Raw genomic sequence first — 57,671 nt, forward strand, 5'->3', positions numbered from 1 at the left:
CGCACTTATATAGTGCGTCCCGGTTTACTTCGTGTACTAATGTTATGTAGAGGATATTCCTCGTCGAAAGGTTATTACAAATCCCGGTATTCGATCGTGTAACCGCATTTGTCGGGATTCAACAGCACGGTTTTCCAGTAGTTTTCGGTCCCGTCTTCCTGAAGATCGTCTTCATACCCGGTCGCACCGGTAGGTACGATCAGTTTCTTTTGTCCGTCCGGCACGTTCAAGCCTGCCAGATAGTTTCTGCCGTGGTCTTCATTGATCATTCCGAAATCCTCGAATTTCACCGCAGGGGCTTTCATAGCTTTGCAGGTGATGGTTTCCAGATTGTAGCATCCGAGCAACACACTATTGTTGAAAGCGGCCGTATTGGACGGGAAGGTCACGGATGTCAACGCTTCATCCTGATAAAAGAATCCGAGTCCGAATGTCAACGGAGCTTCCCCGTCTTCGATAACGGCGGTTTTCAGGTTCGGCATATTGGCGAACGCCGCTTGGGTAGCAACGGATAGCGTGCCAGGAATGGTAATCGACTCAAGAGCCGTATTACGGAAAGTCTCGGATCCTATGGATGTAATATCGTCGGCGAATTTTACCGATACTAAGTTTTTACAATTTAGGAACATTCTATCCGAAAGTACCTTTATCCCATCGGGCAGTTCGACCTCGGATATGGATGTCCCGGCAAACGCCCCGTACTGGATTTCGGTCACCGATTCGGGCAGATTGATCTCCGTTATGCCCGAACAACCGTAGAACGCATTATAATTTATGGTTTCCAATCCTGACGGGAAAGTTACGGAACGGATATTCGCACAATTTAAAAATAGATTGCTCGGTATTACGGTCATATTTGCGGGGAGAGTCACATCCAACTCCAGATTAGTACATCCGGCAAATGCCATATTCCCATATTCAGCAATATGGTCGAAATTTATCGTTTTCAGATTTGCACAGTCCCTAAAAGCCATTTGAGATAATTTGGTTACGCTTTCGGGCAGTGTGACTTCGGTCAGCGAGGTACAGTTCTGGAAGCTGCCGACCGAAACTTCTGTCATTGTACTGGACAGACCGACGCTTGACAAATGGCTGCAATCCCGGAAAAAATAGAATGGCACATAGGTGATTCCTTCCGGAAATACGAATGCCCGTAATGAAGTGTTGGCATCGAAAAGAGTACCGGGCATATAATTACGTTCATACACGGCTCTGCCCAAGTCGATCACTTCGAGATTCCGGTTCTTTATCGCGGTAAGCTGATTCGATGTCACTTTCGTTCCTCCTACGGAGAGCGCCGCGAACGAAGAATAGGTCCCTTCCGGCATATCCGCTGTTTCCCATTTCGTCCAAGCTTCACCGTCCAGCGAATAATAAAGTCCCGTTTCGGTAGGCGTATCTTTCGGCTCGGTCGTTTCGATGTCGTCTCCGGCGAAAGCGGCTTCGGTCTCGACATGGAGCGTTCCGGTTTGAGTAAGCAGGGCGCCGGTCACGTTGGTGCGGTAGTTCTGTTGCAACGGAATGTTGGTCATGTTATATGTAACGACTTCGCTATTGTCGGCACGGTAGAAATACACGTCCATATCCACTACGTTTTTCCCTTCGGACGAAGTGAAATAATAGCCGGTGAACACCTTGTTCTTGTCGGGCGTAGTACCTTCCTTTTCGGTCTTGACAGCCACATACGAGCGGAGATCGGAAGTCGCCGAACCGAACGAAGTCCCGGTCAGTACATTGAAATCCGCCGCCGTCGTTATGGTAAGGCCGGTGTAGACGGGTCTGAAGCTCTCCTCCACCTGCTCATAGTCCGTAGTAAAGATATTGAGCTGCGCTACGGCACGGGTCAGGGTAATGGTTTCGTTTATGGGTGCATCTGCGGTCACTTGCTTGTGCGCCGAAAAAGCATCGCGGGTAGCTGCCAGCTTGTAGTCGTGCTGCTCGTCGGTAATATAGGTCTTTTCGGACCGGCTGACCTCCTTCAAACCGTTGACGGTCGTATAGTGCATATCCTCGTTGCCGCCGTCCTCGGCATAGTCGGCCCACAAGAGAAAATCGAAAGTACGGCCGGAAAGGAGCGTGACGTCGAAAGAGGTCGTCTTGTCTGCGTCCGCCTCCTTTACGATCCGTTTGTAGAGTTCGGGCTTATTGCCGCTTGTCCAGATTTCGAGTATATACCGCAGGTGGTATCCCTCTATGTCCGCTACCTGTTCGGTTACGGCCCTCGATTGCGGGGCCGACGGCAGCCGCGTAGCGAGCGAAACGGCTACCTCCTTCGTCCGGACTTGTCCCGGATCAAGCTCTTTGCTGCACGATGTAAAGGCCAACGCGGCCGATAACATCACCAATGAAAACAACGTGAACTTTTTCATAGAATTAGAATTATTAAAAAGGTGAAACTTAAAGGTAGATATCGTATTCTCCGTCATAATCCGGGTCGATGCCCACACCTGAATTGTAGCTTCGGGTAAGGAAGTCCCCGTATATCCGCGTGACGACATTCCGCTTATAGGGAATGCGGATGCCGGTGCTTTCGCTGACGAGTTCGCCCCCGTCGTCGTATATGCGTATGTCGGCCGTTACGGCGGATTCCGTACCGTTGACGAACACATAATCGAAGGCGAGCGTAGCCGAGGTTTCGGTCACTTCGGCCAGCGATGCGTTGAAAACGACTCCCTGCACGGCATCGCTGGGATTGTCCGTAGCCGCGTTATAGGTGGACGGCAGGTATCCCCTGTAGGCGACTTCGACCCGGTAAGAGGAGAGGTCGCCGTCCGTTCTCGCTTCGGCGGCACGCTGCCTCCGGAACTCCGCTACATCGCGCGTGATGATCTCGTAGCGGGCGAGGGGCCTGTCGAGGGTGATTCGTTCCTCGACGACTGCGTTCCGCTGTCCTCTGTATCGGGAAAGGTCTATGCGTTTGTTGGCGGCGAAGGCGTCTTTCGTTTCCGCATTACCGCGATAAGTTCCGCAGAAACATACGCTGTGAAGTCTGTCGGCCGTGTAATGCAATTCATCCCCCGTTTCGGCATCCTGATAATCGGCCCATGCGAGGAGCAGGTAGGCCCGGGAAGCCAGTTCGAGCGTCAGTTCTACAGGATCGTCGCAAAAAGCCCTTTCGTCCAACGGGATCACCTGCCGCAAGCAAGGTTCGGCCCCGTATATATCGGAAGGGTACAGTTCCCCGCCGGGATGGTTGTCGGCATAAGCCTCGACGACCAACCGGGTAGGCCCTGCGGCGTTTTCCGTTCCGGCAGCGCCCGCACGGGTAATTTCATGGACATCCTCAAAAGGGGTAAGGAAGTTTATGTCGGCCATGATCCGGACCTCCATCGTCGAAGGTGTTCCGAAATCATCCGGAAATTCGTGCACGTCGCAGGCGGTCAGCCATGCCAGCGGAAGGCATATCGCCAGGTACAGTAGTCTTTTCATCGCCTGCCTCCTTTCTTTTTCAGGTCGAACGTATAGGAGAACGACACGGCGGCGTTATCTACCCCGAAGAAGGTCTTGCGGACGGTCGAGGAATACGCTCCGCCGGGTTCGTTGTGGAACTTGTCGTAATGCAGATGGTATGCGCCCGCGCCGAGCGAGAACTCGACGTTCCAGCGGTCGCTGCGGCCGAGGGGCATCCGGTAGCCGACGCTTACGCCTCCGCCCAAAGCCGGGGTCGTCCCGTCGTGGTCCTGTATGCGCCACTTGCCGCCGAGGGCGAGGTTGTACGAGGCGACGCCGAAGTGGACGCCCGCGAAGAAGCGGCGATCCCGCGTGGGCCAATAACGCAGTTCGGGCTGGGCGGCCAGCATGCGGAACTTGGTCGTCCCGCTGAAGTAGTTCCATGCGGAATAGTAAACCGGGATGTTGAGCGACAACCTTTGCGAGAGGTCTATCTCCACCGCGACATTACTTATGGCCATAGCCCAGCCGACGGCGTTGGTCTTGACTGCGAGCCGGGGAGTCCACCCCTTCGCTTCGGGACTGGCCTTGCCTGTAACTGCCGGGATCGCTTCCCCGGCTTCGTCCGTACGTTCAGGTGCGGCGGCCGTATCGGGAACGGTTGCCGGTTGCGGCTCGTCGTTCTCCGCAGGTTTCAGTCCGGGTTCCGGCTCCCGGACGGGTTCTTCGGCAGGGGGCGGAGCGGCCGCTGACGGTTGCGTGCTTCCCGGTGTTTCTTCCGACCGGAAGTATAATGTCACGACGACGCTGCTTCGCAGGTCGGGGAAGAACTCCCGCAGCATGTAGCGGTAAGGCTCGCCGCCGCGCAGGTCCATCAGCCGTTGTTTACGGCCGCCCACGACCCGGTTCCTTTCGTCGAAGATCCAGACGGGCGTGTTGTCCAGCACGTCGAGCACTTCGTCGCGGTACGGCATGCCGGATGCGGCCACCTGTGCCCGCAGTTCGTCCCACGCTATCCCGGCGGCCTGCCTGTCGATCAGGGAGGCGGGAACGGAGCCGTGGCGGACTATCCATGAAGAGAGCGAATCGGCACGCCGTTCGGAGAGCAGTTCGTTGGCACGGTTAGCCCCGTCCGGGGAGGCGTAGGAGCGTATGGAGATACGTTCGAGGCGGCCCGCAGAGCGTGCCTCGCCGATATACCGTACCAGTCGGTCCAGCGCGGCGCGGTTATCGCGGAATCCCGGTTCCACGTAGCGGTAGCCTGCCCGGTAGTAGATACGCACCGAATCGACTCCCTGTCCGGCATGGGCCGACAGAAAGCACGACAGGCAAATGACCGATAAAAAGATTTTTCTCACCGACATAGCCGCGAACATCCGTTAACCCGTTCGTAACCGGGAAAATCTTTCATGTCGTTGCGGAGGCCGGTAATGTCGTATTGATCGAATCCGGTCGGCACGGCCCCGACCGATAGAGCAGAGATGGGGAGACTGTTTTTCATTTGTGTAAATCGGTTCCGCCCGTCCCCCGGCGGAGTTTGGTTACACATATAAAAAAGACGTGGGACAGTACCTTTTATTTGCTTTTGAGGTCTTGGCCAACCGTGCAGACAAATAAACGAGTAAAGCCCACGTTTCCGTGAGCGTTTACGCTTTACTCTTGTCTGCGATTAAAACGGCCAAGTTTCAAAAGCAAGAATAAAAGCTAACGCTTTTTATATTTTATCTCTTAATATTTCTCCGTTTATGCCATAGGCATCACCTTTAATTAATTGGTTTTCGCGGTAAATATACGAAAAAAGACTATATATTGATTGAATACGGGAAAGAGAAAGGAAAGATCGGGAGCAGAATTTGTGCGGACGAAGCAGAAGTTGCCCGTTTTACGGCCTTCTCTTCCCTTTTTTTCGGCCAAGATATACATGCCCAAATATTCATCTTGTGCCACTCCAAAATCCGTTTTACATCGGATAATCCCTTTGACCCTGCTTGCAGATTACGTGGCAACCGTCCCGACGACAAGTGTCGGTCGGGGTATTGAGCTACCCCGAAAGGAATTTAGTGGACATCGGGCAAGCCCGAACAAAAATAGCTTCGGCAAATAACCGCACTCCTGAAATAATGCGAATTGCCGATAAATATCCAACCTCAACTATATGAATTGGCGTATTACGACAGCGGCTAAACACGAGTTTCGATCCAAGACCCGATATTCTAATAACTTTATTAGTAATACTATTGTTAGTAATAGAATTATTACCTATCTTTGCAATTAGAGAATAACAAGTTGAAGATTATGGAGAACAAACCTTTTATATTCGGGGTTGCGACCTCGGGCGATAACTTTACCGACCGGGAGAAAGAAACGGAACGCCTGTTGTTGAATTTCCGGCATGGCGTGAATACGGTGCTGATTTCGCCCCGTCGCTGGGGTAAGACCTCTTTGGTGCAGAAAGCGTCTCGCCTGGCACAGTCCGACAAACTGAAGATCGTTTATCTCGATATTTTCTCGTGTCGCAGCGACCGGGATTTTTACGATGCCTTTGCGTCCGCCATTCTTAAACAGACTTCCTCGAAAGTGGACGAATGGCTGGAGAATATCAAACTGTTTCTTTCCCGTATCAGTCCCAAAATTTCGATGGGGCCGGACCCGATGACGGATTTTTCCATATCGCTCGAACTGAATCCCAAGAGCAGCGACATCGACGAAATCCTGCAACTTCCCGAAAAGATAGCGCAGAAAAAAGGCTATCATATCGTCGTCTGCATCGACGAGTTCCAACAGATCGCCGAGTTCAAGGATTCCAAGACATTCCAGAAGCGGCTGCGTTCCGTATGGCAGTTGCAAAAGTCTGTGTCCTATTGTCTGTTCGGCAGCAAGAAACATCTGATGAACGAACTGTTCGAGAAAAAGAGTCTGCCGTTTTACAAGTTCGGCGACGCCATTTATTTACAGAAAATAGGGACAGCGGATTGGATCGACTACATCTGCGGACGTTTCGAGGCTACAGGCAAACATATCTCGGAAGAACTGGCCGAAAAGATTTGCCAAAGGGTAGACAATCATTCTTCGTATGTGCAGCAGTTGGCATGGCTGGTATGGATTCATACGGACAAGATTGCTACGGAGCAGGATTTCGAGGCGGCCTGTCAGGATATTATCGACCAAAACACACCGCTGTTCGAGAAGCAGACCGAGAGCCTTACGACCTATCAGATGAATTTCCTGCGAGCCATTTTAGACGGGGTTCATAGTGAATTTACAACACAGGAGATTTTGCAGAAATATCAACTCGGCTCGTCGGCCAATGTCAGCATCGTAAAACGGGCGTTGGTCAAGAAAGAACTTATCGAGATCGAAAAGCGTCAGGCGGTCATTCCCGATCCCGTAATGGCAGTGTGGTTGAAGCGGGAATTAGGGATGTGATCCACTTCGGAGAAAGAATGTCAGTAACTCGCCGACGCTTGAACGCGTCCAGGAAGCAAGTATAGGTTTTGTGTTCCGCAAAACCGCCGACGATGCCGGAGAGCTGCCGGATATTGCAGCGGAAAAGTATCGGCACGAAGTCCCGAACAAAGCTTTACGAAGGCAACGGATAGGAGGGAAAGGACAACACAATCCGCCCTGATTTTCTTTTTCCCTCATTTCGGCCCAAAACGGTTTATTTTAGTTTTTCTTCTTATATACGCCCAACTAAACTAAACTTGAAATCCGAGCCCGCAAGGTGGATAATTCCGGCTTCCGGAACTTTACCGACAGACCCGGAAATTTATCGGGGGATCAGTCGAACAATCCGTTCACCAGATTGACTGCATCGTCCTTTTTCTGATTGATGATTTTGGCATAGACCTGCGTCATCTTCACATCGGCATGACCGAGCAGCTTCGATGTCGTGTAGAGGTCTGCACCGAGCGTCAGCATCATCGTGGCGAAAGTGTGCCGGGCAAGGTGGAAAGTCAGGTTCTTATTGATACCGCAAACATCCCCGATCTCTTTCAGGTAAGCGTTCATTTTCTGGTTACTGATTACCGGCAGCAATTTGCCCTGTGGTAGTTGACCTGCATATTTGTCGAGAATCATCTTAGGTATGTCCATCAATGGCACATTGACTTTTACATTGGTTTTTATTCGTTTAGTCATTATCCAAAGTTTGCCATCAAAGTTTTTCCGGATATTTTCTGCTTTCAAGTTCATCACGTCGATGTAAGCCAAACCGGTGAAGCACGAGAATATAAACAAATCCCGTACATGTTCCAGTCTTTTTGTTACCATTGGCTTCTTTAAGATCAGAGCGATTTCGTACTCTGTCAAATAGTCCCTATCAACTTCTTCTAAGCGTACTTTATATTCTGCAAAAGGATTCGTTTGCAATTTTCCGTTTTCCCGGCTATGATGATTATGCGCCTGAAAAACTGGAGAAACTTTACGGTTGTGTTGTGGCAACATTTACATTCCGTCCGCAAAAACGACTCAAAACCGGCAATAAACTTATGATTTATATCTCGCAGGGGCATGTCCGAGAGGTTGTATTCACTGAGAATGAAATTTGTCAGGTGTCGCCGGGTGACCTCGTATTTCAAGTAAGTCGGTCTCGTTATTGAGATTCCTATCTGTTTCCTGCTGTTTTCATTATGCTCTTTGAATAGGGCCAATACCGTTTCCTGCTTGATACGGTGTCCCAAAAACTCATTCTTCACCGTTTCAGTGGTGACGTAGTAATTGTCCCGCTGTTGATCGTGGTAGATTTTATTCAACGAAGACCGGACGTCATCCAGCAGTGCGTTTATTTTACCCGCATCTTTACCTTTGACTTTTCCGACCTCCACATTCCAGTTTGCAGGCAAGACACTCTGCTTGGTACTAAACTGGGCAACTTTACCATCGATGGTGATGCGAGCCATGATCATGCCCGTCCGTCTTTTCTTTCCGATCCTTTTTTCAGGTAGAACAGAATTGAAAATGTGCTTTTCATATCTCACGTTGTTTAGTTCAATTAAGAATAGGGAATATCCCTAAACTTGGAGATAGATAAACTTCGTAAAATGTGGACTTTACACAGTCATTTTCGGACAAATCGTTACCTTTTTTGTCCCTTGAAAAAAAGGTAACGATTTGGTAACGATTTTTTGTCAGTCGTTGTCTTTTTGATGTCTTGGAATGTCGATTCAGTGGCAACAAAAAAGCCTATAAATCTTAGATTTATAGGCTTTTGTCTGAATTCTATCCGGATTTGTCCGGAAGTTCAGCGGAGAAGGCGGGATTCGAACCCGCGATACCCTTTTGAGGTATACACACTTTCCAGGCGTGCTCCTTCGACCGCTCGGACACTTCTCCTAAAAACTTTTACTGAAACTTCCGAGCCGGGGTCGAAGTAGTGTTCGGCTCAAAAAGCGCGGCAATGTACGAAAAAATCCTGAATTATTAAAACCGGACGGCATTTTATCGCAAAAGATATTCCGTCGTAACGTTTACCGGCCCGCTCCGGGAGTGGAAAACGTCAGAAGAACGCGTCGCCGAATATCTTCCGGACGCTCCGGGCGGTCGTCTCCGCCACTTCGTCCGGCGAAATACCGTAAATCGCGGCGATCCGTTCGCAGATCAGCGGCAGGTAACCGCTTTCATTCCGTTTGCCGCGGTACGGCACCGGAGGCAGGTATGGAGAATCGGTTTCGAGAAGCAGCTCGTCGAGCCGCATGGCCGGCAGCACTTCGGCCACGGCCGATTTTTTATACGTGACCGGACCGCCGATCCCGAAACAGAACGTCCCGACCGCCCGAATCCGCCGGTAATGTTCGGCCGTTCCGCAAAAACTGTGCATCACCCCGCGCAAACCCCGTCCGCCGAAATTCTCCAGCAATCCGCACATCTCGTCCCAGGCATCCCGCGTATGGATGGCGACCGGCAGGTCGTAAGCCAGCGCCAGTTCGATTTGGAAGCGCAACGCCTGCATCTGCTGTTCCCGGAAATCGCGGCTCCAGTAGAAATCGAGTCCGATCTCGCCGACACCGCAGAAACGAATCCCCGCGGGAGGCGCCTGCAAGTACTCCGCCACGCGGTCGAGATCGGCCCGGTAGTCCGGATTGCCATTCACAGAAGTCGGGTGCAGCCCCATCATCGGGCGGCAATACGCCGGATAACGCCTCGACAGGGCGAACATCGCATCGTAGGACTCGCGGTCGACGGCGGGCAATAGCATCTTCCCCACTCCGGCGGCCTGCGCGCGCGCGATCGCTTCGTCCCGGTCGTCGTCGAAAGCGACGTCGTACATATGGCTATGCGTATCGATCAACATCTGACGTAAAAACTACCCCGCAACGAGCGGATCAATCCTGAAAATTCGAGTTCCAACAGCAGCGGCGACAATTCCTGCGGCGCAATCCCGCTGCGCAGGCTCAATTCCTCCGACGATACGGGAACGTCGGTGCCGATCAACTGCAATACCGCTTCTTCCGGCGAACCGGCAAGTATATCGATCGGCGATTGCCTCGCCGGTTTCCGCACCGGTTCAACCGGATCGGCAGGCTGCCAGTTCAGCGCCTCGACCACATCCTGTCCGCAGCATACCATCTGGGCTTTCAGGCTCTTGATCAGGCCGTTCGTTCCGTCCGACGACGAGTCGGAGACGCGCCCCGGAACGGCCATAACGATCCGGTGATAACCGTCGGCCATCCCCGCGGTCACCAGCGAGCCGCCGCGACGGTGCGATTCGACGACCAACGTCCCGTCGCTCAGGCCGGCGATAATCCGGTTCCGGCAAATGAACGAAGAGCGTTCGGTCTTATACCCGCTGCAAAACTCGGTCACCACGGCGCCGCCTTCGTGCACCATGCGGCGGGCATCCCGCGTATGTTCTCTCGGATAGATGCGATCCAGCGGATGCGCGACGACCCCGACCGTAGCGAGTCCGGCCTGCATGGCAGCCCTGTGCGCCGCAATGTCGATCCCGAAAGCCAATCCGCTCACCACCACGGTATCGGGACACAGGCCGGCCACTTCGCGGATAATCCGTTCGCATACGCCGGCCCCGTACACCGTGCAATCGCGCGTGCCGACGACCGTGAGCCAACGTCCCCGGTTCAGATCGATATCCCCGCTGACATAGAGCACATGCGGATAATCAGAACACTCCCGAAGCCGCTGCGGGTAGTCGGGCGACAACGAATCGATAGCCCGGATCCCGTTGCGACGGATCGAATCGACCTCTTTCGCAGCCCGTTCGTGATACTCCCGGCGGCTGATTCGCTGCGCCAGGTCGGGTCTCAGTTCGGCCCGTTCGACGATTTCATCGGCAGTCGCGGCGAATAGCCGTTCCGCCGAACCGAAACAGGCGATCAGATGGATCGCCGTCCTGGATCCCACCCCGGGATACAGCGTCAATGCAATATCATCCACCAACATATGCTGAACGTTTAAACGATCGGTTATCAACTCAATTCAACCGCCCCGGACAAAATACATCGCCCAGGCTTACCGCCGCCCGTACATCTTCTCGTAATACTTTTCGTACTCGCCGCTGGTCACGCTGTCGAGCCACGCCTGATTGTCCAAGTACCAGCGCACGGTTTTTTCGATACCTTCCTCGAACTGCAGGCTCGGTTCCCACCCCAGTTCGTTTTTCAGCTTCGTCGAATCAATGGCATAGCGCAGATCGTGCCCCGCCCGATCGGTCACGTAAGCGATCAGCTTTTCGCCCGCTCCCTCCGGACGCCCCAGCAAACGATCGACCGTCCGGATGACCACCCGGATCAAGTCAATGTTTTTCCATTCGTTGAAACCGCCGATGTTGTAGGTTTCGGCGATTCGGCCCCGATGGTAAACCGCGTCGATCGCCCGCGCGTGATCTTCCACATAGAGCCAGTCCCGCACGTTCTCGCCCCTGCCGTAGACGGGCAGCGGCTTGTCGTGACGAATATTATTGATAAACAGCGGGATCAGTTTCTCGGGAAACTGATAAGGCCCATAGTTGTTCGAACAGTTGGTAATCACGGTAGGCAGTCCGTAAGTATCGTGAAACGCCCGCACGAAATGATCGCTGCCCGCCTTCGAAGCCGAATAGGGACTGTGCGGGTCGTACTTGGTCGTTTCGGTGAACAGCGTCCCGTCGAATCCCAGCGCGCCGTAAACTTCGTCGGTCGAAACGTGGTAAAAACGCCGGCCGTCATAATCGCCGTCCCAATACTCACGCGCGGCCTGAAGCAGCGAAAGCGTCCCCAGCACGTTGGTTTTCGCAAAGGTGAACGGATCCTTGATACTGCGGTCCACATGGCTCTCGGCCGCCAGATGGATCACCCCGTCGATCGAATACGTCCGGAAGATCTCTTGCATCTTTTCATAGCGGCAAATATCTTCTTTTACGAACGTATAATTCGGCGCATTTTCGACATCCCGCAGGTTTTCCAGATTGCCCGCATAGGTTAGTTTGTCGAGGTTGACGATTCGGTAATCGGGATATTTATTTACAAACAGCCGGACGACATGCGAGCCGATAAACCCGGCTCCTCCGGTAATCAGAATGTTCTTTTTCATCGCTTTTTGTCTTTATTTTTCGGTCGGGACGGACAGGATCGCCATGCATTCCCGCAGCGAATCCAGCCAGTAGGGAACACGGACGCCGGCCTCCCTGATTTTATCTTTTGCAAGCACGCTGTAAGCCGGACGACGGGCCGGAGTCGGATAAGCCGCCGTCTCGATCGCTCCGACGCGGATATCGATCCCCGCCAGCGCAAATACCGCTTTCGCAAAATCGTACCACGAGATCGCCCCCTCGTCGCTGAAATGGTACACTTCGAAACCGGATACGCCGCGTTCGGCAAGCCGCAGGATCGCATGCGCCAGATCGGTCGCATAAGTCGGCGTTCCGACCTGGTCGTACACCACGTTCAGCTCATCGCGTTCGCGGCCCAGCCTCAGCATCGTCTTAACGAAATTATTCCCGTACTCCGAGTAAAGCCATGCGGTACGAATCACGCAGGCATTGCACCCGCTCGCTTCGATCGCCTGCTCTCCGGCCAGTTTCGTGCGGCCGTAAACGCCCTGCGGCGCGGTCGGACGGTCTTCCTTCAGCGGATGACAACTCTCCCCGTCGAACACGTAATCGGTCGAAATATGGATCAGACCGATCCCGCGCTCCCGGGCGACGCCGGCCAGCACTTCCGAGCCCTGCACGTTGATTTTCGCCGCCGTTTCGGCATCGCTTTCGGCCCTATCCACCGCCGTATAGGCCGCACAGTTGACGATCAGGTCGATCGCATGTTTCTCCGCCAGAGCTGCGATACACGCCCGATCCGTGATATCCGCCTCCGGGACATCGGTAAATACGAACCGGTGCTGCGGGTACATTCCGGCAACTTTCCGCAGCGAACAACCCAGCTGTCCATTTCCGCCGGTAACCAATATATTCATAGCTTAATACAATACGCCATTAAACAATACGGCATCGCGCAGCAGCGGATGATGCCGGTCTTTCTCAGAAACGACGATATCCGACGCCGGCAGCCGCCAATCGATTCCCAAAGCCGGATCGTCGTAAGCGATCGCTCCCTCGCATTGCGGCGCGTAGAAATTATCGCACTTATACTGGAACAGCGCTTCGTCGCTCAATACGACGAATCCGTGCGCGAATCCCCTCGGAATAAAAAGCTGGCGATGGTTTTCGCCGGTTAGTTCCACCGCCACATGCCGACCGAACGTAGGCGATTCCCTGCGGATATCGACTGCCACGTCGATCACCGTTCCGCGGATCACCCGTACCAGCTTGCTCTGTGCGTGGGGCGGCAGTTGATAATGCAGTCCGCGTAATACTCCATAGCTCGATTTCGATTCGTTGTCCTGCACGAACACCGTCTCGCACACCTTTTCGGCAAACTCCCGCTGCGAAAAACTTTCGAAAAAATAGCCCCGGTGATCCCCGAAGATTTGCGGTTCGAGAATCACGACGCCCTGTAAATCGGTTTCTATAACATGCATATCCGTTCTTTCATATTTAAATTCATACCGTCTTCGACAAACCGGACTACAACAGCCCGGACAGATATCGGCCGTATCCATTTTTCAACATCGGCTTTGCCAATTCCCGGAGCTTTTCCCGCGTGATCCATCCCTTGTTAAAAGCGATCTCTTCGAGACAGGCTACTTTCAACCCCTGTCGTTTCTCGATCACTTCGATGAAATTCGACGCTTCGCTGAGCGAATCGTGCGTCCCGGTATCCAGCCAGGCGAATCCTCGACCCAGCAACTGCACCTTCAGCGCTTTTTCTTGTAGGAACCGCTGGTTGACCGTCGTAATCTCCAGTTCTCCGCGCGCCGACGGTTTGATCGTCCGGGCGACCTCGACCACCCGGTTCGGATAAAAATAGAGTCCGACTACCGCATAATTGGATTTCGGCTGCACAGGCTTTTCCTCGATCGAAAGCACGTTGCCCGCGGCGTCGAACTCGGCAACGCCGTACCGCTCCGGATCGTTGACATAATAACCGAATACGGTCGCATTCCCCTGCTCTCCGGCCTGTGCGACCGCCTCGCCGAGCATCTTCGTAAAACTCTGTCCGTAAAATATGTTATCGCCCAGCACGAGACAAACGTCGTCCCCGCCGATAAACTCCTCGCCAATTAGGAACGCCTGTGCCAATCCGTCCGGAGAAGGTTGTTCGGCATACGCGAAACGCACGCCGTAATCCGAACCGTCGCCGAGCAGCCGCCGGAACATCGGCAGGTCTTCGGGCGTCGAAATAATCAGGATATCCCGGATACCGGCCAGCATCAGCACCGATATGGGATAGTAGATCATCGGCTTGTCATAGATCGGAAGCAACTGTTTGGACACCCCCTTGGTAATCGGGTAGAGCCGGGTACCGCTGCCCCCCGCCAACACAATACCTTTCATAAAACTATATTTTTTTCAATTCGTTACACAAAGATAGCTTTATTTGACAAAAAAATGTGTCGAACCGGCAAATACGCACGATCCGACACACTTTTTATTTAAATAGAACTTTGAAAACGATAAGTGCCCGAAACCACTTCGTACAACGCCTTGCCGTTCTCCATCCGCAAGAACCGAACGCCCGGGGCCTCCGCCGCCGGACGGCCCGATTCGGTGATCCCTTCCGCCGACGCAGCCGGCACGTGAACGACCGCCGACGTATTGACCGGCACCGTCACGTCGAGCGTCAACCGCTCGCCGTCGCGCTTCCAGCCGCTTTCGATCCGACCGTACATCGAATCGTGCCACGCCTCGACGAAAGTCAGATCGCCGACCACCGACGGGTCGATCACGAAACGTTTGAATCCGGGATATTCCGAAACGCAACGGATCCCGGCCAGGTACTTGTAGAAATAACCGCTGATCAGGCAGAACGGCGGATGGTTGCGCGAAGCCGAGCCGTCCCACGTTTCCCACATCGTATTGGCTCCGTTGGCCACCATAAAGCCCCACCCCGGATAGGCGGGCTGGGTCGCCAGCCGGTAAGCCAATTCCGGATCGACTTGCGGCAACAGATCCATCAGGGCCATCGTACCGACGAAGCCGGTTCCGATGCGGCCGTCGTACTTCTGCAGATCGGAAATCAGGTTCCGCTGTACCGCGTCCCGGTCGCTCTGAGGAACGATCCCGTATTCGAGCGGAACGACGTTCGCCGCCTGGCGGTACGGAGTCGGCTTATCCCCGTGATAGGTCTTCGTAGCCGGATCGAAAAACTCGCGGTTGAAACTCTCGGCGATCCGCGCGGCCCAGGCGTCCATCCGCTCGGCTTCCTGCGGGCGATCCAGGTAACGCGCGATCCCGGCGAGGTATTTCACGACGCGGTAGTGCGAAGCCGTCCCGTAAAGAGTCAGCCCTTCGGGCGGCGCCATCTCATAAGATTGCAGCGTATCGGACAACGTCATGTGCGGCGACACCCAGTCGCCGAGCACCTCGCGGATGATCTCCGGCTTGCCGTCCGCCTGACGCAGCAGGCTGCTTTCGGCGAAACGCTTCATCGTTTCGTAATGCCGCTCCACCACGCGGCGGTCGCCGTAATAGCACAGCAGATCCCACGGCACGAACACGATAGCGGCCGGCCACACGGTCGAAATGCTCTGGTCGTACCCGGTCGACGGCGCCACGGTGCACAGTCCGCCGTTCCGGTCGGCCGTACCGGCCAGGTCGGTCGCCCATTTCGCATAGAAAGCCGCCATATCGAAATTGTAGATCGCCGTCTGGTCGGTCATATAGGTATCGGCCGTCCAGCCCTGCTTCTCGCGGTGCGGACAGTCGGTCGGGATGCTGTGGATATTGTTCAGCAGCGTCGCGCGCGACATCTGCTGCAAACGGTTGACCGTCTCGTTCGAACAGACGAACGATCCGGCGTCGGCCACGTCGGTATGCACCGGAACGCCTTCGACCCGCTCGACGGTAACCCCCTCGTCCGCAGTCACGCGGATATACTGGAAGCCTTTGTACGAAAAACGACATTCGAACGTCTCCGGCCCGCCGCCTTTAAGAATGTAACCGTTCTGCTGCCGGATATTGATCGACTTGTCGTAAAACGACGCGTAATCGGGATCGCCGATTTTGAATTTCATTTTCGACGGATGGATATCCGGCACGAGTTCCGGATCGGATGGCAGTTCGCAGTACTCCACGAGCACCCGCGCTCCGGCCGGACCGCTGACGCGCACCCGCGCCCACCCGGCGATGTTCCGGCCGATATCGTAAGCCGTACGTCCGTTCCCTTTATCGAAGGTTTTGACCGGGGCGATCGGAGCGAAACAACGTACCGGCGGCATCATCTGGGCATACAGCGGCCCGCTGCCGTCGACCACGGCCGCGGGCCTCCAGCCGTCCGCGACGAATCCCGGCCGGTTCCACCCGGCTTTCTCTTCGCGGGCGTCGTACAACTCCCCGTGCCGGGTATCGTCGTAAAGAATCGGACCGCCGGCGGTCGTCCAACTGCCGTCGGTCACTATATCAGCAGTCGTCCCGTCGGCGTATTCGACGCTGAGCAACGCGATCGCCTTCGGCTGTCCGACCCACAGGGAGCTGCCCAATCGCCAGATATCGTTGCACAACGGGTTGTACTGTCCGCGTCCGACCATGATCCCCAGCGCGTTGTCCCCGCGCCGGACATCGGCGGTCACATCGTAGGTACGTAAAACGTCCGTTTATGAAAATTCGTCCAGGCAGGATCGAGGACGTGATCGCCGATTTTTTCCCCGTTCAGAAAGGCTTCGTAATACCCCACCCCGGTCACGTACAGCGTAGCTGCCTTCACTTTCTTCCCGAGCGCGAATTCTTTGCGAAACAGCGGCGACGGATCGTAATGCGGAGAAGCCATATCGTACAGTTCCCAAATCGTCCGGCCGGTTCCGACGAACCACGGCCACGTCGGTTCGCGGTGACTGTTCTCCCGATCCTTGTGAGCCTGCCACTGCTCGCGCCACTGCGCATCGTCGCGGTAGGCAATCCAACGGGCGCCGCCCCAATCCCGTTCGGTCAGCAGCCCCATGCTCCACATCGCGGGCTCGCTCCACGGCCCCGCCTTCCCCGCGGCATCCCACACCTGCACCTTCCAGTAACAGCGCATACGGGATTCCAGCGGCTTGCCGGCATACTCGACCTGAATCGACCGGTCGGAAGGCACCCGGCCGCTGTCCCAAAGATCCCCCCGATCCTTTTTCAGCAGTTCCGCAGAAGAGGCCACCAGAATGCGGTAAGCGGTCTGGCAGTCCCCGCGCTTGCCGGAAACGACTTTCCAACTCAGCCGCGGCGACGTCACGTCGATCCCCAGCGGATTATCGAGGTATTCGCAACGCAGCCCCTCCGTGCCGGCCGCCCGAGGCCGATATTTCCGGCCAACAGCAATCCAAGTAAAATGATCCTTTTCATGAATTAAAATTAAGTTCGGTTATTTCGGGGCAGCCGTCCGGCTACCCAATCGGTTAGTTCGACGAATTGAGCGACATTCAACACCTCGGGACGCAGCGGGAAAAACGCATGTTCGTCTCCTCCCAGGTCGCCGAACGCGGCGCGCAGCGAATTGCGGATCGTCTTGCGGCGCTGGTTGAAAACGGCCTTGACCACCCGGGCGAACAGCACCTCGTCGCAACCGAGTCTCTCTACCCCGTTGCGCGTCAGCCGGATCACGGCGCTCTTGACTTTCGGAGGCGGGTTGAACACCCCCTCGCCGACCGTAAACAGGTACTCGATATCGTAAAAAGCCTGCAAAAAAACGCTCAGAATCCCGTAGTCTTTCGTACCGGGCTTTTCGGCTATCCGCACGGCCACCTCGCGCTGCACCATCCCGACCGCTTCGGGCACCCGGTCGCGGTATTCCAGAATTTTGAAAAAAATCTGCGACGAAATATTGTACGGGAAATTACCGATCACGTTTACCCCGTCGGGAAACCGCTGCGCCAGATCCATTCGCAAAAAATCGCCTTCGATCAACCGCGGCGCGAACTGCGGATAATGCTCGTGCAAGTAAGCGACGCTCTCGGGATCGACTTCGGCGCCGTAGAGCGTAATATCCGTCCTTTCGAGCAGGAACTTCGTCAGCACGCCGGTGCCGCACCCCACTTCGAGCACCGTGGAGCAACGATCGGCCCGCAGGCTGTCCGCAATCCGTTTCGCGACCGACAAATCGGTCAGGAAATGCTGACCGAGGTGTTTTTTGGGTTTTACATACATAGGTCTCTCCGTCACGTTATCAGCGCACCAACATCACTTTGCCTTTCGAATCGGTCCGTACGCTGCCGTAATTGATCGACGGGATCGTTTTCCGGGCTTCTTTCAGGTCGATCACCGCATAATACGGATCTCCGGCATCCACACGGGACTTCACCTCGTCGAATTCCTCCTTCGCCACCGCCATTGCGTTTTTAAAATTGGCCTTGCTCGCCTCCCATTTCTCCTCCGCCGTCGCCAGAGCGTCCAGCCGGACGTTACCGATCATGGTCGTTTCGAGAAAATAAGTCAGATCCCCGTTCGCATCGCCGATGCCCAAAAACATGTGATTCGGTTTCAGAATCAAGTACGGAAACAGATCGAACCGTTGGTAGATCGAAGCCAGCATACAGGTTCCCTCCACGCAGTTCGCCTGCGCGCTGGCCAAAGCCTGACTAAAAAAACGACGTTTTGCACCCTGACATCCTCCGCCTGACCGGGAATTTGGGTCGCATTGCTGTAACTGACCCCTGTCTGCTGCAAAACGTACCAGATCGCGCACATCTGCTGAAACAGGTAATTTTCATCGCCCGACTGGTAACCGTTGAATCCCAACGGCAAAGCGACCTCCTGAAGCGCCTGCTCCATAATCCGGTCGATCTCCGGATTTTCCTCTTCGACGTAACCGGTGAACATCTCGGGAATTTCGACCGCATCGTCCTCGTTGACGACCAGCCCCTGCGGTCGCTCGTACGGATATACGATCAAGGCGTTCACACACTGACTGACCGAACGGCACGAAAAGGTGCGATCGACGGTACAAATCTCCCTGCCGTCGGCCGAGATCGTCCAGCGCAGCGCCAGGTTGCGCGTCCGGTCGAACCGGCGCAACGCATCGTACTTCCAGACCATGCGGGGCTGCATCCACAACGTATCCCCGCTGCGGGGCAGCGTATATTGCCCGACGACCTCTTCGTTGAGCTCGCTTTCGTGCATCTTCAGTTCGATCGTCGCCCCGCTACGCGGACTCACCAGCGACAGCTTGAAAATATCTTTCGTCAGCAATCCTTCCACATTCACGCCCTGGTAGTCCGTTACGAACGGAATCATGTAAAGATAAGAGGTGTAAATCTGATCTTCGAAGCCGCGGGGCGTCAGCACCACGTCCACAGCCACGTCTCCGGCCGCAAGCGGCGGATCCGACTCATCTTTGCTGCACGCGCACAGCGTAAAAACCGCTGCGGCCAAACACAACGATCCGTTCCAAATCCTTTTTCGCAACTTCATTACACCCAATTTATTCATAATCAGATTATTTAAACAATTTCTAATCACAACGCTTCGTCCTTTCCTCCATTATGCAGGGAAAGTCCCCGGCAATTAACGTTATGCCGGACCCGTATCGGACGAGTCCGGCATCATTCCGCCGTATTACCGTTGATCAGTTCCCCATTTCGCTCATGAACCTGGCCCTTACCAGCCGGATCTCCTCTTCGGTGAAATCGGGGCCGAGCTCCTTGACCGCCTCTTCGAGCGAATCGCTCTCGGCGTCCTCCTTGAAATAGAGATAGATCTCTTCGGCCTTCTCCTCGTCGATCACCTCGTTCACGTAATAGCCTATATTGAGTTTCGTCCCGGAATGGATGATGGCTTCGATCTCGCCGAGCAACTCTTCGAAATCCATGTCGCGCGCTTTGGCAATGTCTTCAAAATCCATCTGACGGTCGATGCTCTGAATGATGAACACCTTGTTGCCGCTCTTGTTGACCACGCTCTTGACCACCATGTCCTGCGGACGGACGATGTCTTTTTCATCGACGTATTTCTTAATCAGTTCGACGAACGGCTTGCCGAACTTCTTTGCCTTGCCGACGCCGACGCCCGTGATGTTCTGCATCTCCTCAAGCGTAACCGGGTACTGAATCGACATGTCTTCGAGCGACGGATCCTGGAATACCACGAACGGCGGCAACTCCATCTGCCGGGCCACCTTCTTGCGCAGGTCCTTCAGCATCGCGAAAAGTTCCTCGTCGGCTACCCCGCCTTTGCCGGCCGGCGGTGAAACCGACTCGTCGTCGTCCGTATCATCGTACTCGTGGTCGGCGGTCATCATCACCGAATAGGGATTCTCGATATACTCCTCGCCCGCCTCGTTGATCGACAGCAGGCCGTAATTCTCGATGTTGCGGTCGACCAGCCCGAGGATCAACGCCTGGCGCACTACGGCTCCCCAGAAACGGTCGTTGTGATCGTCGCCGATGCCGAACCACTCGCTCTTATGGTGATTATAAGACTTGATCAGGGCGTTGTTGCGACCGACCAACATGTTGACCAGGTAGTCGGCCTTGAACTTATCGCCAATGGCCTGCAACACGCGCAGCAGCAACCGCAGGTGGTCGCGTCCCTCGAAACGCGGCTTCGGATTGACGCAGTTGTCGCAGCAACCGCAGTTCTCCTCGGGAAACTCCTCGCCGAAATAGTGCAGCAACGTCTTGCGGCGACACACCGAACTCTCGGCATAGGAGACCGTCTCCTGCAGCAGCAGCTTGCCGATCTCTTGCTCGGCCAACGGTTTGCCCTGCATGAATTTTTCGAGCTTCTGGATATCCTTGTAACTGTAAAAGGCGATGCACTGCCCGCCCCCGCCGTCGCGGCCGGCGCGGCCGGTCTCCTGATAATACCCTTCGAGACTTTTCGGAATGTCGTAATGGATCACATAACGCACGTCGGGCTTGTCGATCCCCATCCCGAACGCGATGGTCGCCACGATTACGTCGACCTGTTCGTGCAAGAACTTGTCTTGGTTGCCGGCCCGCGTCGCGGCATCCATCCCGGCATGGTACGGAGCGACCTTGATGTTGTTGGCGGCCAGCAGTTCGGCCAATTCCTCGACCTTCTTGCGGCTCAGGCAGTAAATGATCCCGGACTGTCCCTCGTGGTTTTTGATATAACGGATAATATCCTTCGTGGCATTCGCCTTCGAACGGATCTCGTAGAAAAGATTCGGCCGGTTGAACGACGACTTGAATACCGAAGCGTCGAGCATACCGAGGTTCTTCTGAATGTCCATCTGTACTTTCGGCGTAGCCGTCGCGGTCAGCGCGATCAGCGGCGCCTGCCCGATCTCGTTGATGATCGGACGAATGCGGCGGTACTCCGGGCGGAAATCGTGTCCCCATTCCGAAATACAGTGCGCCTCGTCGATCGCATAGAACGATATTTTGATTTTCCGCAGGAAATTGACGTTATCCTCTTTGGTAAGCGATTCGGGAGCGAAATACAGCAATTTGGTTTTCCCGGCCAGCACGTCCTCTTTGACCTTCGTGACGGCCGCCTTGTTCAGCGACGAATTCAGAAAATGGGCGACGCCGTCCACCATGCTGAACGTGCGCATCGCATCGACCTGATTTTTCATCAACGCGATCAACGGCGAAATGACGATAGCCACGCCGTCCATCATCAGCGCGGGAAGTTGATAACACAGCGATTTGCCGCCTCCGGTAGGCATCAGCACGAACGTATCGTTCCCATCCAGCACGTTGCGGATCACCGCCTCCTGATTTCCTTTGAAATTATCGAATCCGAAATACTCCTTTAAGCAATGATATAGCTTAGAAACCTCTTTATCAGACATCTACATCCAATATTATTTGACAACAAACCTATTTAATAAAGGAAAGATAAGAATAATTTCTGAATTTAACTAACTTTGTAGAAAATTTTTCGCACACTGCGTATCCAACCCTATGAGACTATACACGAAAGACCTGGTAAAACGCTATAAAACCCGCACGGTGGTCGACCATGTGTCGATCGAAGTCAACCAGGGGGAGATCGTCGGGCTGCTCGGCCCGAACGGCGCCGGCAAGACCACGACGTTCTATATGATCGTCGGACTGATCAAGCCCAACGAGGGTTCGATTTTCCTCGAAGACCAGGAACTGACCAACGAGCCGGTCTACAAACGCGCCCAGAAGGGGGTCGGCTACCTGGCTCAGGAAGCTTCGGTATTCCGCCGACTGTCGGTCGAGGACAACATCCGGGCCGTCCTGCAGATGACCAATTTCACGAAAGAGTATCAGAAGGAACGGCTCGAAAACCTGATCGAAGAGTTCCGGCTGACCAAAGTGCGCAAAAGCCTAGGCATCCAACTTTCGGGCGGCGAGCGACGACGCACCGAGATCGCCCGGGCGGTGGCGATCAACCCGAAGTTCATCCTGCTCGACGAACCGTTCGCCGGGGTCGACCCGATCGCCGTCGAAGACATACAGAGCATCGTGGCAACCCTGAAAAACAAGAACATCGGCGTTATCATCACCGACCACAACGTGCACGAAACCCTGTCGATTACCGACCGCACCTACCTGTTGTTCGAGGGACGCATCCTGAAAGCCGGCACGGCCGAAGACCTGGCCAACGACGAAATGGTGCGCAAGGTCTATCTGGGACAAGACTTTAACTGCGTTAACACATGGACATCACCCTATCCGAAGGAACCGTATCGGGCAGCGTTACCGCCCCCGCATCGAAAAGCTACGCGCAGCGGGCGATCGCCGCCGCGCTGCTGTGCGAGGGCGAAAGCGTCCTGTCGAATATGGTGCAGTGCAACGACACCCGCGCCGCGCTGCAAGTCGCCGCCGATCTCGGCGCGAAAATATCGGCTCACGAAGACACATACACGCTGCACGGCGGCCTGCATCCGCGCAAACGCCAACTGAACATCGGCGAATCGGGCCTGGCGACCCGCCTATTCACGCCGATCACGGCGCTCTGCACCGAAACCATCACGCTGACCGGCAAAGGATCGATCCTCAAACGCCCGATCTCGATGATGGAAGAACCGCTGCGGCAACTCGGCGCGACGGTCAGTTCGCAAGGAGGCTACCTGCCGATCCACATCCGGGGAGCCATCCGCGGCGGCAACATTACGGTCGACGGTTCGCTCAGTTCGCAGTTCATCACCGGGCTGCTGATGGCGCTGCCGCTGGCCGCACAGGACACGACCCTGACGGTCAACGACCTCAAAAGCCGGCCGTACATCGACATGACGATCGGACTGCTGAAAAATTTCGGCATCGACATCAAACACAACGACTACCGGCAGTTCTTCATCGAAGGAGGCCAACGCTACGTCCCGACGCGCTACCGCATCGAAGGCGACTGGAGCGGCGCCTCGTGCCTGCTGGTCGCAGGAGCCACGGCCGGTCGGATCACGGTCGAAAACCTGAATCCGCTGTCGCTACAAGCCGACACGGCCATCATCGACGCCCTGACCCGGGCCGGGCCGAAATCACGACGACGGCCGATTCGGTCACCGTCCGCCGTAACGAACTGCACGCGTTCGAATTCGACGCGACGCACTGCCCCGACCTTTTCCCGGCGCTCGCCGCGCTCGCCGCCAACTGCGACGGCACTTCGATCATCCGAGGCACACACCGGCTCATCCACAAGGAGAGCAACCGCGCCCAAACCCTCGCCGACGTTTTCGGCGGCATGGGAGTTGCGGTGGACATCGAGACGGAGAACGAGATGCGGATCATCGGCGGAACGATTCACGGCGCTACGGTCAGCAGCCACAACGACCACCGGATCGCCATGGCGGCGGCGGTAGCGGCGCTGAACAGCGACGGGGCCGTCACGATCCGCGGAGCCGAAGCGGTCGACAAATCCTATCCGGAATTCTGGGACGATTTCAGAAATCTGGCCGGACGCGAGGCGGAAGATAAATTGTAAATAATTACGGATACGCACAGGCTTTTTCACTTTGCGACGGGCCTGATCCTAAAAATAAACCGAAATGAACAGTTTTGGCAGATTATTCAGAATTTCCATATTCGGAGAGTCGCACGGCGAAGCGGTCGGCGTGACCCTCGACGGAGTACCCGCGGGACTCGAACTCGACGAGACCTCTTTCGAAAAAGACCTCGGCCGCCGCAAAAGCGGCAAACGCGGCACGACGCCGCGTAAGGAGAGCGATACGCCGCACCTGCTGACGGGCGTCTTCAACGGCCGCACGACCGGCGCGCCGTTGACCATCCTGTTCCACAACGAAAACACGCTGTCGGGCGACTACAAAAACCTGATCACGCATCCGCGCCCGTCGCATTCGGACTGGGTGGCGATACAAAAGTTCAGGGGATTCGCCGATTACCGCGGCGGCGGACACTTCTCCGGCCGGCTGACCCTCGGGCTGGTCGCGGCCGGCGTGGTAGCAAAAAAAATACTGGGCGGCAAGATCCGGATCGAAAGCCGCATCCTTGAGATCGACAACTGTAACAACCCGGACGATTTCCCGAAAGTCGTCGAAGCCGCGCTGCGTTCGCAGGATTCGGTGGGCGGTATCGTCGAATGCACGGCCACCGGCGTACCGCACTCGCTCGGCGAACCGTTTTTCGATTCGGCGGAGAGCGTCATCAGCCACCTGTTCTTCTCGATCCCGGCCGTCAAAGGCGTGGAATTCGGCGCCGGATTCGAAGCGGCCCGGATGCGCGGCAGCGAGCACAACGACCCGATCATTTCGCCGGACGGAACCACGGCCACGAACAACGCCGGAGGAATTACCGGCGGGATCACCAACGGCAATCCGGTCGTGGCGCGGGTCGTCGTCAAACCGACCTCCAGCATCTCGTCGCCGCAAATCACGCTGAACACGGAAACCGGGAAACCCGAAGAGTTGAAGATCAAGGGCCGTCACGACGCCTGCATCGCGCTGCGCGCACCGGTCGTCGTCGAAGCGGCGATGGCCATCGCGTTGTGCGACCTGACATTAATCGCAAAGTCGCAACGTCCATAGCGCGGACGATCGGCGGAAACGGGATTCCGTACCTTCCGGCCGGCACTCCGGACAATACGGAAGGTACGTTTCCCGTTAGCACGGATAGGATACTCTATTATTCACGGAAGGTTTGGCAATTACGTTTAAATTATATACCTTTGCGGTCTGTTTTAGCATAGGATGAGTACGCTTACAAAATGTTCCATAGCCCATAAGGCGCTGAGTGTCGGGACACACCGATTCGATTTCAAAATCGGCGATCGCTTTTTCGAAGCTTTCGAAGGATCTGAAATCCATCGGGGAAAAGCCGATGTACAGGTCGTGCTGAACAAGCAAAGCAACCTGCTGACCCTCGATTTCAGGATCGAAGGGGAAGTCTGCGTGACCTGCGACCGCTGCCTCGAAGAGTTCATGATGCCGGTCGGCTATACGGGAACGCTTGCCGTCCGCTACAGCGAAACGGAGCAGGAAAGCGACGGCGAGGTGATGTGGATCGGCCCGTCCGAAACCGAGATCGACTTGTCGCAGTACATCTACGAAAGCATCTGTTTGAGCTTGCCTTACCAGCGGGTGCACCCTGTCGGCAGCGATGGTAAAAGCGGTTGCGATCCGGACATGCTGGCGCGGTTCAACATCGTAAGCGAAGAGGAATTCGACCGGCTCACCGGCAACGAGCAGACCGAAACGCTACAAGACAAACTAAAAACGAAAAAGTCTACAAACGAAAAATAAACGAGAATACTAACAGTAGTAAATATCTTTAAAAATGGCACATCCTAAACGTAAGATCTCGAGCACGAGACGGGACAAAAGAAGAACTCATTACAAAGCCGAAGCACCTACGATTTCTACCTGCTCGAACTGCGGAGCAGCCGTGCTTTACCACCGGGTATGTCCCGAATGCGGATTCTACAGAGGCCGCTTAGCGATCGAAAAGAAAGCCGAATAGAGTCCTAAAGTCATAACCGTATGACGAAAATAGGAATTGACGCAATGGGCGGAGATTATGCTCCGCAGGCGGTGGTGTCGGGTGCCATCAAAGCGTCCGGCCTCATCGGCAGGGACAGCAAAATCGTCCTGTTCGGAGACAAAGTCCGGATCGAGGAGATTCTGTCGCGCGAGAACTGCCCGCCCGACACGTTCGAAATCGTACCGACAACCGAGGTTATCGGCATGGGAGACAATCCGTCGCAGGCATTCCGCCAGAAACCCGATTCCAGCATCGCGGTCGGCTTCCGTTACCTGATGGAACAGAAAATCGACGGTTTCGCGAGCGCCGGCAGCACCGGGGCGATGATGGTCGGCTGTATGTGCACCGTCAAGCAGATCGAAGGAATCATCCGCCCGGCCATCTCGTCGGTCATCCCGACCATCGACGGCGGCGAAGTGATGCTCCTCGATGTCGGACTGAACGTGGATTGCAAGCCCGAAGTGTTGTGCCAATACGGTACGATCGGCAACCTGTATGCGCAGGGGGTCATGCACAAGGAAAACCCGCGCATCGCCCTGCTGAACATCGGAGAAGAGAAGGAGAAGGGCAACCAGCAGACCAAAGCCGCCTACGAGATGATGGAAAACTGCCACGATTTCAATTTCGTCGGCAACATCGAAGCCAAACACCTGTTTTCCGGTGAAGTGGCCGACGTGGTGGTATGCGACGGGTTCGTCGGCAATACGATCATCAAACAGGTGGAAGGCGTCTATTCGATGGCCCTGCACGACGGTCTGAAAAACAGCTATTTCAACAAACTCAATTACGAAACGGTAGGCGGAACCCCTGTACTGGGCATCAACGCTCCGGTGCTGATCGGTCACGGCTGTTCGAGTGCCGAAGCGATCAAGAACATGGTGCTCCAGACCGAAAAAACCATCAAGGCTCAGCTGGATTCCAAACTACGAGAAAGATTTAGTTAATGGCAAAAAAGAAAACCGCAGCAATAACTGGCGTCGGCGCATATTTGCCCGATTACATTCTGGACAATATCGAGTTGAGCCAGATGGTCGATACATCCGACGAATGGATCATGTCGCGTATCGGCATCAAGACCCGCCACATCCTGAAAGGAGAAGGGCTGGGCACCTCGTTTATGGGCGAAAAAGCCGTCCTCGACCTGCTCGAAAAGACCAATACCGACCCGATGGATATCGAAATGGTGATCTGCGCAACGGTCACCCCCGACATGTTCTTTCCGTCGACGGCCAATCTGATCTGTTACAAGACCGGGATGAAACAGGCGTTCGGGTTCGACTTGTCCGCAGCCTGCAGCGGCTTCCTGTTTGCACTGAACACGGCTTCCAAATACATCGAAGCCGGTACGCATAAAAAAAGTGATCGTGATCGGCGCCGACAAAATGTCGTCGATCATCAACTACAAAGACCGCAACACCTGCCCGATCTTCGGGGACGGCGCGGCAGCCGTGCTGCTGGAGCCTTCGACCGAAGGCTACGGCGTACAGGACGCTATCCTGCACTCGGACGGCGGCGGCGGCCAACACCTCTACATGAAGGCGGGCGGCTCGGCCTATCCGGCCACGCACGAAACCGTCGAAAACAACTGGCACTACGTCTATCAGGAAGGACAGGCCGTATTCAAAGCCGCCGTATCGAACATGGCGGATACGTCGGTCGAAATCATGGAACGCAATAAGCTGACTCCGGACGACATCGCCTACCTGGTTCCGCATCAGGCCAACCTGCGCATCATCGAAGCGACGGCCCACCGCATGGGACTCGCCAAAGAGAAGTGCATGATCAACATCAACAAGTTCGGCAACACGACCGCAGGCACCATTCCGCTCTGCCTGTGGGACTACGAATCGCGGCTGCGCAAAGGCGACAATCTAATCCTTTCGGCTTTCGGCGGCGGTTACACTTGGGGCTCCATTTACGTCAAATGGGCCTATAACGGCGGCGATTTTTCGAAATAACCGGATAACTTTTATTCCCTTTTACGGAGAGGATAAATGGACGGTCTCATAGTTCAAGGGATAGAACGGAAGTTTCCTAAACTTTAAATGCAGGTTCGAGTCCTGCTGGGACCACAAGCAGCTGACAATCTAATGATTGTCAGCCTGCTTTATTTCAACAAAGGGCTACGGCCTTTTAAAAGCCCCCTGGCCCCGTTTAAAGACGAAACCGGAATATCCCGCACGTCCCGATCGCCGGTATGCTCTACGATCGCACAAAATTTTCGCGTGACGACCGGAGTACGATCATCACGCGAAAAGAATCGAATAACCGACGACCGTGCGGCATCAACCGCGCTTTCGTCCGACTGTCGCTACGGCATCATACAAACCCTCCGCAGGCCGATCCATGCATAAGAAGTCCGGGTGTTCCGATCGACCAGTTCGAGTCGCAGATTGCGGCCGGAAAAGGCCGAAACGTCCATGTATCGGTGCGTAAGACTGTGTACCCCGGCCGACAGCATGACAGCCAGCTCGCGGCCGGTATCGGCGTCCAGCAGCCGAATACAGAGCGTTTCGTTCCCGTCGGGATCTTTCATCGCCGTTCCTCCCTGGGTGTCGAAGTCGAGCTTCGCACACCACTCCGGCAACCGGAACGCCGGCGACAATGCCCGGCCCACGGCGGTTTCTCCGTTTTTGGCCAGCGAATTCAGGGTCGCTTCGTTGAACAAGGCAGGCACCGGAGCGACCGAGAACGCATCTCCCTCGATCTGCCACCGGGACAGCGAATCGGGAGCCGTCAGATCGAACAACGGCACCGGGGGCAACCGGCGGGCGGGCGGAAACCACGGCGTACCGGCCAGCGCGCCGAAACGGTCGGCCGAATAACCGGTAACGGCCACCAGTCCCAGCGCGGAAATATCGTCCAGCGCTTCCAAGTCGATCCACGCCAATTCGCGGATACGTTCCAAATCGAGCTCGACCACCGCGAAGACACCCGAACGGGTGACCGCTGCCGCGCTGCCGCTCCACCATACCGGCTGCGGAAAAGCCGGAGCCCGGCCCTCGGGCCGATCGGCCTGAACCGGAGAAAGCAGCGACAACGGAGGAGCCGTCAACGAACGGTTCTGCTGCGTCGTCGCGAACTTTCCCACGGCCGACGGCGGGCACGACCAATCCAGATCGCCCGGAAAACTCAGCGTCCGCGTCACCTCGCCCCCTTCCGCATCGCGCACGGTGATACGCGCCACGCGGGTGAACATATCGGCATTATCGAGCAACGGCACGAACAGGAAATAAAGTTTTTTACAATGCAAACCGTCGCCCGGAATCCGGATAAACGGAGTTCCGTTGCTGCGCGACAAAGCCGCGAAGCGGTGCGACGGAACCCGGAACGATAGCCCAGGAATCTGCGGCACACGGAACTCGCGAGTCGTATCGAGCGCCTCCATCGGCGGCGGGCAGGAGTGCCAGGGCGGATGATAAAAGGCCTGGTATTTCCGGACTTTCTGCCACGATTTGTCGGGCGTATCGAGCAATCCGTCGATCGCGATCGGACGCAGATTCTCTTTCAGGAACGAATCGAACGGCCCGGCTTCCGGCAGGTCGCCGAACGCCAGCCTCAGCGGAAGCGACTCTCCGCCGGGCAAGGTCAATTCGGCACAATTGACGCCCGGCGCAAAGAGCGTTGCGTCGCCCGCTCCGAAAGCGATATTCCGCCGGCACTCGCTGCGCGGCGCCAGATCGACGCAGAACGGGAAAGCGGCTTCTCCGACACGCAGCACGGCCCGGCCCGTCACGGCCCGGTCGGTATTGTTTCGCAGCAATACGTCCGCCGACAAAGAGTCCGTAAACTTCAATCCGCCGAGCGGTACGGCCTCGAACCGGGGCAATACGGTCAGGTCGACCGGAATGTAAAACCCGACGCCCTCGCCGGTCTGGGCGCGCACGAACAGCGTACGCCGGCTGAAATTCAGTTCGCCCAACGCCCCGAACGACCGGTACTCGTCGAGCAATCCCTTTTTCAGAGTCCCCCGCAGAACATTTCCGTCGGTGCATACCGACGCCAATAAGCCGCCGCGGTCCTCGATTCCGAGCAATTCGGCGCCCTGCAGCGCGACCTGTAACGATTCGCCTTCGGCCACCGATCCGGGAACCGAAAGGTTCAACGGCACGGGATCGAACGTCACGACAATCCGCGAATGATTCTCGGCTGGCAGTTCGGCTTCGGCGAACACGCCGTCGATACCGGACCGCAGGCGAACCGGAATCGGTTCGCCGTGATCGGTCAGCCGCACGTTCGTGCAAACAGGTAACGACCATCGGATTTTCCGGGCGAGTTTCGCGGTCGTATGCAGGTCGTATTCGAGCCGGTTTCCGGATCGCCGGAAATCGACCCGATGGTTTTTCAGCCGCATCGAAGCGGAAGGCCAATCGTCCGGAAAATTGGGCGACACCCGGATACACCCCTCCGGAGCGTGCATTTCCAGGCCGAAAAGCGCCTCGACCACAGCCGCCACATACAACCCTGCCGGAGCCGAGAAATAAGCCGGAACCGCTTCGGTCGAAACTTCGGGCCACGATCCCCGGTGGTTGTCGTCCATTACCCAGCCGGCCAGCGCATGCAACGGATCGGACACCCGGTTGCGCAACCCGGCGGCCGCGTATCCCCACGCGCCCCACGGCTGCTGAGCGGCTCCGGCCTGCATTCCCCAGGTCCCGACCGCATGATACGGAAAATTATTGGAACAATAAATCGCTCCGGAGCTGTCGGTCAGCCGGTCGGACAGGTGTCGGAGCGACGTATAGGAATCCAACAGGTCGGTTATCCCGAAAATAGCCGGATAGGTCAGCGTATGGTACTGTCCGTCGAGCCGGGGATTGCCCTGCAGATCGTCGAAATAGACGAACCGCCCGAGATCGGAACGCCACAATTTCGCGCGCAGCCGCGAGACGGTCTCGTCGGCGCGGGCGCGCCACAGCAGCGACGCGGTAGTATCCCCGAGTCCGGCGGCCAGTTCGCTGCGAGTACGCATCATGTTGATCCCTTCGACCGACGGGGTCGTTCCGTCGCCGGCGGTAGCCACGTAATCTTCCTGATTGCCGATCTGCAGGCCCCAGCCGAGCAGCAAATTGTCATTCCTGTCGTATTCGGCGAACGTCTGGCCGATTACCCGGTCGAGCACGGGCGCCGTCGCGGCGGCAAAATCGAGGTCGCCGGTAAAATTCCAGTAACGGCGCACCTGCCATGCCCAGAACTGGTTCGTCCCGCCGAAATCGCGACGCGTAAAACCGAACGGCGCGAAATGCGGGATCGACCCGTCGGAATTGATCATCTCGGCCTGTTTGAGCGTCGTGGCGCGCGAACGGTCGGTCTGACCGAGCCACTCGGCCGCCGCAGTCTGCTGCATGTGCCACAGCGAAGTCCAGTGATGGATGCACTCGACCCAGCCGTACGGATCGACCCAGGTATATTCGAGCGTGGTCAGCGCGCTGCCGAAGGCCCGGTCGAGCAGCGAATCGGGAGTCTCGATCCGGTTCGCAAGCAATTCCCCGTAATGACAGTCGACATCGGCCAACGCCCGGGATATATCGAGTCCGGAGATCTTCGCCACCCGGGCCCGGTCTTCGGCAAAGGCGAGCAACACTTCGCCCGACCCGCCGGCGAAAGCGCAATCGAGGTACTCTCCCCCGCCATCGCCGCGCCGGACATCGACGACGGCGGAAGTCCGCACTCCGGTAATCGCACTATGTTCGCCGGTGGCGATCAGGTAGGTTTTACCCTGCTTGTCGATCCGGTTGTCGCGCGGGTCGAGCGGCTCGAACGGCACTTTGTTCATATCCTCGAAAGCCGACCGTTGCCAAAACGATTCGCCGATCATCAGGCGCACCGTCGCTTTCGGTTCGGTGCGGATGCTGTACACGGCGGCCCCGACCCGGGTGGATTCGCCCGTACCGACCATCAACGGCGTAAACCGGCTCTCGACCTCGACGCCGCCGAGCCGGAAACGCGCCTCGACGCCGCCCGGAAAATCCTCCACGCGAATATCGGTCGCCTCGGCCGCGGTATAAATGCGGCCGTCCACCTCGACCTGCGGCACGATGCGCGCGAGGGCCGTATATTGAATCCCGTAATTCTCGCGCACGTAAGTCAACAAGCGCGATACCGGAGCCCGTTCGTAAGTGCGTACCAGCGCATAGTTCCAGGCCGCCATCCGGTCCATCGGCTGCCGTTCGAAATGTTCGGGAGCCAAGGATTGCGTTCGTGCGGGAGATCCCGTTCCCAACACAACCGCCGTTAGAAAAAGCTGCGCAAAGCGCAAAAGTCGTATTCGTTTCATAAGCAGATTAGGTTAGAACTATAAAGGTACGTATTTTACTGGATTTCCGATCTCGATCTGCACGGAATTTCTTCCGACACAACCGTTTGCCGCTTCCGAACCATTATCTATCTTGCAGAAGAAAATCCCGACGGGAACGAATTTTGCAGACACCGGGAGAAGGTCTGCGGCGGGGATCGCCATCGTCCATTTTCCGCCCGAACCGTCCGGATCGTCCGGCTGCATGAAAATTTATTAAACCATAATCTGATGAAAAGATTCGAAAACAAAGTAGCGCTCGTAACCGGAGCGGCCAAAGGAATCGGTTTTGCCACGGCCGAGCGGCTATGCGCCGAAGGGGCCTCGGTCGTCGTGGCCGACTACGACCTGGAAAGAGCCAAAAAGGCCTGCCAAACCCTGAACGACGCCGGAGGAAACGCCGTCGCCGTCTATTTCAATGCGGCGGAACTGGAAAGTTCGCGCGACCTGGCGGCGCATACGCTGAAAAATTTCGGCCGGATCGACGTGGTCGTCAACAACGCCGGGTATGCCGATCCCAAACGGGACGCCGACCTGCTGCACGCCGACCTGGATTATTTCGACGAAGTGTTCCATGTGATGGTTCGCAGCATGATGGTCATTACGCAGCAGGCGGTCGCCTGGATGACGGCCAACGGCGGCGGCGCGATCGTCAACGTCGCGTCGATCGGAGGGTTGACCGGTAACCTGACGGGCTGCTATTACGGCATCTGCAAGGCCGGTTCGGTCAACTTCACGCGGTACGTAGCCACGCAGTACGGCAAAGCCGGCGTGCGATGCAACTGCGTCGCGCCGGGACTGGTGCTGACCCCGGCGGCCGAACGGTCGCTGACCGACGAGTACAAGGAACTGTTCATCGCGCACAATGCGGTGGATTACGCCGGGCAGCCGGAAGACATCGCCGGAGTGATCGCTTTCCTCGCTTCCGACGACGCCCGTTACGTGACCGGGCAGACGGTCGTGGCAGACGGCGGCTGCACCTGCCACAATCCGACGGTCAGAGACATGCGCGCTTTTGCGGAAGGACAGGCTACGTTCAAATAAAGGAAAATACGGTGCAGGCCAAGGCCCCGCAGACCGTAAGCATAACGGCAGGGACGACACAACAGCCGTCCCTGTCGGTTTTTACAGCACTGTATGTTGAAACTGGGAAAAGAATCCGTCGTCCGGTGAAACGAATATGACATGCCCCATCACAATACCCGTTTCATCCCCGGAATACTCCGCGCCAGATAAACCAGCGCGAACGACACGACCGTCGCGCATATTCCGATAAAAAGAAACTTGACTGTTCCGCTTCCCATATCGAACCCGTCGAATGCGTATTGCAATCCGATGATGACGAACAGGTGGAAAAAATAAACGCCGTACGCCTGATCGGCCAGCCATCGGCGGAAAGGGGACGTCCGATTGAATCTTACTCTGTACAGATAGATCAGACCGAAACTCAGCGACAGACAGAGGAGCGATTCATACCACCACCAATTCTTCCAGATATTGTTTTCCAGAAAAGGGTAAACCGGACGCAAATAGACCAATAAAACCATCAATCCCGCCACCGCGAGCAGTACCTTCCCCACCGACGGAGACAATGATCCGAACCAATCGTTCCGGTAAGCGACAATTCCCAGCGCAAACATCAGAACGTATTGGGGAAGATGGGCGGGTTCGCTACTCAAAAAACCTCCCAGCATTTTCCATTGGTCGATCGGATTTTCCAACCGGACATAATAAGTAACGGCGGATAACCCGGCTGCCAAAAGCAAAACACGCAGTAAATTCAACCGCCTGTCCCGTTTCAGTCCCCATTCGTATTTTCTGCACGCTTCGTAAATGCAAACATAGGCCAGCGAATAAAACAACAGATGTTCCAGAAACCACGTATGAGCGAATTCCGCTTTTCCGGTAACCGATAACGACAATATCAGCACGACCAGCATGGGAACGCCCAAGCGGATCGCCCTTTTGCGAACAAATTGCTTCGTACCGCTTCTATCCAGGCTTCCGGGTATAAAATAAGCCGAAATCAAAAAAAACAACCCCATGAAGAAAGCCGCGTTCACCGGAAAGAAATTTCCGAGCCAACCGACATATTCATGCGATAAGGAAGGGGAGTAAGGCCACGCTCCTCCGTCGCCGTACGCCTGACCGGCATGATGAAATACGACCAGTACCGTGAGAAGCACTTTCAAATTATCAAGGTAATGGCATCGTGTAACGGAAGGAAGCACAGTAGTCGGCATAAGAAAGTCAATATTCGGGTCAGTATTTATAAAGATACGAAAAATTTTTCCCTATTCCAAATTGAAAAGGCGGGGACTTCCGGAATCGGGATGATTCCCTGAAGTCTCCGCCTTTTGTTACGAGGCAGAATCTGCCGTTTGCAGGTTACCGGGAACGGAAAGCCGTTCCCGTCGGAACATCGCGCGAAGTAAAAACTTACCCCCGGATCGAAAAATTTATTTCTTATCCGTCTTCGACGAGCTCTTCCCGTCCATCGGTTTTTTCTTCATGTCGTCCGAATCTTTGGGGCGTGATGACGATCCGCATCCGCATCCCCCTTTCTTAGTGCTTTCCATAATACGATAATTTATAAGTGAAACATTCTTTACTTTTTTCGGTTATTGCTGTCTTTGTTTTTTATGGCTCAGCAGCGAAGCGATCCACAGCAACACGATCGCCCCGACGAGCGACGCGATCAGGCTGCCCAGCGTCCCGACGGCGACCAGCCCGAACAGGCTCAGCAGCCATCCGCCGAGCACCCCGCCGACAATACCGATCACGATATTGAGCAACAGGCCCGAACCGCTGCCCTTGACGATCAGACTGGCGATGTAACCCACGATGAGCCCGATCAATAAATACCACAGAAAATACATAATTCCGTTTTTTATGTTCTACGAACGTTTCCCGGAATACATCAATACCCGTGCCATGTCGGCCGGGAAAAGAGCGGAAAACCGTAGGAAAAAGGTCAGAATTGCAGCGTGACGACGCCCCCGTATGGGGCAGACTCCGCAAACGCCTGTTCGACAGAACACGAGCCGGCGACCGTGCGCGCGCAGGCGATCACCCCGCCGTGCGTAAAAAACAACACGCGACTCAGGCCGGCCGCTTTCAACCGGCCGATAAAAGAACCGACGCGGCCGCACATCCCATCGAACGACTCGCCGCCGGCCGTCGGCGCATGCATCCAGTCGGCGAACCATACTTTCAGCCGGGGATCGGAAATCGCCATCCACGGCCGCATCTCCCACGCCCCGAAATCCATTTCCAACAGGCAGGATTCCCGCACGGCGTCCGGCCAACCGCAGAAAGCCGCCAGCCGCTCGCAACGGCTGAGCGGACTGGTGTAAACGGCATCGAACGGCGGCGTCGGCAAAGCCGCCGCAACGGCGGTCGCCTCCTGCGGAAACGTCGCCTTCAGCGACACATCCGTCCGCCCGTAGCAAACGCCCGGCGGAACGTCAACCGAAGTATGCCGCACCAGCACCGCTTCCATAATATCGGTATAAAACGACCAAAGCCACATAAAACGAGCCTTCGCACAACAGGAATGCCGCACCGCAGCAATCCCCCGTGTACCCGCCGATACGGCATCGCATCTGTCGAATAAGCCACGCAATGCACGCGAACGGCGCAAGCCCGGCAAGCCAGTAAGGCGGATAAAACAGCGACAGCATCGGCAGCACACCGAACGCCGCGCCGCAAACTATTTCGCCGACGCGCATCGGTGCATACACCACGCCGGATTTGCTCTGAGCCGCCGGACGCGCGTAAGGCAGGAAATTGATCGTCATCGACGCGACGAACTTGCAGAACGGATCGCCGCAAAGCACTGCCGCACACGCCACCGGAACCGGCAGCGAAGCGAGCAGCGCGACGAGCAGCCCGAAATAGAGAATCAACCCGATGATTCCGTAACTGCCTGTACGGGAGTCTTTCATAATGGCCAGCGTCTGCTCCCGGGTTCTACCTCCGCCGAAACCGTCCAGAAAATCGGAAAGCCCGTCTTCGTGCAACGCCCCGGTCAGCAGCACCCGCGCGATAACCGCCGCCAGCACGGCCGCCGGCACCGGCAGTAGGAACGCCGCACCATACAACACCCCCGCCGTCACGGCAGCGGTCAGCCACCCGGTCGCGGACCAATAAGCCACCACCCGCCGGTAACAGGCGTCCGGAACCCGCACGACCCGCCACAGGGGCAGGCGTGTGAAAAAGATCAATGCGGCGGCAAGCTGTTTCATTTCAAAATCCGTATTAAAATCGAGGGCGGAATTTCGTCCGGAACGTTCCGCTGCAATCACCCGCAGACATCGCAGCGCGCACTCCCCTCTTCTAAAAATATTTGGTAACGCCGGCGTCGCCGAACGAAGCCATTTCGGCGAGCATCCGCACGGCCGATTCGACGATCGGATAAGCGCACACGGCGCCGGTTCCCTCGCCCAGACGCAGGCCGAGGTCGAGCAGCGGTTTCGCTCCCATCGCATCCAGCAACAGGGCGTGTCCCGACTCGTCTCCCCGGTGCGCGAACACCGCATAGTTCAACACTTCGGGATAAAGCTTCGATGCGGCGAGCATACAGTTGGTCATAATGAATCCGTCGACGAGGATCACCATTCCCAGCTCGGCGGCCTGCAACATCGCCCCGACTGCCATCACCATCTCGTAGCCGCCGAACCAGCGCATCACGTCCTCCACCGAACGATCGCCCGCATATCCGTCGAGCGCCTGCCGCAATACATGGCATTTACGGCGCACCCCGGCCGAACCGAGTCCGCTGCCGGCCCCGACGCACTGTTCGAGCGGAGTACCGGTCAGGCAGGTCATCCACATCGACGAAGCCGACGTATTGCCGATCCCCATTTCGCCGAAACTGATGACGTTGCAACCGTCGTCGCGGCACATCGCAGCGACCGAAGCGCCGCGTTCGACGGCCAGTTCCATCTCCTCGCGCGTCATGGCCGCCGTATCGACGAAATTACGCGTCCCGCGGCGAATCTTCAGGTCGATCAGTCCGTCGGCGGCAGGCAGCTCGGCGTCGACGCCGGCATCGACCACTCTCAGCCGGAAACCGTGCTGCCGACACAGGAAACTGATCCCCGCCCCGCCTTTCAAGAAGTTATCGACCATCTGCCGAGTCACTTCTTTCGGCGACAGGCTGACTTTCTCTTCGGCAACCCCGTGATCGCCGGCAAAAACGATGTTGTACGGCCTGTCGAGCGACGGGGTAAGCGTCTGCTGTATCCACCCGATCTGCAAAGCCAGTTCTTCGAGACGGCCGAGCGATCCGAGCGGCTTGGTCAGCCCGTCAATCTTCTGTTGCAACGCCGTACGAATCTCCGCATCGGGCGTCTTTATCGCAAAGTTTTTCATCATCTATTTAACTTTTATCGGTATGCCGGACACCATCAGTACGACGCTTCCGGCACGTTGTGCAATGTATTGGTTGACCCACCCCTGCAAGTCGGTAAAACGGCGCTGCAACGGATCGGTCGATACGCCGCCGAGCCCGATCTCGTTGGTCACGAAAATAAAGTCGGCGTCCTGCGCGGCCAACCGGTCGAACTCGCTTTTGACCGCGTCCAGCGCCCGGTCGACATCCGAATCGAAATCGTAAAAAAAATTCGTGCACCACAGCGTCACGCAGTCCACCACCACCGTCCGGCCGCGAAAATCACGGCGGCTCAAGTTTTTCGGTTCCTCGACCGTCTCCCACTGCGGCCCCCGGTCGGCACGATGGCGTTCGATCCGGAGTCGGTGCTCCTGGTCCCATACGCGCGAAGTCGCCAGGTAGACCGGACGATCCGAACGCTCCAGCGCCAACCGCTGCGCATACGAACTCTTCCCCGAACGGGCGCCTCCCGTTATCAAAGTAATACTACCCACAATCGGTTTCGTTTAATAATTCTATCCATTCGGCGAACGATGCACAGCGTACCGCAACACCGTCCGGACGGAAAAATTCGATATTGTCCGCCGCATGTACCCTGAGTCGCATTCCGTCATTACCGTCCGCGCCGGACTGCGCCGCATAGCCGTTTCGCATCAGCGCATTCCGGGCCCACAGTAGCAACCGATCGTCGGCAGCCTCGACGGACACGGTCCGCCCCACCCCGCCGCAATGCCGAAAACGGCCGTTGTCCGGATCGAATTCCACGTCGCCCCGGCTGAAAAAACGGTTCAGCGAACCGTTCAGCACCAGGTCTTCGGTCGTTCCACACAACAATCCGTTCTGCTGCGACATCAGCCACAGGCTGTCGGCCAACAGCAGCGCCTGATCGACGTCGTGCGTCGACAGCAGCACGGCCTTATGCTCCTCGCGCGCCAGGCGGTGCAGCAGGTTCATCACCTCGATCCGGCTGATAATATCCAGAAAAGCGGTCGGCTCGTCGAGTAGGATGACCGGGCACTGCTGCGCCAGCGCCTTGGCGATCATCGCTTTCTGACGTTCCCCGTCCGACAGTTCGGCTACGTAGCTTCCGGCTTTGCCTGCTATTCCGACCGCTTCCATCGCCCAATCGACGACCCGCCGGTCCTCCGCGCCGAGATTTCCGAAAAAACCCGTATAGGGATACCGACCGAGAGCGACCAACTGATGCACCCTCAGTCCCCCGGCATACACCTTATCGGTCAACACCACGCCGACCAACCGCGAACGACGGGTCTCGGAATACTTCCCGAACGGCTCGCCGCACAAGCGGAGCTCGCCGTCCAACAGCGTCCGCCCGCCGCCGAGCGTCTTCAGCAACGTCGATTTACCGGCGCCGTTCGGGCCGAGCAGGCAGGTCAACTCGCCGGCACGCAGCGAAAACAACAGACCCTCGTGCACACGCCGGACGCCGCGCCCGCCGAGGCGGTAGCCGATCGAGAGGCGCTCTCCGGTTATCACGCAACGACGCTCCATCAGTTGAAATATTGTATCCGTTTCTGGTTCACGATCACATAAATAACCACCGGAGCGCCGACCAGCGGAGTGATCGCGTTCAGCGGAATCACGCCCGATGCGCCGGGCAGCAGGCTGATCAGGTTGCACAGCAGCGCGACGCAGGAACCGGTCAGCATCACCGCCGGCAGCAACAGCCGGTGATCGGCCGAACCGGTCATCAACCGCGCCAAATGCGGTACGGACAACCCGATAAAGGCAATCGGCCCGCAAAACGCCGTCGAAACGGCCGTCAACACCCCCGTACAGATCAACAGCAAGATCCGCACGCGCTGTACGCGCACCCCGAGATTCTCGGCATAGCGTTCGCCGAGCAGCAATGCGTTCAGCGGCTTCATCAGCAGTAGCGCGACGAACAGTCCCGCCCCGATCAGCAGCGCGAACAGCGGCATCTGCCGCAACGAAACGCCCGAAAAATCGCCCATCCCCCACAGCATGTAGGAATACACGCCGTCCGACGTCGCGAAAAAATTCAGCAGCGAGATCATCGACGAGGCCAGGTAGCCGACCATAATCCCGATAATCAGCAACATCACGTTGCTGCGCACCAGGGTCGAAAAAAAGATGATGATGCACAACACCGCCGTCGCTCCGACGAATGCGCCCGATACGACGGCCATATAACCGCTGAGCATGAAACCGCCCGTACCGCCGACCGTCCCTCCCAGCATCAGCATCACCAACGCCACGCCGAGACTCGCCCCCGTATCGATCCCGAGAATCGACGGGCCGGCCAACGGATTGTTGAACACGGTTTGCAACATCAGTCCGGAAGTAGCCAGCGCCGCACCGGCCAACAGCGCGGTCACGGCCTGCGGCAACCTCGATTCGAGCACGATAAACGACCACGAAGCCTGTCCGGCCTCCCCGCCCGTCAGGATGCCGAGCACCGCCCGCAACGGAATCGGCACCGACCCCAGGAACAGGCTGGCCGCAAACAGCACCGCGACACAGCAAGCCGCCGCAACGATATACCGCACCGAAATGCTCACTGCCGCATCCTGTTAAAATACCGCAACCGGTATCCGGGTATCGTCCCCGGATGAAAAATCTCGATCAGGTCGCCCAACACCCGGTCGGGATGCATCGGCATTTCTTCGTAATAAGGCGTTTCCCCGGTATTGCAGACGAAAATATTCCGGTTTTTAAAAGCGTCGAAATGCCGGTAAGGTTCGTACTCCGTCTGCAGTTCCGCATAGGTCAGTTCCTGCGGCGCATTGTATTTAATAAGCCAGAAATCGGCTCCCTGTCCCTTTTCGAACACCGTCTCGAACGCCAACGGCACCGAACCGGTAGTCGGGTCGTCGGCCCAGATGTAATCGGCCCCGGCATCGCGGTACAAGTTGGCAATGTAACTGCGGCCCCCGGGAACATACCATGCCGATCCGTATTTTTTCTCGGACAGTACGGTCGGACGCACGCCCACCGTATCCGTCATCCTGCACAGCGAATCGTATGCCGCCGCCGTCTGCCGGAATAGCGAATCGGCCCGCTGTCCTCTGTCGAAAAACAACGCCATGAAACGCATCCATTCGGCCCTTCCGAGCGGCGTAACCTCCATATAATCGACGCATTCCATGATCGGAATCGCCGTTTTTTCGATCCGTCCGTAACCGACGTTCTTGAACGGCGAAGCGATGATGATGTCGGGCGCCAGGTCGATCACCTTTTCGACATCCGGCGACGAAGCCTCGCCCAGGTCGGCAATAGCACCCCGGGCCACCCCGTCGCGAATAAAATCCAGGTCGATATAACGGGGCTCGCAAACCCCTACGATCCGGTCGCCCACCCCCAGTTCGTCCAGCATACCGCAGTGCACGGCCGAATAAACCACGACCCGCTGCAACGGCGTCCGCACGATATTTCCTTCCGGAAGTCCAACCGGCAGCGGCCTCTCGCGGTCGACGAGCACATAACGACGCAGCAACCGGAGGCTGTCCCACGGACTGAGCACGTCGACGAGCGTATAATCCCGGAAATGCTCGACCCGATAATGCCGGGCATATTCTATCCGGAACGCTTCGCCGGCGCCTTCGCCGGATTTCCGGCCCGATCCGCACCCCGCTCCCAGCAGTATGACGGACAAAAAAAGAAAAAACGATCGAATCAATCTCATCGGAATACCCATATTTTCCGGTTGAACTTACAAAGTTACGCAAATTACCGATCCCCTACAAACCGAAACAAGGACAGATGAGCACCTTATTCAGATCCTCATCCGTCACTCAGGGGGAAAACTACTTATCATATTCGTAAAAAACGTCGTTCGCAGGGCGTCGATCCTGTAAAACCGTTTTTCCGTAATATTCGTCCGGCTGCTCCGAAATAAAATAAAAGAGGAAGAAAAAACGCGAACCCGGACAACTCCCGTCCGACCCCCGCAAAGAATCAACCCATTCCGCTTTTTACCCGAAGCACAAATGTTTCAAACGAATCGAGGCAGGTCTTCTGGCTCGCCTCACATCCGGCAGTCTTCCCATCCTTACGACAGTGACTTTCAGAATCGCCGGACATTTTCCGAGGCTTACAGCTGCGGGTACAGCTCCGGGATTGAAACGACGTTTCGCACCGGATTCCCTATTACGGCCATTCCGCGTCGCTGCGGTCGGGCCACCTTGATTCAACTGGAAGCAAAGGTAAAGCGTTTTTACGAACAATCAAACGTTCCCGACGGTTTCCGGTAATTTTTTTTGCACATTTTGTACACAAACGAAAAAGCCGGCGAGTTTCACCGGCTTTTATAGGATTCGATCCCACGCTACATTCCGTAGCTCAGCAACGAGATCCGATCGTACACCACGCTCAGGACTCCCAACAGCAGGATACCCATGCTACAAGCCACCAGACTGGCACGCATGTACCCGTCGCTGCGGAACGCGGCGATCGGCGCCTCGTTCTTGTTGATGAACATGGCCTTGACCACGAGCAGATAATAGTACAGCGAAATAATCGTATTGATCAGCGCGATCAACACAAGGATGTAATACCCTTGCTGGGCGGCGGCTGCGAAGATGAAGAACTTGCTGAAAAATCCGGCGAACGGCGGAATCCCGGCCAGCGAGAACATCGCCAGCGTCATCACCAGCACCAGTTTCGGATTCGTTGCGTACAATCCGTTGTAATCGTCGATCGTCACCTTGCCGGAGCGGTTCTCAATCGCCGAAATCACGCCGAAAGCGGCCAAGTTGGACACCATGTAAACCAATATGTAATAAACCAGCGAAGTCATACCGAGAGCCGATGCGCTGATCACTCCCAGCACGATGTAACCGGCCTGCGAAATCGACGAATAAGCCAGGAAACGTTTGATATTGCGCTGTCGAATCGCGAACAAGTTGGCGATCGTGATCGTCGCGATGATTACGCCGTAGAGCACGCCCTGCCACTGGGCTGCGATCGGAGAGAACACCTTCATCAGGATCGTCATCAGCACAAACACGGCAGCCCCTTTCGAAATGACCGACAGGTAAGAGGTAACGGTCGTCGGAGCGCCCTGGTAAACGTCGGGCGTCCACTGGTGGAACGGCACGAGCGAAATTTTGAAGAACAGCCCCACGACGAAGAACAGGAAAGCCATGATCTGCAACGGCGAACCGTTCACGGCGGCCGGGATGTCGTCGAAATAGAGCGTTCCGGTCGTACCGTAGATCAGCGACATACCGTACAGCGACAGCCCCGATGCAAAGACGGCGTTCAGGATGTATTTGGCTCCGGCTTCGGCCGATTCGCGTTTGAACTTATCGAAAGCGACCAACGTAGCCATCGGGATCGACGCGGTTTCCAGTCCGATAAAGAAGAACAGGAAGTTGCCGGCCGAGATCATGAAGTACATGCCCAGCAGCGTGGTCAGCGTCAGGAAATAGAATTCGCCGCGCTTGTGGACGGTCGTATCGCTTTTGAGCCAGCCCTCGGCCTGCATCAGCACGATCAGCGTCCCGACGTTCAGGATGCTTTTGACGACGCCCATCATCGGCGTGTACTGGTACATGCCGCCGAATGCTTCGCCAGCGACTCCCGGCACGATGTTCAGCAACGTATGTACGCCGAACAGAATGCACGCTACGGGCTGGAAATACCGCAAACCGTTCTTCGAAGCCATCAAATCGTAGAGCAGCAGGATCACCATCACGGCGATCAGCGACAGCTCCTCTTTCATCATCAGAAAATTACTGTAATCCATATAGCGTCCTCTATTTCATTAACTGTTGTACAACGGGCAGCAAACTGTCGTTGATCATATTCGACACCCACAACGGCGCCATACCGAGTCCGGCGATCGCCACGATCAGCACGACGACCGACAGGCGTTCGAACCACACGGCGTCGGTCAGCGCCAGGTGATCCTTATTCAGTACCGAACCGTAAAACACCTTGCCCACCATCCGCAGGATATAAACCGCCGTAATCACGATCGACGAGCAGGCGACGATCGTAAAGACGCGGTGGAACGTATCGGTATGCTCGAACGAGCCGACGAACACGGTCATCTCGGCTACGAATCCGCTGAGTCCCGGAAGCCCCAGCGACGCCAGTCCGGCGATTACGAAGCAGACGCTCAAAAACGGCATCACCTTCATCAGACCGCCCATCTCGCGGACATCCCGCGTATGGGTGCGTCCGTATATCATCCCGATCAACGCAAAGAACAAGGCCGTCATCAGTCCATGCGACAGCATTTGCAACACGGCGCCGGTCATCGCGGTCTGGTTCAGCATCAGGATCGCGAACAGCACCAGTCCGCAGTGGCTGACCGAAGAGTAGGCGTTGATGTATTTCAGGTCGGTCTGCTTGATTGCCGAGAACGCTCCGTAGACCACGCTGATACCGGTCAGCGTCAGGAAAATCCATGCCAGTTCGTTGGCCGCCTCGGGCATCAGGAAGATCGCCACGCGAAAACAACCGTATCCGCCGAGTTTCATCAGCACCCCAGCATGCAGCATCGAAACGGCCGTAGGCGCCGAAGCGTGACCGTCCGGCGACCACGTGTGGAACGGAAACATCGCGCCGAGCACCCCGAAGCCGACGAACGTCAGCGGGAAGAACAGGTACTGCGCGCTCATCGGAATCGTATGTTTGGAGATTTCGAGAATATTCATCGACAGTTGACCGCCTTCGGGCGCCGAATGGAAATAGATGCCGAGGATGCCGACCAGCAGCAGCGCCGAACCTCCCATCAACATCAGCGTCAGTTTCATCGCCGAATACTCTTTCCGGCCGGTTCCCCACACGCCGATCAGCAGGTACATCGGGATCAGCGCCACCTCGTAAAACATGAACATCGTGAACAGATCAATCGAAATGAAGAATCCGAACACCCCGATCGACAGCAGCGAGAACCATGCGAAAAACTCCCGCGGTAGCGGCGACATTTTCCACGAAGCGAACACCCCGGTAAAGACGATCACCGACGACAGCAGCAACATCGCCACCGAAATACCGTCGACGCCGACCGAATAGTGGATATTCAGCGGAGCGTACCACACCGCATCGGCCGTGAACAGCATTTCGGCGCCGTTCCCCGCGCTGCGTTCTCCCAGATACATCGCCACCAGCGCCACGGACAGGCCCAGCAACAGCGAGGCGCCGACTACCATGATCGCACGGATGCGGCGGATGTCCTTCGTGAGGAACATCGCGCAGGTCATCAGCAGCGGTATCAGTACAAATAAAGATAAAAAGTTCATATCCGTATCAACTTATTTTATTCAACAAAACAGCACCAGTACGGTAATCAGCAACAATCCCACGAGAAATACGAACGCATACTGCTGCACCTGTCCGGACTGCAATCCGCGAATCGCCAGCGACATCCGGTTTGTCACCAGCGCCAGCCCGTTCATCGCGCCGTCGATCACATGCCGGTCGAACCACGCGATCGAACGCGAAACGCCGTTGAAAATGATCCTCTTGGTAATGAAAAGATATACCTCGTCGATGTAGAAGCGATGGCTAGCCGCACGGTGCAGGCCGCTGAACGTACGCGCCAGACGATCCGGAATCGGACTGTGCTTGCGGTAAAACACCGTAGCGACGGCGATCGAGATCAGCGCAATCGCGATGCTCGTTCCGGCTACCGTCCAGTCGAGGTGGATGATGTAGTCGGCCCCGTCGCTGCTGACGAACTTGCCGAACGGGATGAACCCGGCAACGCAGGTGACGGCGGCGAGGATAATCAGCGGCGTCGTCATTACGCCGGGGGCCTCGTGCGGCTCATGCTCGTGCTTGGCCGGAGTTCCCCAGAAAATATTGTAGTACAGACGGAACATATAGAACGCCGTCAGCGCGGCGATAAAGCTCATCACCCATCCCATAGCGGGCGCGAACATGAATGCCGCGGTCAGGATCTCGTCCTTGCTGAAGAAGCCCGAGAACGGTGGAATACCCGAAATCGCGAGGCAGGCGACGAGGAACGTGATATGCGTAATCGGCATCTGCTTGCGCAGGCCGCCCATATGGCTCATCTCGTTGCTGTGCACCGCATGGATAATCGCGCCGGCCCCGAGGAACAGCAGGGCCTTGAACATCGCGTGCGTAAACAGGTGGAACATGCCGGCCATGTAACCGAGCCCTTCGTGTCCGCCGTAGCCCGACACGCCGAGGGCCACCATCATGAAACCGATCTGCGATATAGTCGAAAAGGCCAGCACGCGCTTGATATCGGTCTGCACGCACGCGATCGTGGCGGCAAACAGCGCGGTAAACGCGCCGACGTAGGCAATGCCGTGCAGCACCTCCGGGGTTTCGAAATAGTAGACCGGGAAGAGCCGCGCCACCAGATAGACGCCGGCCACGACCATCGTCGCGGCATGGATCAGCGCCGACACCGGGGTCGGGCCTCCATCGCATCGGGCAGCCAGATATGCAGCGGGAACATCGCCGACTTACCGGCGCCGCCGATAAAGATCAGCGCCATCGCCCATGCCAACGCCGAAGCGCCCATGAAGGTCGTCCCGGCAGCTTGGGAGAAGATCGCACGGTCGCCCGAAGTCAGCAGTCCGAAATCGAACGTCTGCGTAAAGAACGACAGCAACAGGATGCCGATCAAAAATCCGAGATCGGCGAACCGCGTCACGATGAACGCCTTTTTCGAAGCGGCGATCGCTTCGGGCTTCGTATAGTAGAACCCGATCAACAGGTAGGACGAAACGCCCACCAGCTCCCAGAAGATATACATTTGGAAAATATTGGTCGCCACGACCAATCCGAGCATCGAGCAACTGAACAGCGACAGGAAAGCATAGTAGCGTTCGAAACCGCGTTCGCCCTTCATGTAACCGAGGCTGTAAACGTGCACCATCAGCGACACGGTCGTAATCACGACCAGCATCATCACCGAGATCGGGTCGAGCAATACGCCCAGGTCGATGTGCAGGTTATCGGTAAAACGCAGCCACTCGATGTTGAACGGCACCCATTTCTGGTAAATGCCGTCCACCTTGGCCGTCGTGAAGTACTGCCAGGCCGTCCCGTAAGCGAGCGCGGTCGTCACGGCCATCGACAGGGTGCCGACGAGTCCCGACGCGCATGCTTTCAGTTTCATGCCCAGCAGACCGAGCACCAGGAACGTCAGCAGCGGCAACAGTACGATCAGTATCGTGTATTCCATATTGCGTAGTTTTTTCTGTCCTTAAAGTTAGTCTTTCAGTTCGTCGAGGTTTTTGACCTCGATGTTACGCAGGTTGCGGTAGATGTTGATGATGATCGCGATGGCGACGGCGGTTTCGGCCGCTGCGATGGCGATCGCGAAGATCGTGAAGAAAAACCCTTCGAGCTGTCCGGGGAACAGGTAACGGTTGAACACGGCGAAATTGATATCCACCGCATTCAGGATCAACTCGATGGAGATCAGCACGGCGATCAGGTTGCGCCGGGTGATGAACCCGTACACGCCGGCGAAAAACATCACGGCGCTGACGATCAGGTAATATTCCATTTGTATTTCCATAGCGCTATTTCCGTTTACGTGCAATCAACAAACCTCCGACGATACAAGCCAGCAACAGCACGCTGACCGCCTCGAAAGGCAACAAATACTGGTATTTCCCGGTTCCCATCATCGCGTGGCCGATCGTGTGCATGTCGATCTCCCCACCGGCGAACTGCGACGGGCCGAACGAATGGGTCACGAGCAGGAAGATGCAGAGCACCGCGCCGGCCACCGAAGCGGCCAGGCCCGCGACGACGCGGCGGTTGCGCAGCGGCGTCTTCTTCTCCTCGTCGGAACTGGTCAGCAGAATCGAGAAAACGTACAAGACGACGACGCCGCCCGCATAAATCAACAGTTGCACGGCGCCGAGGAACGAATAGTTAAGCTGAAAATAGATGCCCGCCGTGGCGAAAAGCACGAAAAGCAGATATGTGGCAGCTCGCAGAATCCGCTTCGTGGTCACCGTCATCACCGAAAAGACGACGATCACCGCAGCGAGAAACGCAAAACCGGCCTGTTGCAAGGTAATTTCCATTTCCGTCTATTTTTTTTCTAACGTTGAACCTTCGTGATTGAGCTGACGCACCAGTTTGTCGCGCGTGAAGACCGCATGCTCGAACTTGTTGTCGAACTCGATCGCTCCGTGCGGGCAGGTGCGCACGCAAAGCTGGCAGTAGAGACAGCTTCCGATGTCGTACACGTATTTGGTAAGCACCCGCTTCTTCTTACCCTCCTCGTCGGTTACGGTCTCGGAGATCACCTTGATCGATCCGTTCGGGCAGTTCATCTGACAGATCCCGCAGGCTACGCACTTGTGCTCGTTGTTCGCATTGTGCGGCATGACCAACTCCCCGCGGAAACGGTCGAAGATCTGCAGCGTATCGCGGTTTTCGGGATACTGCTCGGTCGTCTTCTTACGGAAGAAAACCCGTATCGTAACGCGCATCCCCTTCAACAGCGACGACAGCCCGCTGAAAAAGGAACTTATGTAATTCTTAAAAGCATTCATATTCCGTTTGTTTATAGGCCGGTTCGGCGGTTAAAAATGCAATCCGAACGCAACGATAATCACCATCAGCAGCAGGTTCAGCAGGTTCAGCGGCAACAGGTATTTCCATTCGAGCTTCAGCAGTTGGTCGATCCTCAGTCGCGGGAACGTCCACTTGAACCACATGATGACGAAAATAACCACGCCCACCTTCACCAGAAACCATACGATCGACGGAATAAAATCCATCACGGCGTTGAAGCCTTCCCAACCGGCGATGTGCAGCGGCATCCATCCGCCGAGGAACATCGTCGTAGCGACCCCCGCGACGATAAACAGGTTCAGGTACTCGGCCAGGTAGAAAAAGCCGAAGTGCATCCCCGAATATTCGGTATGGTAACCGGCCGTCAGTTCCGAGTCGGCCTCGGGCAGGTCGAACGGCCCCCGGTTCGTCTCGGCGGTACCGGCCACCAGGTAGATCAAAAAAGCGATCACCGCCGGAATGTGCCCCGTAAAGAGGAACCAACCGTCGGCCTGGCGTTCGACGATCTCGGAAAGCTGCATCGTTCCGGCGAACACGACCATCGTCATCAACGACAGTCCGATCGACAATTCGTAACTGATCATCTGCGCGCCGCTTCGCATCGCGCCGATCAGCGAATATTTGTTGTTACTCGACCAACCGGCCAGCAGGATGCCGACGATCCCGATCGACGACACCGCCATCAGAAAAAAGATCCCGACGTTGAAATCGAGCACTTCGAAACCTTTGGCGAACGGCAGGCAGCCGAATGCCAGCACCGACGAAATAATCACGATGTACGGCGCGAGGTTGAACAGGAAACGGTCGATATGGTTGATCGTGATCAGCTCCTTGATCAGCATCTTGATCATGTCGGCTACGCTCTGCACGGTTCCGTAAGGCCCCACCCGGTTCGGCCCGAGGCGGCACTGGAAAAAAGCACAGACTTTGCGTTCGACGTAGATCAGCGCCAGCGCGATCACCGCATAACCGAGCAACAGGCACAGGCCGATCAGCACGCACTCGGTGAGCGTCACGCCCCAGGCCGGCATCATCCCGCTCAGCGTATCGTGCACCCATCCGGTCACCGCGTTGAAATCAATACTGTCTGTATATGTATTCAATAACATATCGTTGTTGGATTAAAGTTTGTTATCTGTCGATATCGGGTACCACGTAGTCGAGCGAACCGCCGATCGCGATCAGGTCGGCGATCTTGCTGCCGCTGGCCAGGTAATCGACCACCGATACGAGCGGCAGTCCCGGCGAGCGGAACTTCATGCGGTACGGGAACTTGTCGCCCCGGCTTTCGATGTAAACGCCGAATTCTCCGCGGCTCGCCTCCACGCTGCTGAAGAACTGTCCTTCCGGCAGACGGATGATCGGCTTGGTCTTCACGGCGTAGTCGCCGGCAGGAATGTTGTCGATCAATTGTTCGAGAATATGCAGCGACTGGCGGATTTCATCGACGCGCACCAAGTAACGGTCGAACGAATCGCCGCCGGTGCGGATCACTTCGTCGAACTGCACCTTGTCGTACACGCCGTATGGTTTCAGCTTGCGCACGTCGCAGCTCCACCCCGAAGCGCGGCCCGACGGACCCGTCACGCCGTACGAAACCGCCACCTCTTTGGGCAGGATGCCGATCCCCTTCAGACGCTGCTGCGCGATCACGTTGCCGGTAAACACTTCGTCGTACTCGTCCAGCATCTTCGGCAGGTATTTTATGAAATCCTTTACCCGTTTAACAAGGTTCGGATGGATATCGGCAGCCACGCCGCCGATCATGTTGTAGTTCTGGATCAACCGGCCGCCGGTGGTCTCCTCCATCATGTCCAGCACGATCTCACGGTCGCGGAACCCGTAGAAGAACGCCGTCAGCGCACCGAGGTCCATGCACAGCGTCGACCAGAACAACAGGTGCGACGACAGACGGTTCAACTCGTCCATGATCGTGCGGATGTACTGCACCCGTTCCGGGATTTCGATCCCCATCGCCTGCTCGATGCACATGCACAGCGCATGGCGGTTCTGATGCGCGGACAGGTAGTCGAGCCGGTCGGTCAGCGCCAAAGTTTGCGGATAAGTAAGGCTCTCGCACATCTTTTCGATGCCGCGGTGAATGTAACCGCAGTGGACGTCCACCTTCTGCACCGTTTCGCCGGCCAGCGAAACCCGGAAACGCAACACGCCGTGCGTAGCCGGGTGCTGCGGCCCGATATTGACCACGTATTCGTCGTTCTCGAACAGCACGTTTTCGTGCTTTTCGACCTTGCCGTCTTTCAGCTCGTAAGCCGGAGCCGTGTCGAGCGTTTCGTCGGAATCCAGTCTGACCGGATTGACGTCCGGCGAAGCGTTGTAATCCTTGCGGAACGGATAGCCGACCCAGTCGTTGCGCAGGTACAGCCGGCGCATATCGGGGTGCCCGATAAAGCGGATGCCGAAAAAATCGTACACTTCGCGTTCGTTCAGGTTGGCCGATTCCCACAGGTCGTACACGCTCTGCAATTCCGGGTTCTCGCGGTCGGCGGTCTCCGTCCGGAGCACGATTTCGTGTCCCAATTCGGTCGAACGCAGGTGGTAAACCACGCCGAGCGTTTCGCCCCAGTCCATCCCGGTCATGCACAGCAGCAGGTCGAACCGCATCTGCGGATCGTCCCGCAGGCTTTTCGCCACGTCGCGGAATTGCCCGGCAGGCACGGTCACCGTCAACGGCTCCCCTTCCCCGAACACGAGCGACGGAGCCATAAGCGCTAACTTATCTTTGATATTATTCATGGTCTGCGGATTCTTTCTTTTCCTTTCTGTTCACCTCGCCGAAGAAATGTTCGGCCTTGACCTTACGCTGCAACTGCATCATACCGTACAGCAACGCTTCCGGACGCGGCGGGCACCCCGGCACGTACACATCGACCGGAATGATCTTGTCGACCCCTTCCAGCACGTGGTACGATCCTTTGAACGGGCCGCCGGAAATGGCGCAGGCGCCCATTGCGATCACGTATTTCGGCTCGGCCATCTGGTCGTACAGCCGTTTGAGCACCGGGGCCATCTTATGCACGATCGTGCCGGCCACGACGATCACATCGGCCTGGCGCGGACTGGCCCGAGTCACTTCGAACCCGAACCGGGCAAAGTCATAGCGCGCCGCACCGACCGCCATGAACTCGATACCGCAGCAACTGGTCGCGAACGTCAGCGGCCACAGCGAATTGGAACGCCCCCAGTTGATCAGTTGATCCAGCTTGCCGACGACGACGTTCACTCCGCCCGCTCTGAGCTGTTCAATGTACTCGTTGTCATTGAACGCGTCGTATTTCATCGACTTGATGTTGACTCCTTTTATTTCCATTCCAAAGCTCCTTTTTTCCACGCATAGGCGAGACCCAATACCAAAATCAACAAAAAGAACAGGATGTTCAGCAAGCCGTCGACACCCATTTCGCGCACGATAACGGCCCACGGGAACATGAACATCGCCTCCACGTCGAAAATCAGGAACAAAATCGCGAACAGGTAATACCCTACCCGGAACTGCATCCACGATTTACCGCGCGTCGGGATGCCGCATTCGTAGGCCTCCCCTTTTTGTTTGTTGAACGATCGCGGCGAGAGCCATTTGTCGAGACTGAGTGCCGCCACTACAAGAAATACTGCCGTAATAATAACGACCAGCAATAAAGTCAGATCCATAGTTATTTGCTTTGATAACCAAAAAGGCCTCTAAACGGTATCGGTATACTATTTACAGGCACAAATGATAAATGGATTAAAAACGATGCAAAAATAGCTGAATTTGTTTAGAGAAAAAATTATATCCCTTTTTTATTCCTAATTTTTACAAATTTTTATTAACATTCCGAAACGACCGTTCCGGACGGCCCGTACGACCGGACGCGGCGGGGAAACGCGAAAACGAAAATCCCGTCCGGATACCCGGACGGGATTTGAGTGATTGTCACGCTAAAAATTACTGCTGAATGTACTGCGGCAACACCTCCGCCATCCGTTTGGCTTCCGCATTGTCGGGATTCAGTTCGAGAATCTTTTTCCAGTACTCGAGCGATGCCGGATAGTCCTCCAGCCCGATGTAGTGTACCCCCATGAAGCGATAAGCCTCGATCAGACCGGCCGCATTCTTCTGCGGATCTTTTTCCATAACGGCAATCGCCTGTTCGTAGAACGGCTTGGCCAGCTTCGGAGCCTGCGGATTATCGATGGCCCAGTTGGCGCGTCCGCGGAACAGGTAACCCAGATAGCTTTCCGGAGCCTTTTCCACGACATGCGCGAACAGACTGTCGGCCCCTTTCAGGTAATCGACCATACGCATCGAATCGCTTTCGGTCATAACCACTCCGTCTTCGGTCGGACGAATCGACGCGCCGGCCGTATAATAGACTTTACCGAGGTTGAAATAATCGTTCAGCTTGACGTCCTTGGCCTGATCGATATAGCGTTTGTAAGCGCCGATCGCCTTGTCGTAATCCTTCACGGCCTCGTATTCGCTACCCATCTCCTTGAGCAGTTCCACGCGCGCCGTGTCCATGTTTACCGCCTTTTCGAAAACTTCGGCGGCTTCCTTATGCAGGTCGTTCTTGGAAAGCGTCCGCGCGAAATACATATAATCCCGCGTAATCAGCTTCGAGCTGTCTTCCACCTGTCCCATCAGCGTTTTGGCAAGCTCCAGGCTCTTCGCATAGTCGCCCTTGTCGTAATTGATGTACATGTTAAGACGGCGCAGAACCGTGTTGTTCGGCTCTCGCTGCGACACCTTCGTTACCAGTTCCAAGGCTTTGTCCTGATCGCCGCTGAAGTACAGCAGCGTCGCATAACGCGCCAGATCCTTCATATCCGAAGTCTCGACGTTCACGTATTTCGAAAAAGCGTCCGCCGCTTTGGCAAACTCTTCGTTCTTGTAATATACGTCGGCCAACTCCCCGTAGGCGACCGTATATTCCGGATCCATCTCGATCAGCTTGTTCAGCATATCGATCGCATACTGCGGATTGGAACGGCTGTAAATCTTGGCGTATTTGAAATAAGCCTCCTTGCATTTGTTATCGAAATAGATAGCCTGCTCGTAGCGGCTCGCCGCATCGCCGTACTGCTTTTTAGCGGCCAGGATGTCTCCTTCGAGAATGAAAACATCCGGAGATTTCGGAGCGACGGCGCGCGCCTGCTCCATGTATTCCATCGCCTTGGCGGTCGAAACCGGCAGATAAGCCTTGCAATCGCAATGTAAACGGCGGGATTCTTCTTATTCTTACCGGTCAGAAAACCGCTGAAAGCCTTGTCGGCGTTCGGGTTGTTCGCCAGGTCGAGTTTCAGTTCGCCGATCGAATTCAATACGTAATCGGGATCGGCCACGATCCCTTCCTTATAGTAATAAGCCGCCGAATCCTTCATGTTCTGGGCCGAATAGAGCTCGCCCAGGTAATAGCACACTTCGGCCTTGTCCGTCTTTCCGCTCTGCAGATTCGCCAACAACTCCTTTTTGCTTCGCCGTACATGCCTACCTTGTAGTAATCGATCGCTTTTCCATTATCTTCTGCGAAAAGCGAAGTCGCCCCCATCATCAAAGCGAGGGTCAAAACACTAATTTTAGAACCCATTTTTAATCAGTTAGTTAAGCTATTTTTAATTACAAATTTTCGCGTACATTTACGATCCGCACATTTTGCGTCGCAGGTACGATGCCGGAACGGAGAATGATCCGCTGGCCGCGATCGGACGCCATGAACGTGGCGAATCCCGACGCCAACCCGCTGCGCGGATCGGTCAGCAGTACGTACATATTCCGAACCAGCGGATACTGTCCCAATGCGATATAGGCCTGAAAAGGCTTGTAACTGTTTTCTCGCGTCGCTTTGGTTTCGCGGCTGACGCTCATCACCGTCACCAGCTCCGAGAACGTCATCCGGGTCGAATCGCTCTTGTTGCCCACCCACGTAACGCCGATCACGCCGATCGCGCCAGGCGTTTTCGACACGTAATCGATCACGGCCGCATTGTCGTGCTGGGCGCTCAGGTTGCCTGCCAGCGAATCGCCGCGGCAGATCGAATCGATCGCAAAACGTACCGTACTCGAATTCTGGTTGTCGAAAACCAATTGCAGGTCGCCGAGCTTGGAACCGGGATTCAACTGATTCCACCGGGTAATCCGTCCGGTCAGAATCTCCCGCAGGTCGGGAATCGAGATCATCGAATCCGCATTCTGCTTATTGACGATCAGCGCGATGCCGTCCGTAGCGATCTTGATCTCCTTCGGGAACAGTTTTTTCTGGGCGAGCCCTTCCTTTTCGGCCTCGGTCAGTTGACGCGACGCGACCGCCAGGCGCACGCTGTCTTTCAGCAACAGGTTGATCGCGTCCACCTCGCTGGCATAAATCGGCATGATTCCGGCCTGTACGTAAATACTCTCGAACACGTCGATCTCCTGCTGCACGATGTCCCGGAAACTTTCGTCGGCGCTGATCTGTATCACTCCGGAAGTAGCCGTATCCGTATGTTTGTCTTTCGCTTTATTTCCCCAGCAAGAGGTAAAAATCCACGCAGCCGCAATTGCCACCGAAACGATCCCTAAAAACTTACCTGCCTTTGACATAATTCATTCGATATTACCGGTCCTTGATCTGCCGGTATGCTCTGAAAATACCGTACAGAAAAAAGAGCGCTCCCATCCCGTAACGCAGCGGAGCCGATATGCGTTTTACAAATATAGGCGAAAATATCATAATATACGCCATACCGACGTAAAATATTATCATGAACAACCCGAAAACGTAATAAATTTTACTCATGCCGCCGGGCTTGCGTTCTTCATCATTTTGTTTTTTCATACGACATATTTTGATATCAAAAACCGGACCTGCCTTAAAAAACAAAAACCCTGTTTAAATTGAAATTTAAGCAGGGTTTTTGATAAATAAAGATGATTACTGCTGTCCCAGCACGAACGTAACCGGAAGCGTGTAGTACACCGCTACGGCGTTTCCGTTCTGCTTACCGGGAACCCATGCGGGCATGGATTTCACCACGCGAACCGCTTCCTCGTCGAGCGCGCGGTCTACGGGGCCGAGTACTTCGACGTTCTCGATCTTACCGCTTTTCGATACGACGAAACGCAGTACGACCCTTCCCGAAACGCCGTTTTCGGCGGCAATCGTCGGATACCTCAGGTTATCTTTCAGGTACTTGTTCAGCGCCTGCATACCGCCGGGGAACGAAGGCATCTGCTCGACCGTCTGGAATACGGTCTCCTGCACTTCCTCCTGCGGCGTGTCGATCGCGATCTCCTTCAAGTCCTGGATGTCCGTACCGAACAGGTCGTCGTTACCCTTCACGTCAGCCACGGAAACCGCAACTTTCGCACTGATAATTTCTTCCTGCGTCTTCACGTCCTCCCGATCCGCGTCCTCGTCTTTCACGATCTTCGGAGCGGTAAACTTGATAGAGCTCTTCAACGGCGGTGGGGGCGGAGCGTCCACCTTCTTGATCACATCGTTATTCTTCACTTCCGGGGGCGGCAGTTTGGTCAACTGCGTCACTTCGGTCATTTTGACTTCTTCCTGTTTTTTCGGAGCAATGTAGCGGAACAGCGCGGGCAGCGTGATAATCAGCACGACCAGGATCGCTACGATAATCATTGCCTTGTTATGACGGGACGTCGACTCCTGACGCATCTGGAATGCGCCGAATTCGGTATTTTCCCGTCGAAAACTAATTCGCACCATTGCTTCGAATTCAAATCCAAATCACTCATTTTTTTTCGATTTAATGTGTACTATTAGTTTTGCGCCATTTCACTGTTCTTGCCGAGATCGCCGGCAGATTTCAGGTTCTTGATCAGCCACAGGTCGCCTTCGGCTATCGGCACGATAGCGTAACGGCTGATGTTGCAGATCTGCATTTCGTCCAGCGCGTCGATCAGGTTTTTATAGGTCGACTCGTCGGTTCCCTTGATCGAAACGACGGGAGCGTTCTCGTCTTTCTTGATCTCGGTGGACTGCGTCTTGAACTCCTCTTCGGTGATCTCTCCGTCCAGCTTCTTTTTCTTCAATTCGTTGATCCGTGCCACGACGTTGGCATTACGCGCCAGCAGAACCGCACGCAGGCCGTCCGGAGTGTAAGTCGTCTCCTTGAGCGACGTATAGTCCTGATAATTAGGTTCTCCCAGGTAATAATAAACCTTGTCGTCTTCTCCCAAAAGGAGCGTAATGGCACGGGATGCCGCCACTTTCGTCTGCATATCTTCCTGCGTATCTTTGGTCGGCATACTAATTTCCATCGTCTGAGGCTTGCTCAACGAGGTACAAAGCATAAAGAACGTAATGAGCAACATGTTCATATCCACCATCGGGGTAAAATCGACCCGGATGGTCATCTTTTTCTGTTTGCCCTTACCCTCCTTACCTTTGCCGCTGTTGTTTTCTTGTATTTCAGCCATAATATTTAAATCTTATGCGACGGCATTAATTGTCTGTACTGACCACTTTCAACGTGGTGATCAGGTTGTACCGGTTTTCCCGGATATCCTGAAGCGACGTCATAATGGTATTGATGATAGGATAAGGCGTAGCCTGATCCGCCTTGATGGCGATCCGCAGATCCCTGTTCTGTAACCGGGCATTCTTGACCCACGACTTCAACTGATTGTCGGTGCTGTCGGTCGGAATCCCGTAGTCTTTCAAAATCTTGTCCTGCTCGTCTTCGGGCAGCGCCAAGAAAGACCTCATCTGACCGATGGGCACCCCGAACGACGGAGCCAACCTGAATTTGTTGACTTCTTCGGGCGTGAATGCGATCCCGTACTCTTCGCCCATTTTCTCCAGAACCGCCACGCGGTCTTCCTGCTTGTCCATGCTCATGAACACCTTGCCGTCGTTATCCACCAAAATCTGGAGAATATCGGTTTCGGGTATCTTGATCTCCATCACGGAAGCCGGGGTCGAAATCTGTATCGGCTCCTTCTGGATGAAAGTGGACGTAAGCATAAAGAAAGTAAGCAAGAGCACCGTCACATCGCTCATCGCGGTCATGTCGATGAATGTACTCTGTTTTTTTTACTTTTACTCTAGCCATAACGAGAAGTAATTTTTTTTTTAAAAGTTAGGCTTTATGCGTTGCAGCATAAGTCTGAACAATGGTAAACCCTACTTCGTCGATGCTATAGGTGAGTTTGTCGATTTTGCTGGTGAAGAAGTTGTAAGAGATAACGGCCAGAGCACCGGTTGCGATACCGAAGGCGGTGTTGATAAGGGCCTCGGAAATACCGGCGGACAGCGCTACGGAGTCCGGAGAACCGGCGGTTGCCAGTGCGGCGAACGACTTGATCATACCGATAACGGTTCCGAGCAGACCGATCAGGGTACCCAGCGTGGTCATGGTCGCGATAACCACCAGATTCTGTTGCAGCGACGGCATTTCCAATGCGGTAGCTTCGTCGAGCTCTTTCTGGATGTTCATCAGTTTCTGCTCTTTGGCCAGCGTGGTGTCTTTTTCCATCTCTTCGTACTTGGTCAGCGTAGAGTAAACGACGCTTGCAACGCAACCTTTCTGCTTCACGCAAAGTTCGCGGGCTTTAGCGGTATCGTTCTTGTCGAGAGCTTCCTTCACGTTCTTGACGAATTTGGTGACGTTGCCTTTTCCTTTGGCTTTGGTGATGGCGAACGCGCGTTCGATACTGAGCACGATCACGGTCAAAAACAACGTCTGGAG

The 57,671-nt window shown here is 55.8% G+C and carries 48 protein-coding genes, 2 tRNA genes, 7 pseudogenes and 1 riboswitch (1 of these 58 running past the window's edge); of the genes and pseudogenes, 10 read left to right on the forward strand and 47 right to left on the reverse strand.

All coding sequences use genetic code 11. From position 1 onward, the window contains the following. Positions 1-74: 74 nt before the first annotated feature. The 5 genes from DW082_RS05575 to DW082_RS14710 form a co-directional block, all read right to left on the reverse strand. Positions 75-2,369, reverse strand: a complete 2,295-nt coding sequence (locus tag DW082_RS05575; RefSeq protein ID WP_182424102.1) for a leucine-rich repeat domain-containing protein — start codon at positions 2,367-2,369, stop codon at positions 75-77. Between the two features lie 28 nt (positions 2,370-2,397). Further along, complete coding sequence (locus DW082_RS05580; RefSeq protein WP_118457764.1) at positions 2,398-3,429, reverse strand: DUF6562 domain-containing protein; 1,032 nt, start codon at positions 3,427-3,429, stop codon at positions 2,398-2,400. Beyond that, positions 3,426-4,754: a DUF3575 domain-containing protein gene (locus DW082_RS05585; RefSeq protein ID WP_182424103.1), complete on the reverse strand. Its 1,329-nt coding sequence runs from the start codon at positions 4,752-4,754 to the stop codon at positions 3,426-3,428. Before DW082_RS05585 ends, DW082_RS05580 begins: the two co-directional genes overlap by 4 nt. Further along, the gene (locus tag DW082_RS14705; RefSeq protein WP_220452645.1) at positions 4,745-4,891 is read right to left on the reverse strand and encodes a hypothetical protein; all 147 of its coding nucleotides are present in this window, start codon (positions 4,889-4,891) and stop codon (positions 4,745-4,747) included. Before DW082_RS14705 ends, DW082_RS05585 begins: the two co-directional genes overlap by 10 nt. Positions 4,892-5,157: 266 nt before the next feature. Beyond that, on the reverse strand, positions 5,158-5,337 hold the full coding sequence (locus tag DW082_RS14710) for a hypothetical protein (RefSeq protein ID WP_147386973.1): 180 nt from the start codon (positions 5,335-5,337) through the stop codon (positions 5,158-5,160). Positions 5,338-5,685: 348 nt separating this feature from the next. Between DW082_RS14710 and DW082_RS05590 the strand changes: the two genes are divergently transcribed. Next, a complete protein-coding gene (locus tag DW082_RS05590) occupies positions 5,686-6,816 on the forward strand; it encodes an ATP-binding protein (RefSeq protein WP_118457768.1) in 1,131 nt (376 codons plus the stop codon). A gap of 354 nt (positions 6,817-7,170) precedes the next feature. On the opposite strand, the pseudogene DW082_RS05595 reads toward DW082_RS05590, so the two are convergent. The 14 genes and pseudogenes from DW082_RS05595 to recQ all read right to left on the reverse strand — a co-directional run bounded on the left by DW082_RS05595 (position 7,171) and on the right by recQ (position 21,665). After that, positions 7,171-8,362, reverse strand: a pseudogene (locus DW082_RS05595) (site-specific integrase). Between the two features lie 274 nt (positions 8,363-8,636). After that, positions 8,637-8,724, reverse strand: a tRNA-Ser gene (locus tag DW082_RS05600). Between the two features lie 163 nt (positions 8,725-8,887). Further along, on the reverse strand, positions 8,888-9,682 hold the full coding sequence (locus DW082_RS05605; protein ID WP_101572627.1) for a TatD family hydrolase: 795 nt from the start codon (positions 9,680-9,682) through the stop codon (positions 8,888-8,890). Next, complete coding sequence (dprA, locus tag DW082_RS05610) at positions 9,676-10,788, reverse strand: DNA-processing protein DprA (RefSeq protein WP_101572625.1); 1,113 nt, start codon at positions 10,786-10,788, stop codon at positions 9,676-9,678. The genes DW082_RS05605 and dprA overlap by 7 nt, the downstream gene beginning before the upstream one ends. A 69-nt stretch (positions 10,789-10,857) precedes the next feature. Next, on the reverse strand, positions 10,858-11,916 hold the full coding sequence (gene rfbB / locus DW082_RS05615) for a dTDP-glucose 4,6-dehydratase (RefSeq protein ID WP_101572623.1): 1,059 nt from the start codon (positions 11,914-11,916) through the stop codon (positions 10,858-10,860). 12 nt (positions 11,917-11,928) lie between these two features. Continuing rightward, the gene (gene rfbD, locus DW082_RS05620) at positions 11,929-12,792 is read right to left on the reverse strand and encodes a dTDP-4-dehydrorhamnose reductase (protein WP_101572621.1); all 864 of its coding nucleotides are present in this window, start codon (positions 12,790-12,792) and stop codon (positions 11,929-11,931) included. A gap of 3 nt (positions 12,793-12,795) precedes the next feature. Then, a complete protein-coding gene (gene rfbC, locus DW082_RS05625) occupies positions 12,796-13,356 on the reverse strand; it encodes a dTDP-4-dehydrorhamnose 3,5-epimerase (RefSeq protein ID WP_055204869.1) in 561 nt (186 codons plus the stop codon). A 46-nt stretch (positions 13,357-13,402) separates the two neighbouring features. Further along, on the reverse strand, positions 13,403-14,272 hold the full coding sequence (rfbA, locus tag DW082_RS05630; protein WP_055204867.1) for a glucose-1-phosphate thymidylyltransferase RfbA: 870 nt from the start codon (positions 14,270-14,272) through the stop codon (positions 13,403-13,405). A 98-nt stretch (positions 14,273-14,370) separates the two neighbouring features. Next, positions 14,371-16,158: a family 78 glycoside hydrolase catalytic domain gene (locus tag DW082_RS05635; protein ID WP_409049072.1), complete on the reverse strand. Its 1,788-nt coding sequence runs from the start codon at positions 16,156-16,158 to the stop codon at positions 14,371-14,373. A gap of 39 nt (positions 16,159-16,197) precedes the next feature. Then, positions 16,198-16,952: pseudogene (locus tag DW082_RS15445) on the reverse strand (alpha-L-rhamnosidase N-terminal domain-containing protein); the annotation flags it as partial. A 311-nt stretch (positions 16,953-17,263) separates the two neighbouring features. After that, entirely contained in the window at positions 17,264-18,055 is a 792-nt protein-coding gene (gene rsmA / locus DW082_RS05645) for a 16S rRNA (adenine(1518)-N(6)/adenine(1519)-N(6))-dimethyltransferase RsmA (RefSeq protein ID WP_118457774.1), read from the reverse strand. A gap of 19 nt (positions 18,056-18,074) precedes the next feature. Next, positions 18,075-18,440, reverse strand: coding sequence for a hypothetical protein (locus DW082_RS05650; protein WP_118457776.1), 366 nt, complete (start codon positions 18,438-18,440; stop codon positions 18,075-18,077). Continuing rightward, the gene (locus DW082_RS05655) at positions 18,395-19,336 is read right to left on the reverse strand and encodes a hypothetical protein (RefSeq protein ID WP_118457778.1); all 942 of its coding nucleotides are present in this window, start codon (positions 19,334-19,336) and stop codon (positions 18,395-18,397) included. The genes DW082_RS05650 and DW082_RS05655 overlap by 46 nt, the downstream gene beginning before the upstream one ends. A gap of 136 nt (positions 19,337-19,472) precedes the next feature. Beyond that, entirely contained in the window at positions 19,473-21,665 is a 2,193-nt protein-coding gene (recQ, locus tag DW082_RS05660; RefSeq protein WP_055204859.1) for a DNA helicase RecQ, read from the reverse strand. Positions 21,666-21,777: 112 nt separating this feature from the next. Here recQ and lptB point away from each other — a divergent pair. From lptB to DW082_RS05700, 8 genes and pseudogenes are all read left to right on the forward strand, one after another. Beyond that, positions 21,778-22,488, forward strand: a pseudogene (gene lptB, locus DW082_RS05665) (LPS export ABC transporter ATP-binding protein); the annotation flags it as partial. Positions 22,489-22,502: 14 nt separating this feature from the next. Then, positions 22,503-23,764 (forward strand): annotated as a pseudogene (aroA, locus tag DW082_RS05670) (3-phosphoshikimate 1-carboxyvinyltransferase). Between the two features lie 64 nt (positions 23,765-23,828). Then, a complete protein-coding gene (locus DW082_RS05675; protein WP_101572612.1) occupies positions 23,829-24,824 on the forward strand; it encodes a chorismate synthase in 996 nt (331 codons plus the stop codon). Between the two features lie 162 nt (positions 24,825-24,986). Next, positions 24,987-25,538: a DUF177 domain-containing protein gene (locus DW082_RS05680; RefSeq protein WP_101572610.1), complete on the forward strand. Its 552-nt coding sequence runs from the start codon at positions 24,987-24,989 to the stop codon at positions 25,536-25,538. Positions 25,539-25,572: 34 nt separating this feature from the next. Beyond that, positions 25,573-25,755: a 50S ribosomal protein L32 gene (rpmF, locus tag DW082_RS05685; protein WP_081032593.1), complete on the forward strand. Its 183-nt coding sequence runs from the start codon at positions 25,573-25,575 to the stop codon at positions 25,753-25,755. Positions 25,756-25,775: 20 nt separating this feature from the next. Continuing rightward, positions 25,776-26,720: a phosphate acyltransferase PlsX gene (gene plsX / locus DW082_RS05690; RefSeq protein WP_081032592.1), complete on the forward strand. Its 945-nt coding sequence runs from the start codon at positions 25,776-25,778 to the stop codon at positions 26,718-26,720. After that, positions 26,720-27,734, forward strand: a pseudogene (locus DW082_RS05695) (beta-ketoacyl-ACP synthase III). Before plsX ends, DW082_RS05695 begins: the two are co-directional and overlap by 1 nt. Positions 27,735-27,776: 42 nt before the next feature. After that, positions 27,777-27,848, forward strand: a tRNA-Arg gene (locus DW082_RS05700). Positions 27,849-28,087: 239 nt separating this feature from the next. Here DW082_RS05700 and DW082_RS05705 read toward each other — a convergent pair. Beyond that, positions 28,088-32,053, reverse strand: coding sequence for a hypothetical protein (locus DW082_RS05705; protein ID WP_147386974.1), 3,966 nt, complete (start codon positions 32,051-32,053; stop codon positions 28,088-28,090). An 18-nt stretch (positions 32,054-32,071) separates the two neighbouring features. After that, positions 32,072-32,278: a hypothetical protein gene (locus tag DW082_RS05710; RefSeq protein ID WP_118457782.1), complete on the reverse strand. Its 207-nt coding sequence runs from the start codon at positions 32,276-32,278 to the stop codon at positions 32,072-32,074. A gap of 24 nt (positions 32,279-32,302) precedes the next feature. Here DW082_RS05710 and DW082_RS05715 point away from each other — a divergent pair, with 24 nt between their 5' ends. Further along, on the forward strand, positions 32,303-33,115 hold the full coding sequence (locus DW082_RS05715; RefSeq protein ID WP_118457784.1) for an SDR family NAD(P)-dependent oxidoreductase: 813 nt from the start codon (positions 32,303-32,305) through the stop codon (positions 33,113-33,115). Positions 33,116-33,264: 149 nt separating this feature from the next. On the opposite strand, the gene DW082_RS05720 is transcribed toward DW082_RS05715, so the two are convergent. From DW082_RS05720 to DW082_RS05845, 26 genes and pseudogenes are all read right to left on the reverse strand, one after another. Continuing rightward, positions 33,265-34,314, reverse strand: a complete 1,050-nt coding sequence (locus tag DW082_RS05720; protein WP_118457786.1) for an acyltransferase family protein — start codon at positions 34,312-34,314, stop codon at positions 33,265-33,267. 378 nt (positions 34,315-34,692) lie between these two features. After that, positions 34,693-34,950 carry a GlsB/YeaQ/YmgE family stress response membrane protein gene (locus DW082_RS05725; protein ID WP_055204833.1) on the reverse strand — a complete coding sequence of 86 codons (258 nt, stop codon included), beginning with the start codon at positions 34,948-34,950 and terminating at the stop codon, positions 34,693-34,695. A gap of 95 nt (positions 34,951-35,045) precedes the next feature. Further along, entirely contained in the window at positions 35,046-35,573 is a 528-nt protein-coding gene (cobC, locus tag DW082_RS05730; protein ID WP_118457788.1) for an alpha-ribazole phosphatase family protein, read from the reverse strand. Next, complete coding sequence (locus tag DW082_RS05735; protein WP_118457790.1) at positions 35,539-36,318, reverse strand: adenosylcobinamide-GDP ribazoletransferase; 780 nt, start codon at positions 36,316-36,318, stop codon at positions 35,539-35,541. The genes cobC and DW082_RS05735 overlap by 35 nt, the downstream gene beginning before the upstream one ends. A gap of 91 nt (positions 36,319-36,409) precedes the next feature. Then, positions 36,410-37,447 carry a nicotinate-nucleotide--dimethylbenzimidazole phosphoribosyltransferase gene (gene cobT / locus DW082_RS05740; protein ID WP_118457868.1) on the reverse strand — a complete coding sequence of 346 codons (1,038 nt, stop codon included), beginning with the start codon at positions 37,445-37,447 and terminating at the stop codon, positions 36,410-36,412. 3 nt (positions 37,448-37,450) lie between these two features. Beyond that, positions 37,451-37,960, reverse strand: a complete 510-nt coding sequence (locus DW082_RS05745) for a bifunctional adenosylcobinamide kinase/adenosylcobinamide-phosphate guanylyltransferase (RefSeq protein ID WP_101572594.1) — start codon at positions 37,958-37,960, stop codon at positions 37,451-37,453. Then, complete coding sequence (locus DW082_RS05750; protein WP_118457792.1) at positions 37,953-38,978, reverse strand: ABC transporter ATP-binding protein; 1,026 nt, start codon at positions 38,976-38,978, stop codon at positions 37,953-37,955. The genes DW082_RS05745 and DW082_RS05750 overlap by 8 nt, the downstream gene beginning before the upstream one ends. Beyond that, a complete protein-coding gene (locus tag DW082_RS05755) occupies positions 38,978-40,009 on the reverse strand; it encodes an iron ABC transporter permease (protein WP_101572590.1) in 1,032 nt (343 codons plus the stop codon). The genes DW082_RS05750 and DW082_RS05755 overlap by 1 nt, the downstream gene beginning before the upstream one ends. Further along, a complete protein-coding gene (locus tag DW082_RS05760; RefSeq protein ID WP_118457870.1) occupies positions 40,006-41,124 on the reverse strand; it encodes an ABC transporter substrate-binding protein in 1,119 nt (372 codons plus the stop codon). The genes DW082_RS05755 and DW082_RS05760 overlap by 4 nt, the downstream gene beginning before the upstream one ends. Positions 41,125-41,437: 313 nt before the next feature. Next, positions 41,438-41,650, reverse strand: a riboswitch (cobalamin riboswitch). A gap of 125 nt (positions 41,651-41,775) precedes the next feature. Next, the gene (locus DW082_RS05765) at positions 41,776-43,197 is read right to left on the reverse strand and encodes an NADH-quinone oxidoreductase subunit N (RefSeq protein ID WP_118457794.1); all 1,422 of its coding nucleotides are present in this window, start codon (positions 43,195-43,197) and stop codon (positions 41,776-41,778) included. A 10-nt stretch (positions 43,198-43,207) separates the two neighbouring features. Beyond that, positions 43,208-44,701: a NuoM family protein gene (locus DW082_RS05770; protein WP_055204819.1), complete on the reverse strand. Its 1,494-nt coding sequence runs from the start codon at positions 44,699-44,701 to the stop codon at positions 43,208-43,210. A gap of 21 nt (positions 44,702-44,722) precedes the next feature. Beyond that, a pseudogene (gene nuoL, locus DW082_RS05775) lies at positions 44,723-46,623 on the reverse strand (NADH-quinone oxidoreductase subunit L). A gap of 27 nt (positions 46,624-46,650) precedes the next feature. Further along, entirely contained in the window at positions 46,651-46,962 is a 312-nt protein-coding gene (gene nuoK, locus DW082_RS05780; protein WP_055204816.1) for an NADH-quinone oxidoreductase subunit NuoK, read from the reverse strand. Between the two features lie 4 nt (positions 46,963-46,966). Continuing rightward, positions 46,967-47,479, reverse strand: coding sequence for an NADH-quinone oxidoreductase subunit J (locus DW082_RS05785; protein ID WP_055204813.1), 513 nt, complete (start codon positions 47,477-47,479; stop codon positions 46,967-46,969). A 6-nt stretch (positions 47,480-47,485) separates the two neighbouring features. Next, positions 47,486-47,953, reverse strand: coding sequence for a 4Fe-4S binding protein (locus tag DW082_RS05790; RefSeq protein WP_101572582.1), 468 nt, complete (start codon positions 47,951-47,953; stop codon positions 47,486-47,488). A gap of 30 nt (positions 47,954-47,983) precedes the next feature. After that, a complete protein-coding gene (gene nuoH, locus DW082_RS05795) occupies positions 47,984-49,084 on the reverse strand; it encodes an NADH-quinone oxidoreductase subunit NuoH (protein WP_055204809.1) in 1,101 nt (366 codons plus the stop codon). A 22-nt stretch (positions 49,085-49,106) separates the two neighbouring features. Then, positions 49,107-50,732, reverse strand: a complete 1,626-nt coding sequence (locus DW082_RS05800) for an NADH-quinone oxidoreductase subunit D (RefSeq protein ID WP_055204807.1) — start codon at positions 50,730-50,732, stop codon at positions 49,107-49,109. Then, a complete protein-coding gene (locus DW082_RS05805; RefSeq protein ID WP_055204806.1) occupies positions 50,725-51,306 on the reverse strand; it encodes an NADH-quinone oxidoreductase subunit B in 582 nt (193 codons plus the stop codon). The genes DW082_RS05800 and DW082_RS05805 overlap by 8 nt, the downstream gene beginning before the upstream one ends. After that, a complete protein-coding gene (locus DW082_RS05810) occupies positions 51,297-51,647 on the reverse strand; it encodes an NADH-quinone oxidoreductase subunit A (protein WP_055204804.1) in 351 nt (116 codons plus the stop codon). Before DW082_RS05810 ends, DW082_RS05805 begins: the two co-directional genes overlap by 10 nt. 277 nt (positions 51,648-51,924) lie before the next feature. Next, entirely contained in the window at positions 51,925-53,148 is a 1,224-nt protein-coding gene (locus tag DW082_RS05815) for a lipopolysaccharide assembly protein LapB (protein ID WP_118457796.1), read from the reverse strand. Positions 53,149-53,595: 447 nt separating this feature from the next. Further along, on the reverse strand, positions 53,596-54,558 hold the full coding sequence (locus DW082_RS05820) for a PstS family phosphate ABC transporter substrate-binding protein (protein WP_055204799.1): 963 nt from the start codon (positions 54,556-54,558) through the stop codon (positions 53,596-53,598). Between the two features lie 13 nt (positions 54,559-54,571). Beyond that, a complete protein-coding gene (locus tag DW082_RS05825; RefSeq protein ID WP_259335532.1) occupies positions 54,572-54,793 on the reverse strand; it encodes a hypothetical protein in 222 nt (73 codons plus the stop codon). A gap of 96 nt (positions 54,794-54,889) precedes the next feature. Then, positions 54,890-55,716: pseudogene (locus tag DW082_RS05830) on the reverse strand (energy transducer TonB). Positions 55,717-55,740: 24 nt separating this feature from the next. Further along, entirely contained in the window at positions 55,741-56,400 is a 660-nt protein-coding gene (locus DW082_RS05835) for a biopolymer transporter ExbD (protein WP_101572576.1), read from the reverse strand. A 25-nt stretch (positions 56,401-56,425) separates the two neighbouring features. Next, positions 56,426-56,992 carry a biopolymer transporter ExbD gene (locus DW082_RS05840; RefSeq protein ID WP_118457798.1) on the reverse strand — a complete coding sequence of 189 codons (567 nt, stop codon included), beginning with the start codon at positions 56,990-56,992 and terminating at the stop codon, positions 56,426-56,428. A gap of 70 nt (positions 56,993-57,062) precedes the next feature. After that, positions 57,063-57,671, reverse strand: partial view of a MotA/TolQ/ExbB proton channel family protein gene (locus DW082_RS05845; RefSeq protein WP_055204790.1) — the 3' portion only. It continues 207 nt past the right edge of the window; 609 of the gene's 816 nt are visible here — the last part of the coding sequence; its start codon lies beyond the right edge, outside the window; it ends in the stop codon at positions 57,063-57,065.

It is taken from the genome of Alistipes sp. AF48-12, assembly GCF_003477565.1.
Taxonomy (GTDB): domain Bacteria; phylum Bacteroidota; class Bacteroidia; order Bacteroidales; family Rikenellaceae; genus Alistipes_A; species Alistipes_A hominis.

Bases quoted from the DNA above. Each gene is read 5' to 3' on its own strand.
- cobT (WP_118457868.1), bottom strand. From the start codon at position 37,447: ATGAAAAACTTTGCGATAAAGACGCCCGATGCGGAGATTCGTACGGCG.
- DW082_RS05705 (WP_147386974.1), bottom strand. From the start codon at position 32,053: ATGAAACGAATACGACTTTTGCGCTTTGCGCAGCTTTTTCTAACGGCG.
- nuoK (WP_055204816.1), bottom strand. From the start codon at position 46,962: ATGGAAATACAAATGGAATATTACCTGATCGTCAGCGCCGTGATGTTT.
- DW082_RS05805 (WP_055204806.1), bottom strand. From the start codon at position 51,306: ATGGAAATAAAAGGAGTCAACATCAAGTCGATGAAATACGACGCGTTC.
- DW082_RS05680 (WP_101572610.1), top strand. From the start codon at position 24,987: ATGAGTACGCTTACAAAATGTTCCATAGCCCATAAGGCGCTGAGTGTC.
- DW082_RS05655 (WP_118457778.1), bottom strand. From the start codon at position 19,336: ATGAATAAATTGGGTGTAATGAAGTTGCGAAAAAGGATTTGGAACGGA.
- plsX (WP_081032592.1), top strand. From the start codon at position 25,776: ATGACGAAAATAGGAATTGACGCAATGGGCGGAGATTATGCTCCGCAG.
- DW082_RS05800 (WP_055204807.1), bottom strand. From the start codon at position 50,732: ATGAATAATATCAAAGATAAGTTAGCGCTTATGGCTCCGTCGCTCGTG.
- DW082_RS05810 (WP_055204804.1), bottom strand. From the start codon at position 51,647: ATGGATCTGACTTTATTGCTGGTCGTTATTATTACGGCAGTATTTCTT.
- DW082_RS05650 (WP_118457776.1), bottom strand. From the start codon at position 18,440: ATGCTGGCTTCGATCTACCAACGGTTCGATCTGTTTCCGTACTTGATT.
- DW082_RS05720 (WP_118457786.1), bottom strand. From the start codon at position 34,314: ATGCCGACTACTGTGCTTCCTTCCGTTACACGATGCCATTACCTTGAT.
- rfbD (WP_101572621.1), bottom strand. From the start codon at position 12,792: ATGAATATATTGGTTACCGGCGGAAATGGACAGCTGGGTTGTTCGCTG.
- DW082_RS05635 (WP_409049072.1), bottom strand. From the start codon at position 16,158: ATGATGCCGCCGGTACGTTGTTTCGCTCCGATCGCCCCGGTCAAAACC.
- DW082_RS05605 (WP_101572627.1), bottom strand. From the start codon at position 9,682: ATGTTGATCGATACGCATAGCCATATGTACGACGTCGCTTTCGACGAC.
- nuoH (WP_055204809.1), bottom strand. From the start codon at position 49,084: ATGTTATTGAATACATATACAGACAGTATTGATTTCAACGCGGTGACC.
- rfbB (WP_101572623.1), bottom strand. From the start codon at position 11,916: ATGAAAAAGAACATTCTGATTACCGGAGGAGCCGGGTTTATCGGCTCG.
- rsmA (WP_118457774.1), bottom strand. From the start codon at position 18,055: ATGTATGTAAAACCCAAAAAACACCTCGGTCAGCATTTCCTGACCGAT.
- DW082_RS05580 (WP_118457764.1), bottom strand. From the start codon at position 3,429: ATGAAAAGACTACTGTACCTGGCGATATGCCTTCCGCTGGCATGGCTG.
- DW082_RS05835 (WP_101572576.1), bottom strand. From the start codon at position 56,400: ATGGCTGAAATACAAGAAAACAACAGCGGCAAAGGTAAGGAGGGTAAG.
- rfbC (WP_055204869.1), bottom strand. From the start codon at position 13,356: ATGCATGTTATAGAAACCGATTTACAGGGCGTCGTGATTCTCGAACCG.
- DW082_RS05710 (WP_118457782.1), bottom strand. From the start codon at position 32,278: ATGCAGCCGGACGATCCGGACGGTTCGGGCGGAAAATGGACGATGGCG.
- DW082_RS05675 (WP_101572612.1), top strand. From the start codon at position 23,829: ATGAACAGTTTTGGCAGATTATTCAGAATTTCCATATTCGGAGAGTCG.
- rpmF (WP_081032593.1), top strand. From the start codon at position 25,573: ATGGCACATCCTAAACGTAAGATCTCGAGCACGAGACGGGACAAAAGA.
- DW082_RS05735 (WP_118457790.1), bottom strand. From the start codon at position 36,318: ATGAAACAGCTTGCCGCCGCATTGATCTTTTTCACACGCCTGCCCCTG.
- recQ (WP_055204859.1), bottom strand. From the start codon at position 21,665: ATGTCTGATAAAGAGGTTTCTAAGCTATATCATTGCTTAAAGGAGTAT.
- DW082_RS05820 (WP_055204799.1), bottom strand. From the start codon at position 54,558: ATGTCAAAGGCAGGTAAGTTTTTAGGGATCGTTTCGGTGGCAATTGCG.
- DW082_RS05750 (WP_118457792.1), bottom strand. From the start codon at position 38,978: ATGGAGCGTCGTTGCGTGATAACCGGAGAGCGCCTCTCGATCGGCTAC.
- DW082_RS05725 (WP_055204833.1), bottom strand. From the start codon at position 34,950: ATGTATTTTCTGTGGTATTTATTGATCGGGCTCATCGTGGGTTACATC.
- DW082_RS05590 (WP_118457768.1), top strand. From the start codon at position 5,686: ATGGAGAACAAACCTTTTATATTCGGGGTTGCGACCTCGGGCGATAAC.
- DW082_RS05715 (WP_118457784.1), top strand. From the start codon at position 32,303: ATGAAAAGATTCGAAAACAAAGTAGCGCTCGTAACCGGAGCGGCCAAA.
- rfbA (WP_055204867.1), bottom strand. From the start codon at position 14,272: ATGAAAGGTATTGTGTTGGCGGGGGGCAGCGGTACCCGGCTCTACCCG.
- DW082_RS14705 (WP_220452645.1), bottom strand. From the start codon at position 4,891: ATGAAAAACAGTCTCCCCATCTCTGCTCTATCGGTCGGGGCCGTGCCG.
- DW082_RS05815 (WP_118457796.1), bottom strand. From the start codon at position 53,148: ATGGAATACATGGAGCAGGCGCGCGCCGTCGCTCCGAAATCTCCGGAT.
- dprA (WP_101572625.1), bottom strand. From the start codon at position 10,788: ATGTTGGTGGATGATATTGCATTGACGCTGTATCCCGGGGTGGGATCC.
- DW082_RS05585 (WP_182424103.1), bottom strand. From the start codon at position 4,754: ATGTCGGTGAGAAAAATCTTTTTATCGGTCATTTGCCTGTCGTGCTTT.
- DW082_RS05765 (WP_118457794.1), bottom strand. From the start codon at position 43,197: ATGGATTACAGTAATTTTCTGATGATGAAAGAGGAGCTGTCGCTGATC.
- DW082_RS05790 (WP_101572582.1), bottom strand. From the start codon at position 47,953: ATGAATGCTTTTAAGAATTACATAAGTTCCTTTTTCAGCGGGCTGTCG.
- DW082_RS05770 (WP_055204819.1), bottom strand. From the start codon at position 44,701: ATGAACTTTTTATCTTTATTTGTACTGATACCGCTGCTGATGACCTGC.
- DW082_RS05785 (WP_055204813.1), bottom strand. From the start codon at position 47,479: ATGGAAATTACCTTGCAACAGGCCGGTTTTGCGTTTCTCGCTGCGGTG.
- cobC (WP_118457788.1), bottom strand. From the start codon at position 35,573: ATGGAAGCGGTGCTGGTGCGGCATACTTCGGTTGACGTTCCGCCGGGC.
- DW082_RS05575 (WP_182424102.1), bottom strand. From the start codon at position 2,369: ATGAAAAAGTTCACGTTGTTTTCATTGGTGATGTTATCGGCCGCGTTG.
- DW082_RS05825 (WP_259335532.1), bottom strand. From the start codon at position 54,793: ATGAAAAAACAAAATGATGAAGAACGCAAGCCCGGCGGCATGAGTAAA.
- DW082_RS05840 (WP_118457798.1), bottom strand. From the start codon at position 56,992: ATGACCGCGATGAGCGATGTGACGGTGCTCTTGCTTACTTTCTTTATG.